Origin of the sequence: Streptomyces sp. NPDC058239, assembly GCF_042882185.1 — a bacterium.
GTDB lineage: Bacteria > Actinomycetota > Actinomycetes > Streptomycetales > Streptomycetaceae > Streptomyces.
Map to the genome: position 1 here is coordinate 1 of NZ_JBHVWS010000051.1, position 49951 is coordinate 49951.

The 49951-nt window shown below is 68.9% G+C and carries 51 protein-coding genes and 3 pseudogenes; 12 read left to right on the plus strand and 42 right to left on the minus strand.

Annotated elements, in window-relative coordinates; all coding sequences use genetic code 11:
• Positions 1-238: 238 nt before the first annotated feature.
• A complete protein-coding gene (locus ACFVYE_RS36860; protein ID WP_389608352.1) occupies positions 239-2929 on the minus strand; it encodes a Helicase associated domain protein in 2691 nt (896 codons plus the stop codon).
• A gap of 287 nt (positions 2930-3216) precedes the next feature.
• On the opposite strand from ACFVYE_RS36860, the gene ACFVYE_RS36865 reads away from it, so the two are divergent.
• Positions 3217-4779, plus strand: a complete 1563-nt coding sequence (locus ACFVYE_RS36865; RefSeq protein ID WP_389608353.1) for a helix-turn-helix domain-containing protein — start codon at positions 3217-3219, stop codon at positions 4777-4779.
• Entirely contained in the window at positions 4779-5363 is a 585-nt protein-coding gene (locus ACFVYE_RS36870) for a transcriptional regulator (RefSeq protein WP_389608354.1), read from the plus strand. Before ACFVYE_RS36865 ends, ACFVYE_RS36870 begins: the two co-directional genes overlap by 1 nt.
• A gap of 136 nt (positions 5364-5499) precedes the next feature.
• Here ACFVYE_RS36870 and ACFVYE_RS36875 read toward each other — a convergent pair whose 3' ends face one another.
• The 14 genes from ACFVYE_RS36875 to ACFVYE_RS36940 form a co-directional block, all read right to left on the minus strand.
• Positions 5500-5832: a hypothetical protein gene (locus ACFVYE_RS36875; protein ID WP_389608355.1), complete on the minus strand. Its 333-nt coding sequence runs from the start codon at positions 5830-5832 to the stop codon at positions 5500-5502.
• A 107-nt stretch (positions 5833-5939) separates the two neighbouring features.
• Positions 5940-6431 (minus strand): LuxR C-terminal-related transcriptional regulator, encoded by a 492-nt coding sequence (locus ACFVYE_RS36880; RefSeq protein ID WP_389608356.1) that lies wholly within the window; start codon positions 6429-6431, stop codon positions 5940-5942.
• Positions 6432-6630: 199 nt separating this feature from the next.
• A complete protein-coding gene (locus ACFVYE_RS36885) occupies positions 6631-7200 on the minus strand; it encodes an NUDIX hydrolase (RefSeq protein ID WP_389608357.1) in 570 nt (189 codons plus the stop codon).
• Positions 7197-7643, minus strand: coding sequence for a hypothetical protein (locus ACFVYE_RS36890; RefSeq protein WP_389608358.1), 447 nt, complete (start codon positions 7641-7643; stop codon positions 7197-7199). The genes ACFVYE_RS36885 and ACFVYE_RS36890 overlap by 4 nt, the downstream gene beginning before the upstream one ends.
• A gap of 158 nt (positions 7644-7801) precedes the next feature.
• Positions 7802-8584 carry an aldo/keto reductase gene (locus tag ACFVYE_RS36895; RefSeq protein WP_389608359.1) on the minus strand — a complete coding sequence of 261 codons (783 nt, stop codon included), beginning with the start codon at positions 8582-8584 and terminating at the stop codon, positions 7802-7804.
• Positions 8581-9177 (minus strand): AAA family ATPase, encoded by a 597-nt coding sequence (locus ACFVYE_RS36900; RefSeq protein ID WP_389608360.1) that lies wholly within the window; start codon positions 9175-9177, stop codon positions 8581-8583. The genes ACFVYE_RS36895 and ACFVYE_RS36900 overlap by 4 nt, the downstream gene beginning before the upstream one ends.
• The gene (locus ACFVYE_RS36905) at positions 9174-9776 is read right to left on the minus strand and encodes an exonuclease domain-containing protein (RefSeq protein ID WP_389608361.1); all 603 of its coding nucleotides are present in this window, start codon (positions 9774-9776) and stop codon (positions 9174-9176) included. Before ACFVYE_RS36905 ends, ACFVYE_RS36900 begins: the two co-directional genes overlap by 4 nt.
• Entirely contained in the window at positions 9773-10945 is a 1173-nt protein-coding gene (locus ACFVYE_RS36910; RefSeq protein WP_389608362.1) for a radical SAM protein, read from the minus strand. Before ACFVYE_RS36910 ends, ACFVYE_RS36905 begins: the two co-directional genes overlap by 4 nt.
• A gap of 28 nt (positions 10946-10973) precedes the next feature.
• Positions 10974-11528 carry a nucleoside-diphosphate kinase gene (locus ACFVYE_RS36915; RefSeq protein ID WP_389608363.1) on the minus strand — a complete coding sequence of 185 codons (555 nt, stop codon included), beginning with the start codon at positions 11526-11528 and terminating at the stop codon, positions 10974-10976.
• Complete coding sequence (locus ACFVYE_RS36920; RefSeq protein WP_389608364.1) at positions 11525-12544, minus strand: thymidylate synthase; 1020 nt, start codon at positions 12542-12544, stop codon at positions 11525-11527. Before ACFVYE_RS36920 ends, ACFVYE_RS36915 begins: the two co-directional genes overlap by 4 nt.
• A gap of 190 nt (positions 12545-12734) precedes the next feature.
• Entirely contained in the window at positions 12735-13391 is a 657-nt protein-coding gene (locus ACFVYE_RS36925) for a hypothetical protein (protein WP_389608365.1), read from the minus strand.
• Positions 13388-13588 carry a DUF5999 family protein gene (locus tag ACFVYE_RS36930; protein ID WP_389608366.1) on the minus strand — a complete coding sequence of 67 codons (201 nt, stop codon included), beginning with the start codon at positions 13586-13588 and terminating at the stop codon, positions 13388-13390. Before ACFVYE_RS36930 ends, ACFVYE_RS36925 begins: the two co-directional genes overlap by 4 nt.
• Before the next feature lie 332 nt (positions 13589-13920).
• Entirely contained in the window at positions 13921-14364 is a 444-nt protein-coding gene (locus tag ACFVYE_RS36935; protein ID WP_389608367.1) for a DUF6415 family natural product biosynthesis protein, read from the minus strand.
• Between the two features lie 32 nt (positions 14365-14396).
• Positions 14397-14822, minus strand: a complete 426-nt coding sequence (locus ACFVYE_RS36940; RefSeq protein WP_389608368.1) for an ATP-binding protein — start codon at positions 14820-14822, stop codon at positions 14397-14399.
• A gap of 223 nt (positions 14823-15045) precedes the next feature.
• On the opposite strand from ACFVYE_RS36940, the gene ACFVYE_RS36945 reads away from it, so the two are divergent.
• The gene (locus ACFVYE_RS36945; protein ID WP_389608369.1) at positions 15046-16440 is read left to right on the plus strand and encodes a helix-turn-helix domain-containing protein; all 1395 of its coding nucleotides are present in this window, start codon (positions 15046-15048) and stop codon (positions 16438-16440) included.
• Positions 16437-17321, plus strand: a complete 885-nt coding sequence (locus ACFVYE_RS36950) for an aminoglycoside phosphotransferase family protein (RefSeq protein ID WP_389608370.1) — start codon at positions 16437-16439, stop codon at positions 17319-17321. Before ACFVYE_RS36945 ends, ACFVYE_RS36950 begins: the two co-directional genes overlap by 4 nt.
• 21 nt (positions 17322-17342) lie before the next feature.
• Here ACFVYE_RS36950 and ACFVYE_RS36955 read toward each other — a convergent pair whose 3' ends face one another.
• Positions 17343-17723: a toxin Doc gene (locus tag ACFVYE_RS36955; RefSeq protein WP_389608371.1), complete on the minus strand. Its 381-nt coding sequence runs from the start codon at positions 17721-17723 to the stop codon at positions 17343-17345.
• A 465-nt stretch (positions 17724-18188) separates the two neighbouring features.
• On the opposite strand from ACFVYE_RS36955, the gene ACFVYE_RS36960 reads away from it, so the two are divergent.
• Positions 18189-18656, plus strand: coding sequence for a hypothetical protein (locus ACFVYE_RS36960; protein WP_389608372.1), 468 nt, complete (start codon positions 18189-18191; stop codon positions 18654-18656).
• 95 nt (positions 18657-18751) lie between these two features.
• Here the strand turns inward: ACFVYE_RS36960 and ACFVYE_RS36965 are convergent, their stop codons facing one another.
• The 3 genes from ACFVYE_RS36965 to ACFVYE_RS36975 form a co-directional block, all read right to left on the minus strand.
• Positions 18752-18910: a hypothetical protein gene (locus ACFVYE_RS36965; protein WP_389608373.1), complete on the minus strand. Its 159-nt coding sequence runs from the start codon at positions 18908-18910 to the stop codon at positions 18752-18754.
• 128 nt (positions 18911-19038) lie between these two features.
• Complete coding sequence (locus ACFVYE_RS36970; protein ID WP_389608374.1) at positions 19039-19527, minus strand: hypothetical protein; 489 nt, start codon at positions 19525-19527, stop codon at positions 19039-19041.
• Between the two features lie 52 nt (positions 19528-19579).
• The gene (locus ACFVYE_RS36975) at positions 19580-20080 is read right to left on the minus strand and encodes a hypothetical protein (protein WP_389608375.1); all 501 of its coding nucleotides are present in this window, start codon (positions 20078-20080) and stop codon (positions 19580-19582) included.
• 176 nt (positions 20081-20256) lie between these two features.
• On the opposite strand from ACFVYE_RS36975, the gene ACFVYE_RS36980 reads away from it, so the two are divergent.
• From ACFVYE_RS36980 to ACFVYE_RS37005, 6 genes and pseudogenes are all read left to right on the plus strand, one after another.
• Positions 20257-20991, plus strand: coding sequence for a helicase associated domain-containing protein (locus ACFVYE_RS36980; protein ID WP_389608376.1), 735 nt, complete (start codon positions 20257-20259; stop codon positions 20989-20991).
• 8 nt (positions 20992-20999) lie between these two features.
• On the plus strand, positions 21000-21158 hold the full coding sequence (locus ACFVYE_RS36985; protein WP_389608413.1) for a hypothetical protein: 159 nt from the start codon (positions 21000-21002) through the stop codon (positions 21156-21158).
• A gap of 18 nt (positions 21159-21176) precedes the next feature.
• Positions 21177-21314, plus strand: a pseudogene (locus tag ACFVYE_RS36990) (helicase associated domain-containing protein); the annotation flags it as partial.
• A 299-nt stretch (positions 21315-21613) separates the two neighbouring features.
• A complete protein-coding gene (locus tag ACFVYE_RS36995) occupies positions 21614-22156 on the plus strand; it encodes a hypothetical protein (RefSeq protein ID WP_389608377.1) in 543 nt (180 codons plus the stop codon).
• Positions 22157-22591: 435 nt separating this feature from the next.
• Positions 22592-22772: pseudogene (locus tag ACFVYE_RS37000) on the plus strand (oxidoreductase); the annotation flags it as partial.
• 206 nt (positions 22773-22978) lie between these two features.
• A complete protein-coding gene (locus ACFVYE_RS37005) occupies positions 22979-23419 on the plus strand; it encodes a hypothetical protein (RefSeq protein ID WP_389608415.1) in 441 nt (146 codons plus the stop codon).
• A 16-nt stretch (positions 23420-23435) separates the two neighbouring features.
• Here ACFVYE_RS37005 and ACFVYE_RS37010 read toward each other — a convergent pair whose 3' ends face one another.
• The 23 genes from ACFVYE_RS37010 to ACFVYE_RS37120 all read right to left on the minus strand — a co-directional run bounded on the left by ACFVYE_RS37010 (position 23436) and on the right by ACFVYE_RS37120 (position 48760).
• Entirely contained in the window at positions 23436-26897 is a 3462-nt protein-coding gene (locus ACFVYE_RS37010) for a LysM peptidoglycan-binding domain-containing protein (protein WP_389608378.1), read from the minus strand.
• On the minus strand, positions 26897-27334 hold the full coding sequence (locus ACFVYE_RS37015; RefSeq protein WP_389608379.1) for a TadE/TadG family type IV pilus assembly protein: 438 nt from the start codon (positions 27332-27334) through the stop codon (positions 26897-26899). The genes ACFVYE_RS37010 and ACFVYE_RS37015 overlap by 1 nt, the downstream gene beginning before the upstream one ends.
• Positions 27335-27348: 14 nt before the next feature.
• On the minus strand, positions 27349-27801 hold the full coding sequence (locus ACFVYE_RS37020; RefSeq protein ID WP_389608380.1) for a TadE/TadG family type IV pilus assembly protein: 453 nt from the start codon (positions 27799-27801) through the stop codon (positions 27349-27351).
• A 5-nt stretch (positions 27802-27806) separates the two neighbouring features.
• Positions 27807-28214 (minus strand): TadE/TadG family type IV pilus assembly protein, encoded by a 408-nt coding sequence (locus ACFVYE_RS37025; RefSeq protein WP_389608414.1) that lies wholly within the window; start codon positions 28212-28214, stop codon positions 27807-27809.
• 8 nt (positions 28215-28222) lie between these two features.
• Complete coding sequence (locus tag ACFVYE_RS37030) at positions 28223-28441, minus strand: hypothetical protein (RefSeq protein ID WP_389608381.1); 219 nt, start codon at positions 28439-28441, stop codon at positions 28223-28225.
• 37 nt (positions 28442-28478) lie between these two features.
• A complete protein-coding gene (locus tag ACFVYE_RS37035; RefSeq protein ID WP_389608382.1) occupies positions 28479-29363 on the minus strand; it encodes a type II secretion system F family protein in 885 nt (294 codons plus the stop codon).
• A complete protein-coding gene (locus ACFVYE_RS37040) occupies positions 29360-30313 on the minus strand; it encodes a type II secretion system F family protein (protein WP_389608383.1) in 954 nt (317 codons plus the stop codon). Before ACFVYE_RS37040 ends, ACFVYE_RS37035 begins: the two co-directional genes overlap by 4 nt.
• Complete coding sequence (locus ACFVYE_RS37045; RefSeq protein ID WP_389608384.1) at positions 30310-31791, minus strand: CpaF family protein; 1482 nt, start codon at positions 31789-31791, stop codon at positions 30310-30312. Before ACFVYE_RS37045 ends, ACFVYE_RS37040 begins: the two co-directional genes overlap by 4 nt.
• The gene (locus ACFVYE_RS37050) at positions 31781-32608 is read right to left on the minus strand and encodes a hypothetical protein (RefSeq protein WP_389608385.1); all 828 of its coding nucleotides are present in this window, start codon (positions 32606-32608) and stop codon (positions 31781-31783) included. Before ACFVYE_RS37050 ends, ACFVYE_RS37045 begins: the two co-directional genes overlap by 11 nt.
• On the minus strand, positions 32608-33309 hold the full coding sequence (locus ACFVYE_RS37055; protein ID WP_389608386.1) for an SAF domain-containing protein: 702 nt from the start codon (positions 33307-33309) through the stop codon (positions 32608-32610). Before ACFVYE_RS37055 ends, ACFVYE_RS37050 begins: the two co-directional genes overlap by 1 nt.
• Positions 33310-33330: 21 nt before the next feature.
• Positions 33331-33966, minus strand: coding sequence for an ATP/GTP-binding protein (locus tag ACFVYE_RS37060; RefSeq protein WP_389608387.1), 636 nt, complete (start codon positions 33964-33966; stop codon positions 33331-33333).
• 206 nt (positions 33967-34172) lie between these two features.
• Entirely contained in the window at positions 34173-34787 is a 615-nt protein-coding gene (locus ACFVYE_RS37065) for a hypothetical protein (protein WP_389608388.1), read from the minus strand.
• Positions 34788-35444: 657 nt separating this feature from the next.
• Positions 35445-35573 carry a hypothetical protein gene (locus ACFVYE_RS37070; protein ID WP_389608389.1) on the minus strand — a complete coding sequence of 43 codons (129 nt, stop codon included), beginning with the start codon at positions 35571-35573 and terminating at the stop codon, positions 35445-35447.
• A gap of 252 nt (positions 35574-35825) precedes the next feature.
• Positions 35826-36734: a replication-relaxation family protein gene (locus tag ACFVYE_RS37075; RefSeq protein ID WP_389608390.1), complete on the minus strand. Its 909-nt coding sequence runs from the start codon at positions 36732-36734 to the stop codon at positions 35826-35828.
• Complete coding sequence (locus ACFVYE_RS37080; RefSeq protein WP_389608391.1) at positions 36731-39355, minus strand: ATP/GTP-binding protein; 2625 nt, start codon at positions 39353-39355, stop codon at positions 36731-36733. Before ACFVYE_RS37080 ends, ACFVYE_RS37075 begins: the two co-directional genes overlap by 4 nt.
• The gene (locus ACFVYE_RS37085) at positions 39331-39975 is read right to left on the minus strand and encodes a hypothetical protein (RefSeq protein WP_389608392.1); all 645 of its coding nucleotides are present in this window, start codon (positions 39973-39975) and stop codon (positions 39331-39333) included. Before ACFVYE_RS37085 ends, ACFVYE_RS37080 begins: the two co-directional genes overlap by 25 nt.
• Positions 39972-41084: an NlpC/P60 family protein gene (locus tag ACFVYE_RS37090; RefSeq protein WP_389608393.1), complete on the minus strand. Its 1113-nt coding sequence runs from the start codon at positions 41082-41084 to the stop codon at positions 39972-39974. Before ACFVYE_RS37090 ends, ACFVYE_RS37085 begins: the two co-directional genes overlap by 4 nt.
• Positions 41085-41119: 35 nt before the next feature.
• On the minus strand, positions 41120-43897 hold the full coding sequence (locus tag ACFVYE_RS37095) for a hypothetical protein (RefSeq protein WP_389608394.1): 2778 nt from the start codon (positions 43895-43897) through the stop codon (positions 41120-41122).
• Between the two features lies 1 nt (position 43898).
• Entirely contained in the window at positions 43899-44264 is a 366-nt protein-coding gene (locus tag ACFVYE_RS37100; RefSeq protein WP_389608395.1) for a hypothetical protein, read from the minus strand.
• Positions 44261-46930, minus strand: a complete 2670-nt coding sequence (locus tag ACFVYE_RS37105; RefSeq protein WP_389608396.1) for an ATP-binding protein — start codon at positions 46928-46930, stop codon at positions 44261-44263. The genes ACFVYE_RS37100 and ACFVYE_RS37105 overlap by 4 nt, the downstream gene beginning before the upstream one ends.
• Positions 46927-47490 carry a hypothetical protein gene (locus tag ACFVYE_RS37110; protein ID WP_389608397.1) on the minus strand — a complete coding sequence of 188 codons (564 nt, stop codon included), beginning with the start codon at positions 47488-47490 and terminating at the stop codon, positions 46927-46929. The genes ACFVYE_RS37105 and ACFVYE_RS37110 overlap by 4 nt, the downstream gene beginning before the upstream one ends.
• Positions 47487-47828: a hypothetical protein gene (locus tag ACFVYE_RS37115; protein ID WP_389608398.1), complete on the minus strand. Its 342-nt coding sequence runs from the start codon at positions 47826-47828 to the stop codon at positions 47487-47489. Before ACFVYE_RS37115 ends, ACFVYE_RS37110 begins: the two co-directional genes overlap by 4 nt.
• Positions 47825-48760 carry a conjugal transfer protein gene (locus tag ACFVYE_RS37120; RefSeq protein ID WP_389608399.1) on the minus strand — a complete coding sequence of 312 codons (936 nt, stop codon included), beginning with the start codon at positions 48758-48760 and terminating at the stop codon, positions 47825-47827. Before ACFVYE_RS37120 ends, ACFVYE_RS37115 begins: the two co-directional genes overlap by 4 nt.
• Positions 48761-49464: 704 nt before the next feature.
• Here ACFVYE_RS37120 and ACFVYE_RS37125 point away from each other — a divergent pair.
• Positions 49465-49951, plus strand: a pseudogene (locus tag ACFVYE_RS37125) (hypothetical protein); the annotation flags it as partial.

The following is a 49951-nucleotide window of genomic DNA, read 5'->3' on the forward strand; positions in this document are numbered from 1 at the left end:
TCGATATGAACGCAAGCCCGAGCACTTCCTCGCCTTCGTCGGCATAGCCTCAACCCTCATCTGCCACCGCCGACTCACCAAGTGAAACGACTTCTTAGGCCCAAGGGCTGACAGGCGTCACCGTTCGAATCTTCCGGACCGCTCTGTGCTGTCGAAATCGGTGAAACATCCGCTGTCGGTTCTCGTGGACAGAGCCACCGCACCGGACATGGTCCGTGCCGACATCGCCGTTGTTCCGTCAGGCGGCCCAGTGGAGTCCGAGTTCGGCGAGTTGTTGGAGTTTGTCGCCCGTGAGCTTGGCGCGCCTCGACTTGGTGTTGGAGAGGAACACCCCGAGCTTGACCTCTGTTCCGTCTTCCAGCTGTTCTACGTGCCCCCTGGGGACGGTCACGGAGCCCGTGCGGGCCTTGTACTGCGCCAGGGCTGCCACACCTCGCTCGAAGGCACCTGAGGCGGCCTTGGACGGCTTTCCGGGCGCCGTCGGCTCCGGGGGCAGTGGCATGACACCGAGCTGCTCCAGGCGTTCGCGCTGTCCGTCCATCAGCCCCTGCCACACGGTGTGGTCGCGCTGGCGCTGGAGCCATCTGCCGGCGTCGATGCCGTGGACGGTGACGCCGGGCAGTAGTTCGGGCGGGCCGGTTTCTTCGGCGAGGAGTTCGCGTACGGCGGCGTAGTGGCGCTGCCATTCCACTGGCCAGTGAGGGGCCCAGTCGGGGTCGATCGCCGCCAGCGCTTTGCGCCGTTCCTGTGCGCGTTCCTCGTCCCCTCCCAGACCTCCGGGTTTGCGGAGGTTGGCCAGCCACTGGCCCACAGCCACTCCGTCCACGACGGCGTCCTTCGGCGCGGTGAGTGTGCCGTGCACCGCGTGATACACCCGGGCTGCGGAGAGGTTCTTGTAGAACCGGGCGTCGGTGACCGACCAGACCATGCCCAGCTCGTCCAGCAGCTCAGCGCGCCAGGCCTTCAGCGTCCCGAGGCGGAACGCACGCCGCTGCTCGCTGACCCAGGCCCCCAGCGCATACGTCCCGCCGTTGCCGTTCTCGCCGTCGCTGTCGATCGTGCCGATGGGCACGACGGCGTCCAGCGGTACCTGCGCGTGGCCGCGGGCCTGGACCCATTTGCGCAGGGCGTTGAGGCCGGACAGCCATACTTCGGAGTCGGGCCGCAGGACGCGCGTGCGCAGGAATGCGGCGATGACGTCGGGGTTGCGCGGCAGGGAGAACCGCAGCAACGGCACCGCAGGCCTCTCGTCTTCCTCGCCCCAGCCCTGATTGGCCCCGCCGGCTCCGGTGTTCTCTTCGCCCTGGTCCTCGGTCTCGGAGGCGGTGCTGTCTGCGTCCGTGGGCTGAGCCTCGCCGATTTCGCCGGCTGTCTCCTGCCCTTCCTCTTCGCCTTCTCCTTCGTCTTCGTGCTGCGGGTCCAGGGCGACAACGGAGGTGGCCTTTCCACGGGCGGTGGTGGTCCCAAGGGCCATTCGCTCGAAAATTCGTTCGTCATGCGCCCTCAGGCCCTGCAAAACGGCCACGAGCGGCCGGTAGCTGGCGGAGGCCATCATGTCCTCCGGATCCTCTCCGGGCTGGAGGAAGACGGGCACGATCAGCCGCGCGACCTTTCCTTCACCCGGGTCTTGGCGCAGGCCCCGGCCGGTGATCTGCACGATCTCCACCGGAGAGCTGCGGGTGTCGGCAAAGACGACACCGCCGACACCGCGCTTGCCGCGGATGTCGACGCCCTCGCCCAGGACCCGGCAACTGGCCAGGATCCCCATGTCGGTCACCCACCCCTGTGCGTCGAGGCCGTCGGCGAACCGGTCCAGCACCACCCGGCGGTGAGCGGCCGGGTGCTCACCGCACAGCCACTCTGCGCCTACGCGTTTCGGGTAGGCCACAGGGTCCGTCTCGTGCAGCTCGGCCGCGGTCTCCGGCAGCGCACGTGCGAACGCCATCGCGTCCAGGGTGCGGCTGTGAAACGTCATCAGCGACCGGACCCCGGTGGTGTCCGCGTGCTTGAGCAGCGCGGCCTGCAGCGCGGCCAGACGCCGGCCCCGCTGCTCCTCCACCGAGGCGTCCGGGCCGGGCGCCTCGGGATCACGGATTTCCAGCACGTCGACCTCGAACGAGGCGAGGATGCCCCGCTCGATACTCTCCATCAGCCCGAGCTCGTACAGCACAGGGCCGTAGAGCTCGATGTCATCCATCGAGGCCACCAGGCGGCCGCCCGAAGCATCCGAGCCGTCCTCGGAGCCGCTGCGCATGGCGGCCCTGCCCGCGTTCCAGGAGCCCGGTGTGGACTCCCACAGGCGCGGCGTAGCCGTCATGTACAGGCGTCGCGCCGCCGGGATCCGCTCCTGATCGTGAACTGCCGCCCATGCCTTGCCCAGATCACCCGAACTGCGGTGCGCCTCATCCACGACCAGGAGATCGAAGGCGCCCATGCGCTGACCGAACGAGCCGCGCATCGCCCGCTCCAGCACGCCCGGCGCCACCGTTCCCTCCCCGTCGTCCTGGTCGTCCTCCAGACCCTGTGGCGACAGGCTGGCGTACGTCGCGAAGACCACCATCGGCCCGCTTGCCGCCCATAGCGCCAGCTGGGTCGGATTGGTCGTGCACCGCACATCGAGCGCCTCCAGCAGTGGATCGGCACCCAGGCTGCACACCGCCACCGCGGGCCCCGAATGCCCGACCGCCCGCCACGCCTCGACGGTCTGCGTCAGCAGGTCCAGCGTCGGCACCACGATGCCGACAAGCCCCCTGGGCACCATCCGCAACGCCGCCACCGCCGCCGTGATCGTCTTGCCCGAACCGGTCGACGACACGACCTGTCCGCGCAGACCCCGGGCAGGCAGAACCCCGCCCGCAGGAGCAGAAAGCCCCCCGACAATCGAATCCACGGCCTCAACCTGATGCGACCGAAGGGTAATGCCGCGCAATTTCACCACTCCTCAAGAATTATTCCGCCGTGAAATGCGGAGCGCGACCTGCTCCGGCGTGAGACCGAGACCAGCCTGGCGGCGGCCGCGTGGAGCGGCCCGCGCGGCGGCTCCGGGCACCCTTCCAGCGGTCATGTTCCGTTCCTTCCGTCGTCGGCCCGGCAAGGTCCCGCCGCAGGTCCTGGGCCTCACGTCACTGCCCGCACCCTGCCGTCACCATGCAAACACACGCCCAATCGCTGCCTAATCTGCTTCCAGCATACGCCTAACTGGTGTACCTTCGAGGTATGAATGAGGGAACTGACAGTGTGGAAGCTCTGTTGGAGGAGGCGCGGCTGACGGCGCGGATGCCGGAGCCGGCCGAGCGGCTGAGGCTGCGTCAGGCGGCCAGCCTCTCGCGCGCCCAGGTGGCCGCAGCGGTGGGTGTCGGACGTCAGACGGTCGCCAACTGGGAGGACGGCACCACCGATCCGCAGCCGCCGGGACGCGTGAAGTACCTGCGGCTGCTCGAAGGCCTCGCCCAGCTCCACCCCGCCCCGGCCCAGCCGCCCACCGAGACATCCGCCCCGGAGGCGACCCCGGCCGCAGCGTTCGCCGCCCCCGAGACCGCACGGGGCCCCGACGGGCTGGCCGTGGAGGGCGAGCCCGGCCCGTGCATCCGCTGCGGCGTCATGACGACCTACCAGGCCACGGGCGGCCGCCCCCTGCACGCCGGCGCCATGTGCCAGCCTCCCGCCGCCGCACCCCAGGCCCCCAGCGCCCACGCACCGGTCACCCCCGTCTCACTCGCCCCCGCACCCGCGACCGCTGCCTCACCCGTCCCGGCGCCGGTCCCGTCGCGGCCGCAGCGGCGGGCACGGTCGGCCGCCCGCGCCCAGGCCGAGACCGCCGGCCTCATCGGCCGGGCCGTCCACGAAGAGCTGGAGCGTGCCGACGGCGACGTCGATGCCGCGCTGCAGGCCCTGATCAAGCGCGCCATCCCGGACGTCATGCACCTGTTCAACGAGACCCGCGCCACCGCCCGCTACGCGTACACGGCCTACCCGGCCCTGCCCGACATCCTCAAGAAGCCCTCGAAGAAGGAGCCGGACCAGATCTGGGAGGCCCGCCCCAACTTCCGCCACCCCGATTACTCCCTCAAGATCCCCGGCAGCGTCGCGGTCATCGCCCTGGACGTCAATGCCGCCTACCTCTCCGCACTCAAGTGCTGGCTGCCTATCGGGAAGCTGGAGCACACCACCGGCAGCGACGGCGTGGACCCCAAGCGCTCCGGAGTTCACCTCATCACCCCCACACCCTGGACCCACCCGCACCTGCCCAACCCCCTCGGCGACCGCGACGAACCAGGCGCCCTGTGGATCACCGACGCCACCCTGCGCCTCCTGCTGCGCCTGTCCGGGCCGAAGTACGGGCTTCTCGAACCGCCGGTCGTCCATGAGTCGTGGACGTCCGGTGCAACGGAGAACTTCCTGGACGCCCTGCGGAAGCTGCTCACCGCCGCGCGGGACACGGCCATCTCCGAGGACGACAGCATCACCCTGGAATACGTCAAGGCGATGTACTCGAAGTTCATCTCCACGATGGGTGAGTCGATCCACAACCGCGAAATGACCCGCCCTGACTGGATGCACATCATCCACAGCCAGGCCTACGCCAACCTCTGGGGCAAGGCATACAAGGCACACCAGGCCGGCCTTGACGTCATCAGCATGATGGGCACCGACGAGCTGCACGTCACCGGCGACTGGCGCCAGGTCTTCCCCGAAGGCCGCGGCGTCGCCCAGATGAAGGTCAAGCACAGCGACGCCAAGGCGTCTGGTGAGTACACCGTCGGCAAGGCGACCCGCTGATGGCCGGCGACGGCCGCTGGAAGCACCTCGGCACCTACCGGGCCCGAGGCATCCACGGCGGGCAGGCCCTAGCCGAAGCAATCGACCGCATGGTGACGGGCATTGAGTCCCCCGTCGACTCCGAACGCGGCCTGGCCGCCCGCCTCCGCTACCTCACCATCTCCGACGCCGGATACGAGGCCATGGACCGCGCGGGCATCCACGTCAGACCCCGCACTGTCATCGCCTGGCTCGCCGAAGAGCAAACCCCCAGCCGGGCCAACCTCGCCCGCCTGGATGCCGCCTACTGGGACCTGCGCCGCCGCAATGTGGCCGCGGATCTCAAGCGCCGGCTCAACAACCACGGCCGCGGAACCCGCATCGAGATCGACCCGGCCGACCAGTCCCGCGTCGACCGCCGCCACCAGCGCGATCTGGAAACCCGTGACATCAGCGTCCGCGGTGTGTGGGACCGCGCCGTCGACGCCTGGATCGACGGCGACGAACAAGAACTCGAAGCCGTCTGGGACGACATCATCAGCGGCAGCCTCGGCACCGATTGGGACGCGTACACCTACGTCTCCTCCGTCGGCTGGGCCGCCTGACCCCTCACACACGACGGGCCTGGAGCCACTCGAACTGACTCCGGGCCCGTCCCTGTATCGGCTGTTCCGGCGAGGATGTCGAACGGGACCGGGGTGGAACGCACCCGTTGCTGGAGCCGAACCCGGCGCGGACTGCTCACCCACGGCCAAGTCCGGCAGTACGCGCGGCTCCGGCCGGCGGGGGAGCGGGCATCTTGCGCCTGGCCCGGACGCTCTGGTCTCCACCGATCAGGTGCCGGTTGTCGACGCCCGAGGCGCAGTCGCTCTTGGCGACGTCCGTGTACGGGCGGCGGCAGGCGCGGCAGTACCTATCCAGGGCGTCGATGCGCTGTTCAATCTTTGTGCGGATCGATCCGCGGAAGTCGGCGACGCGGGCGACGGGGTCGTCGTCGACGATTTCGGCCGCAACAGCCCACGTGTGCGGGCGCTTGAGGGTGCTGGTGGAACGGGACGTGGACTCAACGGTCACGTGCTGATCTCTCCCATGAAGAGCCGGGGCCCGCTCCAAGGCCTTGATACTGGGAGAGACGCGGCAGCAGACGTATGTGTTATGTCAACCGTTGACGTTAACGTCAGTCAGAGTAGGCCCTGGCGCATCGCGTACGCGACGGCGTGGCTCCGGTTGCGAAGCTGAAGGCGGGTCATCAGCTCATGAAGCACGTTCTTGATAGTGCGTTCGGAGTAGGCGAGCTGTTTCGCGATGGCTTCGGTGTCGTGTCCTTCGGCGACGAGGCGGAGAACGTCTATCTCACGGGGGGCCAGACCGGTGAAATGCAGTCCCTGTGGGCGCAGCACGTTCTCCTGCAGCGTGCCGACCTCTGCCATGAGGGAACCCAGCAGGTTGGGGGGCATGTAGCCGTCACCGCGTGCCACGGCTTGTATGACGTGGATCAGGTGCTCCGGCGTGGCCTCGCTGCGGGGCACGACACCTGCCACCCCGCACCCGACGGCCCTGAATACTGCCTGTTCCGAGAAGTCGGCCACGATGAGGACGGTGCGAGTGGTGCTGGTGCGCCGGGTGTGGCGCAGCAGCACCAGCACGTCGTCGCTGACGGTGTCGGCCACCATGACTGTCACCTGCGGGTCATCGGAGGGATCGTCGCCTGCCACGAGGGTGATCTCGGGGCGTGTCCGCAGGTGTGTGCGAACTCCCGCTTCGGAGAGGGGGTCTCCGGCAAGAACCTTGACCGTAGTCCGGGTGCTGCCTGCGGGAGATCCGATAGTTCTCATTGGTGGCCTGGCTCTCCAGCTGTGTCTTGGATTGACGCTACAGCGACGAATCGTCAGGTCCGTGCGGCTGCCCTTCCCGTAGACAGACGACGGTCCCGGTTGTGGCAGCGGTGTGCAGTGCTTCCAGAGTGCGCATATGCGCGGCAAGTGGTGTGCTGGTCAGTTCGTCCAGCCCGAGAAAGACGTGACGATCGTGCTCGGGGCTCAATCGGATCGTGGGGTTGTCTGCGACGCTTCCTCCGTACCAGAAGAAGTCGAGAGCCGGTCCGGTGCCGCCGACATCGACGCGGTGGTCGTAGCCGATCAGTCGCGGGGCGGGGCTCACCGTGACTCCCGTCTCCTCGTACATCTCTCGCCGCGCTGCGGTCAACGGGTCTTCGCCGTGGTCGAGCATCCCGCCCGGCAACCACCAGGTGCCGCCGCTCGGCTCGCTTTCGGCATAGCGCAGCATGAGCATCCGGCCCTGCTGGTCGAGGAGCACGACGCACGAGGCGACGAGTGCCTGGGGCTGGGTCTTGACCCATTCCTGGCGGGGCATCCAGGGCCCGGCGGGCTCGCCCGAGATGTCGGGGGTTTCCGTCGTGAGGGTGGGATTCTGGTGTGTCACAGGGTGCAGGCCTCTTCCTGGTCGGGTTCACTCTGGAATGTAAGCGCGAGAGATTCCGGGCCGGCCCCGCCGCGCCCGCTGGAGGCGACCGGCTCAAGTCGCTGCACCGTTCCGGCTTCGAGATGAGCGACTGCGCCGATCGCGAGTGCCTGGAGACCGATGAGCGCTCGTGCCCGCGCATCTTCCGGGAGTTCAGCGATGGCCCGGACGGTGGGCAGGGCACGTAGGACGGCCCGCGGGTCGCGGTAGCTGAGGAAGGCGGTGTCCTCACAGGTGATCGGGCCGGTCACCAGGATGTGCGTGATGATCTTCCGGCGTCGCATCTGGACTTCGTCCACGACGACCCGCCGCAGGATGGGGAGACCGCTCGGCACGCCGGCCAGTACGTGCTGAGCTGCCTGCTCCGGTGTCTCACCGTCCCCTACGGGACCGACAGGGAGCAAGAGGCCACCGTGACCGGTCATGTCGGCAAGGAGCAGACCGTCGCCCCTCACGGGGACGAGTAAGGACACTCCGATCGCTGGTGGTCGCCAGTTCTCGTACGGTGCATGGGCCCGCAGTGCACTTTCTCGTGCGGCTGGTATCGCCGGGGTGGTCCGCATCAGGTCCAGCCGCCGGCCGTTACGGCGCTCACGATTTCTTCGAGGTGCTTCGGCTGGCTCGTGCTGGGGATGGGCGCCACGATATCGCTGAGCTGGAGGAGCCAGTTGAGGGCGGCGAATACCCCGTGAGCTTTCGCCAGTGTGCCCGCGTCGAGTGGCCGGTAGGGCACGTAGGGGATGCCGAGATCACGGCAGAGTTCGAGGGCTGGATCGTGGCGGTCGGTCATGTTGAGCACGTTCTGGACCGCCGCGATGGTCACCTCCTTCCCGGCTCTGCGGATGTCTTCGGAAGTGACCTTCGAGAGGCCGACGTGCCCGATCTTGCCTTCGTCCCTGAGTGCGTGGAGGGTGCCGAGCTGGTCCGCGAGCGGCACTTCCGGGTCGATGCGGTGCAGGTAGCACAGGTCCAGCCGCTCTGTGCCCAGTCGGCGGAGGCTGGCTTCGACACAGGCCCGCAGATAGACGGGGTGGCCGTGTGGCGCCCACAGGTTCGGGGCCGGTCGCACCATGCCTACCTTCGTCGCGATCAGCAGTTCCTCGGGGTACGGGTACAGCGCATCGTGGATCAGGTGCTCGGCGGTGTGGGGGCCGTAGGCATCCGCGGTGTCGAAGTGCGTGATGCCGTGGGTGTGGACGGCCTGTCGGAGGATGCTGACTGCCTGGTCGCGGTCGACGGGGTCGCCCCAGGTGCCGGGCCCGGTCAGGCGCATTGTGCCGAATCCGAGTCGGGAGACGGTCTTTCCAGCGATTTCGATCGGGCCCGCGGGCCACGGGGCGCTCATACGGCGGCCGCCTTGAGGCAGATCTCAAGTGCCTGTGCGACGGCGCTCGCCTGGCTGGCGGGGTCGCTGGTGACCCGCAGGTGGGGAATCGTCTCGGCGGCGAGGAGCGCGTGCACGTGGTGGTCGACCAGTACGCGGTACCGGGGGTCGTAGTCGTGCTTCCGCTCGACCGGCATCGTCTTGTCGAGCACCGTCCCCAGGAGCAGGTCGTACTTCGGCAACTGCGTTGAGGCCAGTAGCAGTAGCCGCTCCCGCTCCAAGCGGTGGATCTGCTCACCGCGGAACTCCAGAGCGGCGTTGAGGTAGGCGAGGGCGTCGTGGGCAGCGCGGTCCGCCAGGATGACGTCCGCGCCCTGGGCCCCTGCGGCGATCTCGTCGGCGATGCCCTGCGCGATGATCCACTCGGTGGACGCCACGGTGTGCTTCTGCATCTTGGGCAGCCCGTTGAGGGCGGCACGCTTCCCGATGCTGCCGGTCCTCGCCGGGGTCACACCGTTGCCTCGCAGCTCCATCTCGATGCGCTTGAGCAGCATGGTCTTGCCAGTGGAATGAGCGCCGAGCACGCCGATACGAATGGGCGAAGTCGTAGTCACCACAGGGTGGGTTCCTCTTCTGGTTCGGGGGCACCGGGCAGGCCGGGCGGCACAGCCACGGCGACGAGCTGGTCCCAGGTGTCGTAGTGGGCAGCCATGGCGATCAGAAGCTCGGCCGTGGCGTAGGCGTCGAACGTGGCGCGGTGCCGCTGTGCGGGGGCCGCGCGCAGGTCCGGCTGGACGTGCTCGATCAGGGCGTCGAGCGAGTATTTCGGCAGGCCCGGGTAGGTGGACTTGGCCAGCCGGAGCGTGTCGAGCACTCCGGCCGGCCGCCATTGCGGAAGATGCGCCGACAGCACCTTGTAATCCACATGCGCGTTGTGGGCGCACATCCACGAGTCACCCAGGAGCGTGTGGACCTTGTCGCCGATCTCCTCCCAGCCCGGCTCGCGCTCCAGCCGCAGATTGGTCAGGCCATGGACGCGGGCGGCGAACGGCGTGACGGGGCGGCGCGGCTTGGTCAGCCACGCCCCTGCCGTACTCGTGTCCGGCCGCCCGTCACGTACGGGAAGCGCGGCGACCTCGACCAGGTCGGGCGGGTTGGTGCCGTTGCCCTCGACATCGACAACGAGGAGTGAGGGCCAGGAGGAGAAGTTCATGCGGCTCCGGTTCCGTTCCCCGCCTTCCAGCCGATGGGAGCACGGCCGTGCTGGCGGTGGTGGTGAGGCTTGCTTCGGTCGTGGCACTGGTAGCCGAAGCCGTGCTGGAGGAAGTAGCGCGGCGGTTCGTCCAGTCCCTCCACGACGATGGCACGATCGTTGATCTCAATCTCACCCGTCGCGCCGAGGACTCGGGCTTCCTGGGTGACCGTCGCCAAATCCGGCTTGACCCACGCCGCCTGGCATCGCGCGATCTGGTCCTCGGGGCAGATGTCGCACAGCTCGCGGACGCCGTAGTGGCCGTTGTAGTCGGCCTCTTTGTGGGCGTAGGCAACACCGCAGCTCGTCTTGCGGAACAGAGCCCCCCAGGCGCTGTCTTGGAAGGCGGCGAGTATCCGCTCTTCGGCGGCCTCCGGCATGATTTTCCGCCGTGCCGTCTCGTCGTACGGCATCGGCAGGCCGTGCGACTTGTAGTAGGAGGCGATCTCCTCGCGGAAGAACAGGCCCGTGAAGACGGTGGCGTGTGCGTGCTGGGACAGCTCCCGGGCCCGCTCGATGTCGGCGTCGGAGTCGTTCAGGCCGGGCACGATCGGCCGCCAGTACAGGACGGTGCGGTACCGCTTGGCGTGCTCGTACAGGGTGCGCAGGCTCTCTGCGGCGATGCGGGAGTCCACGGGCTCGATGGCCGGGTCGGCGATGTTGGAGTGCGTGACCAGCACGGTCAGACGCAGGTTCGTGAAGCTGTTGAGGACGGCGCAGTCCTCGGGGGTCACCCGCCACCGCGTGATGATCAGGACGTGATTGGTCAGGCCCTGCTCGTCCAGGTTCCGCAGCACGTTGAAAACATGCGGCTTGACGATCGGCAGCATGGGATCGGTGGCCCGGTTGAGGAGCTGGATGGGCGTCTTGTGCGCCCGGAAGTACGGGTGACTGACGAGGCGGGTGACGGCCTCCTCGTCGCTCATCAGGCGGCGGGGAACCTTCATCTCGAAGTTGTCGAAGAGGTGCCGGACGCAGTATCCGCACTCCAGCGGGCAGCCGACGATCCAGTTCAGCGACAGACCCGACTTGCGGTACTCGATCACGTCGGCGAGTTCCGGCTTCAGTTCGCCGATCTTGTCGGCGGACAGGATCGAGAGGGGGCGGCGCTGGAACGTGGGAACGCTCATGAATGTGCCTCCAGGTGTGGGAACGGCGTCAGTTCTCGACGGTGGCGCGCTGGTGCGGGGCGAGAAGGCCGCGGCGGTTGGCGCCGAACCAGGTGCCGAAGTCTCGGCGCGCGGCGTCCGCGTCGTCGGACGTGTGGACGAGGTTGTTCACCAACCGCTTCTCGGCAAGGGCCTGGTCAAGGCTGTCGTCGCCGAGATCACCGCGGATCGTGCCGGCCTCCGCCTTCGACGGGTCGTAGTGGCCAAGGTGGCTGCGCAGGCGGCCTTGAATGCCCGGCGGGCCGTAGGCGAGGGCGACGGTGACGGTCCGCCCGACGAACAGGCTGTCCAGACAGGCAGGTATGTCCCGGCCGCCGAACCAATCGGCGTCGACCAGCAGGTCCCAGTAGTGCACGTGGATCTGCCAGGGTGCGACCGTCACGTCCTGTCGGCCGAGGATCTTCACGTCCGGCGCGGCGAGCCGGTCCAGCACCTCATCGGTCAGGCCCCGCTCGACCGCGTCCGGCTTGCACAGGATGACCGACCAGTGGGCCCAGCCCACGCCGTTGATGACGGCACCGCTGCGGGAAGGCTTCTGATTCATTCGGCGCTCCCGGGCGTGGGGCATGCTGCCCAGCGGTGTCCGACGAGCCAGCGCAGGCCTGGGTGCAGCGCGTCCAGCACGTCGAGGCTCACGGCGTCCGTCTGGTCGTGCTCGATCTGCCGGTAGAGCTCGAACAGCAGGAGGGCCTGCTGCCAGTACGCGTCCACATCGATGCCAGCAATGTCCTCCGCGCTGTACCGGACCTTGTTGGTGCGCAGGGCCTCTTCATGTATGAGAACTCTCGCCAGGGTGGCGGGGTTGGTCTCCTGCGGCATCGCCGGGAACGGGAAGTGCTGGGGACTCCGCCGAGTGTCCGCTTCGGTGAGCACCTTCTTGACGCGCTCGGTGTTCCGGTCGTTGACGTGCGCCGAACCGATGAAGTGGGTGTACGACCCCAGCTCCAGACCGAGCTGCACGGCCGCGTACTCCTGGATCATCGTGAAGCTGAACACGTCGCTGAGCAGGCCACAGTCCAGGTCGTTGGCCCGCATGTTGCACACCATGTGCAGGCGCCCGCCGCGCACGAAGAGGTGAAGCCCGGCCAGGCATGCCATGTCGGGGTTGTCGGCGACGGCCAGCTCGGCGGCGGAGAAGACGGGGAGGTATCCGCGCTTGCTGTCGTTCTCCGTGCGCAGCAGCTCCAGGACCCGGTCGAAAGGGGAGGCGGTGTCTCCTTCGGCGGGATTGAAGAGGGTGTAGCCGTAGGCGGACCCGCCGAGGTTGATGCCGTCGGGGGAGCTGGAGCGCATGGACGGCGCGTAGTAGCCGATCATCTCCAGGTCGCGGCGGCCGGCCAGGTACCAAAGGGCTTCAGCGAACTGGAAGACCGGGTTGGCCTTGCGTGTGGCCAGGTAGGGGAGTCGCTGGCGGGGATCGGGCAGTCGGAAGCTGACGCCGATCACCTCGCGGGCATCGTTCCCGCGCGCGGCAATATGGTGCTCGTGGTTGTGCAAGGCCAGTTGCAGCAGGGCCAGGTAGGCGCCTTCGACGCTGCGGTAGGTGGGAGCTGTGAGCATGAAGTCTCCAGGTAGAGGTACATACAGCCACGGTTGCGGCTGTGAGACAGGAGCTACTGGGAGAGGCGTGAGCCCGCACCGCTGGAGCGGCACGCGTCACCGCTTCATTGCGGCGTAGTTGATCAGGGTGATGGCAACCACAAGGGTGGACACCTGCCACGCGCGACGGGACATGCGGCCTCCAGGACGTTCAGGCAATCAAGTCGAGCGTCGTGAGGTCATCCAGATCGACGACCGTGAAGTCCTGCAAGCAGCGGACGAGCTGTGAGGCCAGTAGCCACCGCAGCTCTGACGTTCGGTAGGGAATGGGCGTGTCGTTCCCAGCCAGTGCCTTGATCCCGTCACGGGTCCACTGGTAGGGAGTGCCGATGACCCCGTAGAGGGGGGCGCTGCGCACCATCAGGGTGGTGTAGCCCTTCTGGAGGTGCGGACACTGCTCAACTGCGACGCGCAGGTGCGCCAGGCAGACCGGGGGCTGCGCGGTGCGGAGGATGTCCCCAGGCCGCGGAACGCCCTTGGTGGCGCGCGACAGGAACGGGTACCCCTGCGGTGTTCTGGTAGGGCCTGCGCAGATCTGACAGTGAAGCCGTGTCATCGTCTCGCGCTGCCTGGCGGGGTGGATCAGCCGCCACTGAGGCCGCCCGGACGGCAACCCGTCCCGACCGATCAACTGCGAGCATCGGCCCCACAGCACACCCCGCGGGTCGCGGTCCTCTTGACTCTCGTCCCAGTAGCCCAGGGCTGGGCGGCCGGCGCGGTCAAAGGTAGCGCGCAGGGCCAGGATCGATTCGGGTTCCTCGTCTTCGCGGGCTGTGATGTACGGGACGAGGCGGCTCACCGTGCTCACGCGGCTGCTCCTGCCAGTGGGGCGGGGCGGTGCGGGGGAATGATCTTGCCGTCGGGCAGCAATTCACCAGTGTCGTCAAAGAGCAATACGCCGTTGCAAAGACGGGACCAGCCCAAGACGTCGTCTCGTGCCACGGTTCTGGCAGCCTCGCGATCCGACGCTCCCGCGGTGGGGCAGGGAGTCTGGTGCTGGCACATGTGCGTCGCGCTTCCTCTCGGACGTGCTGCGGTGGGGCCCTCTCCGGCTGAACCTACGAATCCGCGGGGGAGCGGAGTTGGATCGCCGGAGAGGGGGGTTCGGGGGGAACTGTTGGGCAGGCCGGTCGCCCTCGATTGGAGTGGGAGAGGGCGACCGGGGCTCACACCCGTGATCGGCGGGGGAGTGTGAGCCGATCCTCCATCTGTGCTGTCCGCCGATCGGCGCCCGCCGGTGCAGGGCGGGGCGATCGAGGCGGAAGGGGAGGACCCCGATGGATGGTCGTCTCCACGGAGCGACAACACAGCTGCGTGGAGACGACCGGTTCGAGGCGTCATGCGACGTCCTTGATGTACCGAGCCTCGATCAGTTTCTCGACGAGGTCGGAGGTCACGAAAGCCATGCGTCGAGCCATCCCGACGGCCTGCTGATGGTCGGTTGGCAGGCGCGCATCCTGCATGGGGCGTCCTCGCTCGATGATCTGCTTCATTTCATTGGTGGGCGGGAACTTGGTGTCGGCTACCGCGATTGCGCTGAGCCTTTTCAGATGGCTGCGCAAGCGTTCGACAAGCGCCGGGGTCGTGGCTTCGGGTGGCGGCTGGTTTCCGATCGTCGTGTCCAGGTCGTCGAAGATCGCCTCGACGTCGAGCGGAGACCACGCAGCGACCCGCTTCAGGACATGCCTCAAGTCGTCCGGGGCGAGCGGAGGCGTCCACTTCGGGACGTCGGGCATAGGAGAGACGACGCGTTTCTCCAGAACCGGAGCAGTGAGGAACATCAGGACTCCTGAGAGGGGGCCGGCCGCGGGGACTAGAAGTGCTCGGATCCGTCTGAGGTCGCAATGAAGACCCACACGTCCTTGCCGGCCGGGGTCACGGACACTGATGAGTCGTCGGTTAGGGCGCGTATGAGCATCAGGCCGCGGCCTCTCTCGGCGAGCGAGGCCGGGGTCACATGCGCGGGCGGGCAACGGTCCTGGTCGCGCACGATCGCGGTGACGCCGTCGGGGACCTTCTGAAGCAGCAGACTGGCCATCCGGTAGCCGTGCTCGTCCGCCGCCGTGTGCTGCATGACGTTGGTCAGTAGTTCGTTGACGACGGTCAACATGCGGTAGGCGACGTCGCTGTCAATGTGCCACCAGCGCAGGTGAGCCTGGACGATGTCCCGAACCGTTCCGAGGTCTTCGGCTCGGACGTCGAAGGTCATGTCGAGTTGGCCGCGCACGCTCGTGGACATGGCTCGAACAGAAGCGCCCCGATCGCGGGTATCGAGGAGTAGTTCCATGTCTGCTCCCTCCGTTCCGCCAGAACCCCTTCAGCAGGGTTCGGTTGCGGTGTGTACTGGGACCGAACCGATCAGCAACCATTCACGCAGAACACACGGAGAACGTGCAGAGCCTGATGCCGACAGCTTGAGAGTTCGGCATCAACGACTTCGGGGGCAGGGAATGCCGCAGCCAATGAAGGACCTGAATCCGGGGGCCTCCCCCCAGGAGTGGTTCGGGAACGAGCTGCGCGAGCTTCGCAAGGCAGAGAGGTTGTCCGCTGCGGCGCTCGGGCGGTTAGTGCAGGTCAGCGATGACATGATCTTGGCGATCGAGAAGGGCAAGTACCCGAGCTGTCGCCGGGATGTAGCCCAGCGGCTCGATGGCGTCTTCCGTACGGGAGGGCTCTTCGACCGGGCATGGCCGATGGTCTTCGTTAACCGCGATGCCGATCAAAAACGGGCTGATGCCGATACTCATGCCGCGGGTAGGGGGGAAGGAACCGTTCAGGTGCGGACAAGCCGCATCCTGGGCAGTGATGAACCAACTCCTCGCCCTGGGAGCCATGAGCTCATGTACCGACGCTCGTTCCTCCAAGTAACCGGCCTCGCCGCTTTCGCCCCCATAGACCTCACTCAAGTCTTTGCCCCCTCTGACGACCTGGCCCTCCCCAAGGACGTCAGTCTCACCGAGATCGACCAGGTCTTGGCCGCAGCAACCGCTATCAGCGGCATGGATAACAAGCTGGGCGGGGGCGGCATGGTCCGCGACGTAGCCAGTCGCGCGATGCAGTGGGCGGCCGGACTGCTGCAAGTGCAGTGCGCCGAGCATCTACGGGCCGACCTGTTCGCCTCCGTTTCACGACTCGGAATCGTCGTCGGCGCCTCAGCCTTCGACGCATACCACCACGAGGAAGCCACCAAGACGTTTAAGTTCGCGGCCGACTGCGCCGAGGAAGCGGGGGACTGGCACCTGCGGGCCAAGACGTACTCATTCCTCGCACGACAGGCCGTGTGGATCGGCGCGCCGGATGACGGCATCACGTACGCTGAGAAGGGCCTGGTGCGCTCCGATCGGCTGACCGCCACCGAGCAGGCAATGCTTCACACTGCACGCGCTCGCGCCTTCGGGAAGATGGGAAATGTCCGCGACACCATGGCGGCCGTCGGAGCTGCCGATGAGGCGTTCACCCGGGCCTGCCCTTCGGAAGACCCGCCGTGGATGGCCTACTACGATGCGGCACAGCACAACGGAGACACCGCCCACGCCCTGTTTGATCTGGCCATCCTCTCCGGGCAGGACCCGGGCAGAGCGGCCCGTCGCTTCGACACTGCGGTGAAGGGACACTCGGATTCCTTCAAGCGGTCCCGCGCGATCTCCCGCACCAAGCTGGCTGCCCTGGTCATGGCCAAGGGCGATCCGCGGCAGGCGGCAGCGATCGGGCATGACGCACTGGACGAGGTCGGCCGGCTCACCTCCCGTCGAGCAGCTGACGACCTGCGGCAGCTCGGGCACTTCGCAGCCAAGCACCAGAAGGTCCAGGAAGCCGCGGGCTTGCGCGAACGGATCGCCGCTACGGTCTCGGCATGACAACTTCGGCAGCCGCACCCGCCCGCCATGCCCTGGAGCAGGCCTGCTCCACAGTCGGCTTGGACCCTGCTGGGGCAGAGCCCGTACGCCTGGCCGAGAACCAGATATGGCGGCTCCCCGGAGGGGTGATCGTGCGGATCGCACGGCCGGGCCAGAGCGCGACGGCGGAGCGCGAAGTACGCGTCGCACGCTGGCTCGCGCAGAAGGACATCCCAGCCGTGCGTCTAATCGACGTGGACCAGCCAGTGGAAGCAGGCGGCCGGCCCGTGACGTTCTGGAAGGAACTCCCACCCCACGAGCACGGCACGCCCCGAGACCTCGCCCGGCTGCTCCTGCAGCTGCACGCACTGCCCAAGCCGGACATTGAGCTGGGGTACCTCGATCCCTTCGTCAGGATCGCCGAGCGGCTGGACGCGGCCACCACGATCCCTGACGACGACAGGACGTGGCTCCGCGGGCTCCACTCGGACCTCGCGGCGGCATGGGCTGAACGGCCGACTGGGCTTCCGGACCGAGCCGTGCACGGGGACGCCTGGCCCGGCAATCTTGTCCGCACGAGCAGCGGTCCACTGATGATGGACCTGGAGCGGTTCTCCGTCGGGCCGCCGGAATGGGACCTCGTGTCGACCGCGGTGCGAAGGACGACGACCGGAGCGGTCACCGTCCCGGAATACGGCGAGTTCTGTGCGATGTACGGTCTCGACGTTACGGAGTGGGCCGGATACCCGATCCTGGCGGGCGCTCGCGAGCTGCGGATGGCGACCTACGCCGCGCAGCATGCGGCAAGCAATGCCGACTGGATCGGACAGGCCCAGCACCGAGTCGACTGCCTGCGCGGTCGCTGCGGACCGCGCCCATGGAACTGGAAAGGGATCATGTAGCCGTCGCGGGCTGACGGACTATCACGACGGTGCTCGCCAGGACCTCAGACGATCGGCGATGTCGAAGGTGTCGAGCCGCAGGGCCTTGATGTCCTCGATCAGTTGGACCCACTGGGCTTGACTCGCGTTGGCGGTCTCGCCGGAGGCCTCGATGTACGCCGCGGCGACCGCGTACCCGTATAGCTCGTTCCGGGCGGGCAGCGGCCGCGGCAGCACGATCGTGTCGAGCAGGGCCGCGGCTCGCCAGTAGGCATCGGGGTCTGTCATGTCCAGGTGGGGGGTGTTGACGCGATGCCGGGCGACGGCCGCGACCAGCCCTGAGTAGTCGCGGACCTGCAGGTGCTTGCCGAGCATGCGCTCTTGTCGGTCGATGAGCCACCGGACGTCGATGAGCAGTTCCAAGGTCAGGCCGCCTGGCTACTGGCGGGCGCGTCGGGGATGCCGCCGAGCTGGCGGTGGAGACGGGACTGCTTGGGTGGATCGGACGGGGGATCACGGGAGTTGCGAGGCTGGTGCTGCGGGCGTTCGACTGATCGGGCTCACGTGGACGTGGCGCGGCGAGGGCATGACCGATACGACCTGCGCGAGGTGACGCTGGCATCCTGCGTGCTCGCGTACATCTGGCCAGACGGCGAGGTCCGCGATGTGGATTGGAACGCTGAGTAGTTCGGGGCCCGACATCGTCAGGACCTGCCAACCGACCGGCATGGCGCTCCAGGCGCTACTTTCGGTCGTGATGCCTTGCTGCTGCGGCTTTCTTCCTGCGGTCGCCGCGTCAGACACCTAGGATTCCGCCGATTCCGCCGATTCCGCGTATGCCGCCGGTCCAGCCTCCGCAGAGCTGACGAAGCCAACTGTCCAGAACGGATGAAGGAAGAGCACCATGGACACCACCAGGACCGTACGTGCGGCGCGGGCCAAGTTCGCCGCTACCGCCGCGGCCCTGGCTGCGGGCGCGCTCATGCTCACCGCCTGCGGCGGAAGCAGCGAGACAGCGACAGCGGCCTCGACGGCACCTACTACATCAAGGACGTCAACGGCACGTCCGAACTCGGCCAGTTGGTCGTCAAGGGCAACACTGTCTCGCATCAGGAGTACACCTGTGACGGTGTCTACGAGGAGCCGGACGTGACCAGCACCGGCGAGTTCAACAAGGATCAGGCCCAGATCATCTGGATGGTCGCCGGAGACGATAGCCGCAACGAGCGGACCGGCACCGAATCGATCTCGACCAGCGACACCTCGATCAGTATCAACGGCAACGCGTACGTGCGTGACAACTCCGATGCAGGCAAGGCCCTGCTCGACGCCTTCAAGGCCAAGTGCGCGAAGTAGCGTCGAAGTCTCGCTCGGTCAACCACCCAGACACAACAGAACGCCGTGGACATCGCGTCCGCGGGGTTCTGTCTTTTCCTCGCCGCCCTGACCGATCAGGCCTCTGACGCCTGCTCCTGAAGCTGCTGCGCCCTGTACTCCTCAATCGTCTCCGGCGGCCGGCCGTACTTCGGCGCGTGCTGCTCGACGAAATCGAGTTCGGCCCACACTATCGGCTGCCGGATCCTCGACCGGGCCACCACGACGAACACCACGGCGCTGACCGCAATATTAAGCAGACACCAGCGGTCGCTGAGCAATAGTCAATACATCTGGATCACGGCTGTCCGTTGAGGCCGAGCTTCCTCTTGCCGTAAGGGGAGAAGATCGACGCCCAACCGGTTCAGCCAGCGTGGACCTGGGCGATCTGGGAGGGCAGGGGCATCACGGGGAGCAGGTTTCTGCCCTTGGCCCAGTTGGTGAGCAGGCCCTCGGTAGTGTCCACGGCGGACACGACCATGGTGACTTTCGCGTTGCCGTCGACCCAGGTGTCCCACAGTGCCCACCCTTCGGGTCGTGCTTCTACCCCCAGTCGAGCACAGGCGTGTGAGTAGGTCTCGTCGGTGCCGATGGGCATAGCGTCGGGGCGGATGATGGCCACGGCCGCGAGGGGGACTTGTGGACGCTCTGCCTCGTCCTCTAGGCACCCGTCCAGGGGGAAGTGGTAGTGCAGCAGCGCCCGTCCCAGTGCGTTGACACTGCGTTGGAGCGCCCCCTCGCCTTCGGTGCCGTCGGGGTACCACTGCTCACCGGCGGCTGCGGAGATGACTGCCTTGGCGAGCCTTTCGACCTCCCGCAGATAGTCAAGTTCGGAGAGCTCTGGCCTGGTCATGGGGGCAGTGTCGCATCGCATCGCCGGATCTGTGCACCCGTTTTTCGCGCGGTCAGGCGCCGTTGTCTCCGCGGGTGAGGGTGGTTCTGGCGGTGTTGCGGACCCGTCTGGTGCGGCCGGTCTCGGCCAGGACAGCGAGGGTGTCGGAGGTGTCCAGGCTCTCGACGATCTTGCGTTGCAGCCAGTCCGATGAATCGGTCAGCGCACCGGGAAGCCACGGCTGCGCCAAGGCGACCGCCCTGAACAGCGACCACTTGTGGAGCCGCTGGACCAGGAAGGAGTGCGGTTTGAGAACCTTGACTATGGCCTGTGCCCAGGTGATGTATTCCGGGCTCTTGAGCAGGTCGGTAGCCAGCCTGTCGAGGTGGCGGACGACCGCGGACTGGGCCGTCGCCGGGTCCGGGTCCGTGAGAACCTCGGTCATCAGGCCGCGTTCTTCCTGGTTCCGCACCTGCGCGAGTGCTTGCAGGTACGCGGCGAACCGGACGCGCTCCGGCGGCTCGTCCTGGTCTGGGACACCCGCGACCAGATCAACGAGCAGCTCGTCCGCCATGCCCGCGCCTACCACGCCCGCCCACGGGCACTTCTGTGTTCCCCGCGACCACGTGACCGAGGACGGCTACCCGCTCGGCAGCACCCTCAAGAGCCGCCGCAACCGCTACGCACACGGCGACGTCCACACCGACGTCGTCCAGGCCCTGGACGAACTCGGCATGATCTGGGACCTCCATGAAGCCCGCTTCGCCGACGGACTCGCCGCCTGCCACCGCTACCGCGAACGCCACGGCGACCTCCGCGTCCCCCGTCACCCACACCGACCCCGAGGGCTACAACCTCGGCGACTTCATCGCCTACCAACGAGCCCTCCACGCCGGCACCGTCCGGGACCGCACCGGACAGTCCCGCCCCCTGCTCCCCGAACGCCGGGCCGCCCTCGATGAACTCGGCATGCTCTGGACCGTCGCCGCCACCGGCTGCCCGCCCACGGACGCCGAGCTCGCCGCCCCGCCCCACCAGCGCGGCAACCCGCCCGCCTCCACCCTGCTTGCCCTGGTCGACGCGGGGGTCGAACAGAAAGCACTGGCCCAGGCACTGGGCACCACCACCAGCTCACTGAGCCAGCGCATCAAGCGCGCCCGCGAAAGCCCTTCGGACGCCGGGCCTTTCGCCTCGGACCTTGCCGCCGCCCGCGCCTACCGCGAACACCACGGCCACCTGAGACCCTCCGAGACCTCCGACGACACGAACGCCAGAACCCTCGGCAACTGGCTCACCAAACAGCGCCGCGCCCGCCGCGGCGGCAACCTGAGTGACCAGCAGATCACGGCGCTCGACGAACTCGGCATGGAGCGGGATCCTCTCGCCTCCCGCTGGCAGCAGGCCCTCCAGGCCGCCCGCCGCTACCACGCCACCCACGGCCACCTGCGGCCCCGGCCGGCACCGTCATCGACGGCACCGACCTGACCGTATGGCTGTCCCGGCAGCGCTCCGCCCACCGGCGCGGCACCCTCGCCCCGGACCGTGTCTCGGCCCTGGACGAACTCGGCATCGACTGGACCCCCGGCCGCGGCATGGCCAACGTACGGACCGAACGCGCGTGGCAGAACCGGCTCGCCGACGCCCGCCAATAGCACGGAGCCCACGGCCACCTCGACCCACCCGCACCGACCGTCGTCAACGGCCGGCGCCTCGACGCCTGGCTCAGCGTGCAGCGCGCCCGCCGCACAACGGGACGCCTGACCACCGAACAGATCGCCGCTCTCGACGCCCTGCACATCCGCTGGTGACGACTGGCGCTGGGATGCGGACGGAGACGATGGGGGTGCGCTCCTCCCCGAGGGCGTCGAGGAGTTCGCCGCTGCCGTCGAGGCCGGGGGGCGAAGGAAGACGTCGACATCCTCGGCTGGACGGCCGCTGCCGTAGGTACCCGGCGGAGCGGTGGCTGCGTGCGTGCACGGGTGCAGGCGGGCGGGACCGATGAGTACACGCCGTTCACGGCGGTGCTTGGGCTGTTCCCGGCACCCGACGGGGCGGCCGTTCCCCTCGCGGACCGGATGCCCGAGACGCTGGTTGCTCTTTCCGAGGCATGGGACGCCGATACAGGGCACTGACGCACGACTGTGAGCTGTTCAACGCCGTCAAGGCCGCCTACGGACTGCGAAACTCCCATCCGCGCTGCGGCTGGGCGGTGTACCTCTCGGAGAACCGTACCGCCCTGGTGCCCGGGGACCTCGCCGTGCGTCGCCTCGCGACCGCGCACGGAGGGCTCGTCCTGGGCATCGGGAACTCCACCGAGGTGGTGCTGGCCGCTCAGCGGACACTGGCCGAGGCGGGGGCGCTGAAGCCCGTACCTGTATCGGAGGCCCGGCCCAAGTGGTGGGGGAGCCAATGGAGTTCGAGGCTGCCGTGGACGGCTGCCTCGTGGCAGCTGCGCGTGTCCTGGTACGTCCCACCGGCGTCGCCCGTCCCACCGGTGGTGCGGGTCCGGCCGGTGGTGCCGTCGGCTTCGCTCGTCGGTGGGTGTTGCGGGCCCGAAAGGCGGCGCTGCCGCTGGTGCGCCTGTCCTGGCTGGTGGGTGACCACCATATTGAGTGACGTATGCGCGCCACCCGTGACGACGGAGACGTAGGCATGTTGGGCTTTCTATGCGACGAATGATGTTTTTTGTGATTCCGGTGTTGGTGCTCGGGGGTCTCGGTCAGGCCCCTGCTCGGGCCAGTGGAGATAGTCAGGCCGGCCCGGTGGGCGTGGGCGTGATCGGTGACGGCCTGCATGTGCGAGAGGTACGGGCCACCTTGGACGGCTGGGAGGCCGGGGCTCAGGCCCGAGTCAGTCTCTGGCGCGGCCATACCTATATCCGGCAGGTACGGGGCTGGAAGAGCTCCAGCTCCAAAGAGGTCTCGGGGTACAAGTTCGAAATCACCACCTGGAAAATCTCTCAGCGGTTCTCGCACCGCCACAGGCTCTGTGTGGAGTACCAGGGGCATGACGAAATGCCCTGCGTGACGATTAAGCGTTGACCGGGAACGGCGGTCTTCAGTGCCACAATGACCGAATGTAAACAGTGATCTCGAAAAGCAAGAAGGCCGCGCGTTCCGTGGCCGTGGCACTCGCCACAACTGCCGCGCTCACCGTCAGCATGCCGAGCGGGAACGCCTTCGCCATCGACCACGTTCAATGTGTCGGCGGGGAGAACTTCTTGAAGATCCGGTCGCACTTCGAGGGCCAGTCAGAGCGCCGACTGTGTCCTGCTCGCCCTGGACCTGCTGCTGACCTGGCTGCGCATCCCGTTCCCGCCCTTCAACGCCGCGACAGTTGGATGCGTCAGTAAAACCCCTGATCAGGTGCCTAATTTTCAGCTACAGCGATTACTGCGCGGGGTCCTGTGCACCACCGCGGGAGCGTGCGCACCGTGCACTGCGCATTCCGGCCCGGGCGACCAGGAGGACTCATGCGAGTACTGCGTATCGACCCTGACACCATGCTTACCGAAGTCGTCTTATCCGAACGCGATGCGCACTTTGCGATCCGTGAGCATGTCGGAACGACCGGTGCCGTCGACCAGGCGGTGTATCACTCCCGCGTACTCCTGCACCTGCATGGGGAGGGCCAGGTGATCGGCCTCGGGCAGAACCTCGCCGCTTGGGCTCTGGCGAGCGCCTGGCGCGGTATGCCTCTCTACCCCTTGCATGGCCCCGTTGTCCTGACCGGCCGTACGGGAGGCGGGGGAGTGGCAGCCCTGGACGACGGCCTGGTGCAGCACGCCCGCACCGTCACGCGGACTGTCCGGGAGACCCTGGTGGCGTGGCGAATGCGGCCTCCCGCATCGAACGATGCCGCCGTGAGCGAACTTCTTGCCTATGCCGCACGCGACATCGCCGCCCGCCGGTAGCCGAACCCGCACCTGTCTAGAGCGCCTTGCGGTGTGCCGGACCGGAGCCGTTGAGCAGATCACTGATCAGTTGCTCGGTCTCCAGCTCCAAGTCGCAGTCCAACGCCCGGTTGACCTGCTGGACACGAGAGATGGCCATGTGCAGGCCCGACCGGTTCCCGGCCGCCGCTTCGATCCGCATCCAGTCCCTGTAGAGCAGCTCGGCGCTCTCGTCGACCTCGAGCCCCGTCATGATGGCCTGCCGGGCAGTGCTGAGGTCATGATGCTGGCCGGCCGGGGTGCGGTAGGTCGCCACGGTGTGTGCGACGTCGGTGATCCGCGTGGTCATCTCCTGCTGGTAGGGCTCGGCCCATGGCTGCGGCCGGGTTCCGAAGGGGCGGCCGCGCACGAGCGACAGCGCCTTCTCCAGGTCCGGCAGGCCGGCCGCCGCCTGCGGGATGGCACGCTCGGCGAGCTGGAGGAATCGGGTCCAGTCGCAGCGCACGGCGGGGGCGAGGAGATAGGGATCGTCACCGCCGCGGCGGCGTGGCACGTAGGCGTTGCCGGCGGCGTCGTTGCCCAGGGCGCGTCGCAGTCCTTGCAGCCGGGCGTTCAGGGTGGTCACTGACCAGGGGGTGAGTGGGTCCATGTCTGCGCACAACACGTCGGCGGTTCGCCCGGGACGGAAGAACATCAGCGCGGCGAGTTGAGCGGTACGCGGGCCGTGGCCGGTACCACCGACTCGGTCCACTTCCACTGGTCCCAGCACTCGGATCTCCGGCGCGTTCAGGTCGTGCGGACCGGACTCACCGTCGCCGGTAACGGTGTGGTCAGGTTCCTGGGCCGGAGAGCGCGGCGTCTGTGCTGCTCCGGCTTCTGCCGGATCGGCCTCCGGCCCCTCTGCGGTTACTGCGTCCTGCTGTTTGTCGCCGTCAGTCTGGCTACAGCTCGGGGCACGGGGCAGGAGCCTCAGTGAAGACGGATCGGCGGAAGCAGCCAGCAGGGCCGGGAACACCTCACCGTCATCCACGCCCACTTCGGCAGGGGCCGGTGCCGGCGCAGCGTTTTCCCCGCCGGTGTCTGGGGCCGCGGGGCCCGCGGTCAGATCCGGCTCGGGCGGCTCCTCGGCATCGGGTTCGTCCGGAACGTCCTGCCAGGGCCCCTCGGCCTCCTCGGCGGGCTGACCGGACAGGGCGAGTGCCGCGGTGATCTGCTGGTAGGCGGCATGCTCCAGACGCTGCACCGTGATCTCGGCCCCGAGATAGTCGAACCGCTGCGGTGTGCTGATGGAGGCGTTGAGGATCTCGGCTTCGGGGAAGTGCGCCGCCACGGAACTGGCGGGGGCGATCAGGGTGACCGGCACTCGGCCTGCCTTGTCGATGGCGTCGGCGAACTGCCAGGAAGTGTCCGCGTCCATGGCGGCCGCGCACAGCAGCAGATACGGCTGGTGTGCGGTCTCGGGCATCTGATGGGCCTCCAGCAGCCGCTCGGTCAGGTCCCGCAATGCGTGTGCAGGCTGCCGCATGTGCGCGATCCGGCAGGTCGGCAGCAACTGCGGCAGGTCCTCTCCGAACCCGATGGTCACCACTTCGATGTCGCGGGCCCACGGGCTCATCCCCAGCTCCAGGGCCAGCGACGTGCACACCTCTGTGATGTGTACCGGATTGCCGTCCAGCAGAACGGCGGGCAGCCGTGCGAGGTTGGCGAGCACGAGATCGCCGGACTCGGTGCTGCCCACCGTGACCAGACCGGGGTACGGCGCTGACACGCTCCGTGCCGTGTCCTCGGCGAGGAGATCGGCGTCGGCAGACAACCGCCACCACCCGGCCTGTCCCGCAGTAAACGGCGTTTGCGGCTTCTGAGAGAGGTCCTCCGGCAGAACCTCCAGCGAGCGGGCGCCGATCCGTGCGGCCCGCAGCAGGGGCGCCTCTGCGCCGTTCTGCTCAGCCGCGGTGGCCAGGGTACGCAGCGCACGGTCCAGGCGGGTGGCGCCGCCGGGCTCGGCCGCCGCCGCGAGCTTCGCCTCGGCGGGGGAGGTCCCGGGAGCGATGACGATCTTCTCGCCGGGCCTGCGACGGCGGCGCTGCAGCACCCGCCGCACCGCGAGCGCTCCGGTGATCGCGGCTGCCAGGAGGGCCCCCGCACCCAGCACGGTGCGCAACTGGAGCGGGCTGTTCGCCGATTGCGGCGCCGGTTCCTGCGAGGCGGCCGCAGTGGGGGATGCGGCGGGTTCCGATGGTGCGGCCGACACGGGAGCACCGGCGTCGGGGCGGGATGTCGCAGGTGGTGCCCCGCCCTCCCCGCTCTGGCTGGGCTGCTGAGCTGGGCTGCTGGCTGCATCGCCGGGGCGGCCGGCGGGCCCGCTGGGCGCTGGCGATTTTGGTGCGGGTGACGCGGACTCGCTCGGTGACGGAGTCGACGCGTCGCCGTTCTCCGGGCCGTTGTGCGAGTCCTTGGGAGCCGGGGGAGTGTGCGGTCGGTCCTTCGGGCCCTCGGCCTCGTTGCCGTCCGAGGACCGGTCGTGCCGGCCGGACGGGGCGGCGGGCACCCTGACCTCCTGCCCGGCGTAAATCACGTCCGGGTCGGTGATCTCGGGAAGGCTGTCCGGCTGCGGCTTGCCCTGGCTCGCGGCGAAGAGCTTCGGCCACTCGTTGCCGTCGCCGAGTTCCTTCTTGGCGATCTCCGACAGGTTGTCGCCCGTTGCAACGGTGACCACGTGTTCGTCGTGCCCAGCCCTGGCCGGCTCCCGCTCGCCCAGCTGCGTGCTGGTTCCATCCGCGAGCGCGGCCGCCGCGGAGCCTTCGAACACCTCCGGCATCTGCAGTTCCCAGCCGGGCTGCAGAAAGCTGTTGGACCTGAAGACCTGACCATCGGCCATGACGCGGCCCTCGTTCAGCGTGGCGATCTCCCGCCACCGCTCGCCGTCAGCGAGCTCCTTCTCGGCGATGCTCCACAGGCTTTCCCCCGGCCGCACCTCCCGCATCGTGTGCGCAGGGGACTGTGTAGAACTTGTCTCGGACACCGGCGCCTGAACCTGCCCGGTGGCTTGCTGAACCTGGGCCTGCCCGGGCACATGGGCCGCGCTGGCTGCCGGTGCCGCCTGGGCCGGAGAGGCCAGAGCCGAACTGGTGGGCAGCAGTACCAGAATGCCGCCGATCAGCGCGGCCGCCGCTCGCTGTGAGGCGCCCAGACCTCGGGGCGCGTGCCATGTCCGGCCGCGCAGTTGCGCGATCAGCTCCCGTACGGCGCAGAACGTGAACTGTGCCCACCCGATCCAGCCCACCGCGACGAGCAGCAGCAAGAACGCCGCCCCGGTGTCCTGCCGGTCCAGCAGGTGTGCCAGGTCGTCGTGGCTGGATGCCCAGATGACCGGTGTGGCCCAGGCCAGCAGCAGCGGCAGCCCGCCGACCGCGCCGGCCAGGACCAGCAGGCTGCCCAGCGCCTTGAGGACCCGGGCCGCGGCGGAACCTGCGGCGGCGGGGGAGTGGGTGGTGCGCATCAGTTTCCTTCGGGAGCGGTGACGCCGTGCAGGAGGGTTGCCTTGTCGTGGCCGGTCACCGAGAGACTGCCAATTCCGGCCACGGGTAGGAACTTCGTGTCGTACGAGCCGGTGACGGTGACGGCGAGGGCCTTTCCGTTCGCGGAGACGCTGACCGTGCCGGTGGCGCCGACGGAGCTCAGGTAGGCCTGTGCGGCCGTGCTCGCGTCCTGGGGGTCGACGACGATCCCCTTGCCGGTCACGGCCTGGGCAGGGTCGATGGCCTGCCCGCCGGCCCGGGCAGCTTCACCGGCGATGTAGTCGGCGCGCTCGGTAGCGCGCATCTTGCCGCCTCCGTCGACCGCGACACCGATGATGCCGATCAGCGCGATGACGCAGACGGCGACGAACACGGTGACGCCACCTCGGTCGTCGAACCGGTCCCGGCACCGGCTCATCCAGCAGACGGTCATCAGTCCCCCCGCTGCCTGTACTGGTCGACCACCGACATGGCGGTCGACGTGAGGGTCCGGGCCCCCGGAACACCGGGCAGCAGCAGGTCGGACAGGTTGACCGTGCACGTCACGGTCGCCGTGACCGTTCCGACCTGCCCCACCGGCACGCTGAGACCGCCTGTGCTGATGCTGACGCTCGTGGATGCGCACTTGATGCCCTGGTCGTCCAGTGACTCGGCGGCCGCCGCTTGCGCGGCGCTCTGGGCGGAGGCCGCGGTGCGGTGGATGGATGCCTCCCGTGCCGCGTCCTCGGCGGCGGAGTCGATCTTCGCGCCGGAGGTGACGATGCGGCCGCCCGCGAGAGCCAGGCACAGGAACATGATCAGCGGGGGGAGAACGATGGCAGCCTCGACTGCGGCGCTTCCTTCGTCGCGCCGGATGCTGCGGGACCACCAGGCCCTGATTCGCACGTGGTTCACTCCCCTGGGACCGTGAATCTCTCCACGGGGCCGGACGCCGACTGCGTGATCCGCAGGCCGGACACACCCGGGATCATCGACTGGGTGGTGCCGGACACCTGAACGCGCACGCGCTGACCGTCGCTGCCAACGGAAACGCTGTAGCCGAGCAGGCTGTCACCCGCCGTACGGCCCAGCACATCCCGGGCCCGGGCAGCACCGTCGGCCGGAGTCGCTTCGTAGGAGCGGGCCGCAGTGGCGCCTTCCCGGGCAGCGGTAAGGGCGATCTGCCGGGCGTAATACCACATGGAGCCCTGAATCACCGCGATCGCAGCCAGGAGCACGAACGGGAAGACGATGGCCATTTGGATGGCAGACTCTCCCCGGTCGTCGCTCCATCGTCGTGTCCGCCACCAGTCCTTCAGATGCGACGTCACAGGCCGGCCAGCTGACTGTTGTACTTGGCGATCACCAGGGCGATGGTCCCGGCGATCAGCACGGCTCCAGTGACGGCGGCGACCCAGATGATGACAGTGGTCGTGCTGATGTCGCCGCGGTCCGGCCGACGGGACGCCTCTTCCAGTCCCTCCCTCACACGTGTGGTCAGACGGATCACCGCACGGCGAGTACGGGCTGCGGTGGTGTGCTTCATGGCGCTTACCTCTCCAGAGACTTGAGCGAATGAGGACTCAGACAGTGAGCATGCGGATCACCGCAGGAAACGCCATCAGCAACATCACCAAGACGGCGAGCAGAGCTCCAGGCGCAGTCATCTTCTCGCTGGAGGCATTCGCCTCCGTGGCCTGATCGGACAGCAACTCGGCATTGAGCGCAGCAGTACGGGCCCGCAGCGCCTTGTAAACAGCGGCGCCATCGGTAGCCGAGCCCCGCATGATGTCGGCGACGTCGTCCAGCACGGGAAGGTCGTACTCAGCGGCAAGCTCGCTCAGTGCCTGGTACGGCGGGATCTTCTCCAGCCGGGCCCGGCGCAGCGCCCCCTGCAGATACAGGAAGGGCCAGCCGCGCCCGACCTCGGCGGCCTTTTCCAGCGCCTCGGCCGGACCGGCGTCTGCGGCCCGCTTGAGCGCGACCAGGTCCAGGTAGGCGGACAGGGCGTGCGCGAATTCCTCGCGCGCCCGCTTGGCCTGGTCCCGCACCGCGAGATCGGGCGTGATGAACAGCAGCAGTGCAATCACGAGCCCGACAGCGGCCGGTACGTAGAACGGCAGGGAGATACCGGCGAGGATCCACGGAATCGTGGCGATTACCGGGCAGAGCAGGCCGAGCGCGGCGAGCGCGGTCTTCTTCAGCATGAACTGCCCCGGCCCCTGCCCGAGCAGGGCCAGATTCTTCGCCGGGATCCGGACGCCGGGCACGCGCTCAAGGCAGGCCAGCAGCCACCGGCCCCACACCTCCTCGCGGTCCAGTTCCGGCTCAGGCATGGTCAAGGCAGCCGGGGCACTGCGCGCAAGGGCCGGGGCCAAGGCGGGCTGCGGGCTCAGGAGTTCACGCACAAGCAGGGCGACGCCGACGCCGACCGCGCCGCCGGTCAGGACAACGGGAAACAGGTTCATGAGCTGACTCCTTCCGGCTCACGGCCTGCGACCGGCACGTCCGGGGCGGCCGTCACCGGCGCGGGAAGACGGACCGTGCTGGCCGGGTCAGTGACCAGGAAACGCGGGATGCGGCGGAACTGCCCGAGCTGCCGCATCAGCGCGAGCACCCCGACGAATCCGGCCGTCAGGAAGACGAGCACCAGCTGGCCGAGCAGCGTGGAGTACGGCCTTGTGTAGGACGGCACGAAGAACCCGGCGCCCACGATGCCGACGGTGATGATGGTCATCCACCGCACCGTCGTACGGGGCTTGGCACGGTCGGCTTCGATACTGCGCTTGCGGGCGACCTCGTCACGCACCGTGCCGGCGAGATCCTCCAGCGCCTGGGCCAGGCCCGGGCCCCGGTCGTTGACCGACAGGATGAGCGCGGCGATCACCTTGTCCGAGGTGACGTCGTCCAGCTCGTCACCGAAGGCACGCAGCGCCTCCTCCGGCCGCCAGCCCAGCCGCAGCCGGTCGGACAGGGCGACGATCTGCACCGCGAGTTCGTCCGGTGCGCCCCGACGGCTGGTGATCATTGCCTGCTCCAGACCCATGCCCAGCCGCAGCAGACCGGCCAGCCGCTGGGCCCACTCGCTCAGCGCCTCCAGCTGCCCGATCCGGTCCTTCGCCATCTGCGCCGGAGTGATCAGCCACGGCACACCGACGACGGCCACGCCGATCAGCGCGCCCCCGACGAAGTTGCCCGAGGCCAGCCATACAGCCACGAAGACCACGACCGCAGCGACGGCCAGGGTGCGCCTGCGCAGCCGGACCTCCTGCGCCTGGTGGTCGCCCGCGCGCAGGGCCTGCCACCGCTGCCGCCAAGGGGCCCGGCGCGGTGCCGTCGTGCCGACCAGGCCGACGACGACACCGATCAGCCCGCCGGTGACGGCCATGCCGGACAGCAACGCCCACAACAGGATCACCGGCTGGCCTCCACCTTCAACGGCAGCGGCGCGGGCCAGGCCCCGTAGGGCTGCTGCAGCAGCCCGGAGTCGAAACCCACGCGGCGCAGGTCGTCGATGCAGCCCGGATCCATCCGGGGCACCGCCCGCAGCTCCCCGAACTCGGACCCCGGGGAAAAGATCTCGTTGGTGGCCGGCCGCCCGGATTCACCGATACCGGTGAGCTCCAGGACGTGGGACACATAGCGATGGCGGCGGCCGCCGATCTGGGTCTCGTCGGTCATGTCGACGTACACGATGAAGTCGAGGCCGTTGGCGGTCTGCCGGTAGGCGAGCTGCTCGGACAGGTTGCCCTGGGACAGCGCGTACAGCTCGGCGATCCGGTCGAAGATGATGTCGGGGCGGCGGGCGTGGATGGTGCAGAGGTTGCCACCGGAGCCGTTCGTCAGGGCCTGCATCATCGCGACGACTTCCGGCCCGCGGACCTCACCGACCACGATCCGCTCCAGCGACATCCGCAGCGCGGGGTGCATCAGGTCCAGGAGCGACACCTCGCCGGCGCCGCGGCCTGAGGCGTCCTTCTCGCCGTTGGACTCGCGGCCGACCAGCGAGACGACCTGCCGGTGATAGCCGTTGTTGTGGGCGAAGAGCTCATCCTCGGTCTGGATGGTGGCGAACCGGCACTCCGGGTCGAACTCCTTGAGCAGCGCCCGCAGCAGGGTCGTCTTCCCTGCCTTCTGCTTCCCCGCGATCATGATGTTCTTCTCAGCGCGGACGCACACACCGAGGAATTCCCGCAGGACCGGATCGACCGTACCCAGCCGGACGAGATCGTCGAGGTCGGCATGGGAGACCCGGTGACGACGGATCACCGCGTACGTCATCGGCCCCAACCCGGAGATCGCCTGAAGACGCGAGCCGTCCTGCAGCGAAAGGGCGAGGGTGGGGTTCGCCGTCGAGATCGTGCGCTCGCTGTGCCCGGAGCCTCGTGCCAGCTCGCGCAGCAGCTCCAGAAGTTCCTCTTCCGAGTCCGCGATCGGGCCGACCATGCGGCGCTCACCGTCGCCGTAGTCGAGCCACACCTCGCCCGGGCCCTGGATGATGATGTCCTCGACCCGTTCGTCGTCCAGGTACGGCTGAAGCCGCCCGGCCCGGTAGAGCAGATCGTAGACGGCACGCCGAAGGGCCTCGTCCTCCTGCGGGCTCATCGCGGTGGCGTCCGACCACACCGCGACCGCTTCGGTGATCCAGTCCAGGCAACGTTGTTCCTCGCTGGCCCGGTCCATGTCCGGAGTGGTCTTCAGCAGATCCTCGCGCTGCTTGGCGACCTGGGCCGCGATGTGCTGGGCCCTCTGATAGTCAACGGTGACGTGAGGCGCTGCCGGGCCGAGAACGTGGGTGCCTGAAGCTGTGCCGTTCGCCTGCTGAGGCCGAGCCTGGAAGGGGCGGCCGGGCGGCGGCGCCACGGTGGGGTCGGCGTGCAGAGGCCTACCGCGCATGGGTCACCTCCGCGTCACTCGGGGGCGCGCTGCGCGGACCCAGACGGGCTCGGCGCATGGCTGCCCGCTGGACCAGCAGCGTGCTCGTAGTCCGTGCCGCCTTCATCAGGCGCGACTTGGCGAAGTGGCGCGGATGGTCGGCCCCGTCGGACAGCACACGTGCCTCCCTCGGCGCGTACGGCAGCGTCGCCACCACCGGCGCCTGCAGCACCCGCTGCACCTCGCCCGCAGGGTAGGGGCCTTCATCGATCACGATCAGCCCGACGTCGCCGACCTGTTCCTCCAACGCGCTCACTCGGCCCTGAGAGGCCTGCAGGCAGCGCAGGGTGTTGCGCACCACCACGAGCACCGCGTCCGCCTGCGCGGCCAGCACACTGGACGGGCCGACAGCCCCGCGGCGACCGAGGTCTACCAGGACGTCGTGACCGTGGTCCGCGTCGATGCCGCGGAACATCAACGCCAGCCCATTCCATACTGAGCCCAGGCTCGCCGCCTGCGCGGGATCAGTGATCCCGGGCAGCAGCAGCCGTTCGCGCGGCGACTCCTGTGTGCCGTCCTCACTGCTCAGGTCGATCAGCTGCCGCCAGAACGCATCACCGAACTCGCCCTTGCGGGCCGCGACCGAGAGGTTCCGCAGCCCGTAGCGGTCCCCGAGCGTGCCCTGCAGCAGACCGTGCAGCACGGCACTCCCGTCGGGGTCACACTCGGCCAGGATCATCCGCCGTCCCGGCTCCAGCGGCCACGACAGCAGCAGTGCCAATGCGCTGGTGGTCACGCCGGGCGCTCCGCTGCACCCGGCCAGCGCGATGACCGCCATCAGCTGCCGTCCGGGGCATCGAGGACCAGACGCAGCGTGCTGGCCGACACCCACGCGGCGGCCGTGGGGCCGTCGTCGGCGGCCGTGGCGACGTCAACCACCACAACCCCTGTGCCGGGAGCGGACTTCGAGGCCTTCACTACTCGCCCCGCAATGGTCTGGGGCGCGTTTTCTGGCGCCTTGCCCGTATCTGTCGCGCCCTGCGCAGGCACATGCACCAGCTGGACCTTCTGCCCAGGCACCAGGGCAGTGGCCGGGACCTGCTCCGCCTTGAGCCCGATCGGGACCAGCTGCTCTCCGGCCTTCACCAGGAAGGCCTTCGTCACCTGCGACGGCGCCAGCATCGAACCGGGCTTGAGTCCCACGGCCGCCCGCTTGCCGACCACCGAATCCAGGTCATCGGCACGCACCGCCTTCACCACCGGGTCCAGGGCGACGGACGCCTTCCCCAGGTCCTGCTCCGTGAGCACCTGACCGACCTGGACGTCCCGGACCACCGTCACCACCTGGGTGCGGTGGCCGACCTGCAACAGCAATACCGCAACGCCCGCACCACCGGCCACGACCAGAGCCAGAGACAAGGCGATCATTCCTGGGCGCCGCCGGCGGGCGGACACCCTCGGCGGCGCCACCGGGCCGGCCACCGGGCCTTGCAGAGGCACGCCGCCCGGCGCGGCCGTACGTTCTTTGGTCTTGCTCAACACTCAATCCTTCCAGCGCCCTTAACGGACGACCTGCAGCTCGCCGATCGCCACCTGTTCCTGGGACTGCCTGATCTCGGTGAACTGACCTGCCTCGCCGTCGCCGTTTACCTGCCAGTTCACCGGCCATGTAGCCGTCGCGGTCACGGCGAACTTTCCCCCGTCCTGGGAGGCCGATGTGCGGGTGTAGGTGTGGCCGCAGGTCGGGGACTCCTGCCGGCCATAGGTTGCCGCGTATGGGGTGCCTGGACCGTTGCAGGTCACCTGCGCACCGTCACCCATGTTCCAGACGATCTGGGTGACTTCGGCTGTTGCTGTCACGGTGACACCGCTCGCTGTGGCACTCGTGGTGTTCGGCCCGTACGTGGTGGGGGACTTCTCCACCCACATCCACGTGGGCACCCCGACGACATAGCTGCCGGCCGGGCGGGGGCTGGCGATCTCGGGTCCGGAGAGCTTCATCTTGCTGACTGCCTGCCGCGCCACGACCTCCGGGTCGACGGCAGGGACGTTGCCCGTAGCAACAAACGTTGTGTAGACGGGTGTCCCGTTCAGGCCGTTCCTGCACGTGCGTTGGTAGACCGCCGCTCCGTCCTTGGGGGACTTGCCCTCCCAGAAGGAGCTCCCCTCAGGGGGCTGTGTGTCCAGCTTCTTCACCGTACAGACCCGCTTGCTGGACTTACCACTGCCGGAACCTGCGGGCTTGGGGCGGGAACCTGAGGCAGACGAATCATCGTCTGCCTCGCAGACCACCCACCTGCCCGCACCGCTGCAGCTTCCGCTCGTGGGCGGCTCAGCGAAGGCGGAAGGCGAGAGCGCCAACGACAGCAGGACGGCAGCGGCCGCCGAGAGTCGAGCGCGTCTCAGCAGCGATTCTGCTGAGGAGTGACGTCGATGATCTTCCACTGCTTCCCCCACTTCTCCGCTTCGATCCTCGTCACGTAACGAATGAGCCGGTCCTTGGGCATCGGCACGGGCTTGCCGGAATCGCGATACTGGAACTTCCAGTTGGCGCTGTCCAGGCAGTCCGTCAGCTGCGCGTGCGGCACCTTCTTGTCCGTCTCAAGCGTGTCGACAGTGGTCTCATGGGCGGGCGCGCCGGTCGTTACGATGCCCTTGGAACGCAGGTCCTTCAGGTCGTCCTCGGTACTCGACAGGGCGACCGCAGCCGCGTACTGGCTGAACGCGGTGCCCTTGGTGTCGCCCTTTGCGTACGCCTTAGCCTGTTCCTCCCAGAAGCGGCTGTAGACGTCGAGGACCGCAGCCTTCTCGGCTGCCTGGGGATCCGCACTCGCCGACGATGTTGCCGGGGCCGGCTTGCTGCTGGAGGGGGCAGGGCTCGGCCTGTCATCCGCGGAGTCGTCGCTGTTGCTGCAGGCGGTGAAGGCCACGATTCCGCATGCGGTCAGCAGCGCACTTGCATACGTGCGGATTCGAACGGCGGTGGTCCTGGTCGTGTGCCGTGGTGCGTGTGTCACGTTGTCTCCCCGTATAACGCGGCACGAGAGTCCTCCGTCGGGACTCCCGGAACATGGAAATCCGGCCTCGTGGCCGTTCGGGCTGCGATGACGCTCGTGCGTAGCCGCAAGATTACGTATATGCCAACCAACTTCCCGGCTTGAGACGGAAGTTCACTCGTGCAACTTGAGACGTATATCCGGTTGCTTTCGGAACCGGATGTCGGTTTGTGGCTCTTTGTATTCGCTCGTTCCGCTCGCAACCAGTCCGGGGCGGGCTGCGCCTGAAGTCGATCTGGTGGCCCCCTGTCTGAGAGAACGAGATTCCGACCCGTCGGTTTCTTTGGTGGTCGACATAGACGCCACCGGACGCCTCACGTCGAAGCGGTGCATCTCGGAAGTGACCGCCGTGAGCGGAGAAGCCAAGACTGTCGGTGAAGCCGCAGGCTCGGACTTTTGGCCTGGCTGAGGCCGCATTTCTTCCCGGGCGACGGAAGTGATGCGAGATCTTGCCGAGCTGATCAGTCGCGCACCGTCCTTCGTGAAGGGTGCGCCTGCCTGCATCTCGAACGTCGCTTCCGCGCTGCGCCCTCGCGGCGTTAGGCGCCTTCCTCTCATAGGACGGCTTCCTTTCGGTAAGGCGGTGAAGAGTGCCAGGGCAGAGGTGGTGTAGTCCCCTTACCTGTCCTGCGGGGGCAATGGCCACACCGTGATCACATCGCCGTCGAGGGTGACGTGCCGGCCCGGAAAGCGGCAGCGCACCTCGTTCAGGTCGGCGAGGTCGAAGTCGCCGCTCCCTTGAACCACGCAGGCGTCCCCGACGTACGAGACGGCCTGCGTCCGGACGGGCCAAGCGCCGTCGTCGAGGACTGTTACGTGGGTGCGAATTTCATATAAAGCTAGCGTCATTTGGGTCTCCCAAGTTCAGAGCATGCGGGGAGGATTGGCCAGTAGATCTCGGATGCGCGTGAGTAAATTACTAATTCGCATAAGCAAACGATAAGTCGGATTCGGAGAAGTTGCGGGGTCGCGGCATTCGGTCGGCACCAGGCCGCCGAGTCACAGCTCGGTCCATGGCCGTGGCTCACCACCGACCAGAGGCACCCACACGTCGCCGGCAGGACCCTGAAGCTCGAGGTCATCCAGGACCGCCACGCCCAGGGGCACCTGCCGGGCCAGCGTGCCGACGAGCGGGTGCTGCGCAACCATGGCCTGCAGGTCGGTGATCCGGTTATTCAGGACGTACCGAGAGGCCCCGGTCAGCACGAACAGCACCCGGGGAAACACGGGATACCAGCGCAGCCAGACGGCCCCAGCTACTACCGGCTGCCGCGAGCGCTGCCGACCGACGGGCTGCGGATCGTACGACCACAGCCGCGCGTACTCGATCAGCTTCGACGCGAGCCGCTCACTGACCATGGTGGCCCGGTCGACCTCGACGAACGCCCGCAGCTTGGCCCGCTGATCCACACCGATGAGGGTGTAATGCATGACCGCATCCGCGATGATCTTCTCGCCGTCGCTGAGCGGGTGGGAGACCTCGGGCGTCCAGTCCAGGTGGCCGTGTTCGTCCCCGCGCTTGCGGGCGTCAGCGACGAAGGTCAAGTGGGTGCGGACCACTGTGAGGGTGTGCGGAGTCTTCAACGACGCCGCCGTCGCCGAAGTGATCGAATACGGCGGACGACCGCGCAACGCGGGGAAGTCCCGGACCAGCCGGGCCCCCTCACCCGTCAAGAACCAGGCGCGCGCCCGGTTCGACCGAGGCAGCACCGTGAAGTCCACCAGGCCCTCATGACGCAGCCGGTTCAACGGGGTGGAAACGGTCTGCCGTGCCGCGTCCGGCCGCAGCAGCCCATGGAGCTGGCCGGTGGTCGCCATCCGGTGCTGACCGAGCGCGGCCAGGAGCTGATGCGGCAGAGGCTCGACCGGACTCGGAACATGTCCGTACGACAGGCTCTCGTTGGTCACTGGTATCCCTTCTTCTGCAGCCGTACGGCCGACGTGGTGGCAGGTACGTGCTGGGCGAGGAAGCCGGTCACACGGTTGAACTGTTCGGCGGCCCGGGCCGTGAGCCGGTCCAGTGGCGCCGCGCCGGACATGGCCTGTGCGGACCGTTCAAGTGCCGCCGCCTTGCCGGGGCGGGCGAAGTCGGCGAACACCTCGTCGAGGTGCGGGCCGGTGATCCGGACGGGACCGATGCGACGGCCCTGGACCGTCAGCGACATGTAGTGCTCGAACCGGTCCAGGGAGGCGACGACATCTGGGCCGGGCCGGTCCCCCCACTCCGCGGTGATCGGTGCGACGGCGGACTGCGAGCCCGCGGTGGACGCCAGGGTGGAGGCGTTCTGGACCAGCGACAGCCGCACCGCGATGGGCAGGCGGGCCAGCAGCTGGGTCATGCCGTGGACGTGGACCTTGTACTTGCGGAAGTCCTCGAACATCGCGGCGATCGTCTCCGGGGCCGCGCCGGTCAAGGTGATCAGCTCGTCGAAGTACGGGCGGAACGGGACCCGTTGGTCTTCCGGGGTGTCGCGGCGGGAGCGCACGGCGCGCAGCAGGTCCCGGGCGAGCAGCGCAGTGATCAGCCGGTCGGTTGGCCCGTTCCCGCCCGGGCAGACCCACACGATCATCCGGGAGTCCATCGCGGCGCGGATGTTGTAGACGCCGGCGGGCTGCCCGAGGAAGGCACGGGTGACGGGGTTGGCGGCCAGCCGGGCGATCGGGTTGAGGACGACCGCGAAGGCGTCGGCGGGCAGCGTCGGGAACACCGACCGCCACCACGAGTGGGTCTCCTCATCAAGGCGCCCTTCCACCGCGGCCAGCGCGGCCGTGCGGAAGTCCATGTCGGTGAGCAGGGCCCGCACGTGGAAGATCGTGGCCTGGTCCTCGGGCCGCCCGGCCCGGCAGGCGGCCTCGTTGACTGCCACCAGCACCGCCAGGGCGGCGGTGAAGATGGTGAGTGCGCGAGGAGCGCCGGCGTCGTCCCAGCCGAGCACGGCCGCGTACGCGTCGGTCACGGCCTCGACGACCTCGTGTGCCGCCTGGCCCTGGTGCATACCGAGCGGGTTCCACGAACTCACCTGCGGGGAAGTCCCGCTCGCGTTGAGATCGATCAGCGCAATCCGCTGCATGAGGTGGTCGTGGGCCAGGAACGGCAGGGCACGGGGCCAGGAGTCGCGGTGCGGGTCGACGAACATCAGCCCGCCTCCGGCGTGCGCCCATCCGATCGCCTGGGCCAGAGCACGTTCGGTCTTGCCCCCGCCGGCCTTGCCCACGCCGACTTCGAACAAGGTCTCCTTCGCATAGGTGGCAACCAGCCGCCGACGCCCGTCCGGACCCCGGTAGATGCCCTGCAGCAGCAGCTCGGGATTCCCGAACTCGAAGGTCGGCAGGTCTCCGGCGAGCAGCGGCAGGCGGCAGTGCACCGTGGGCGGTTTGAGCAGGCCGGTCAACTCGTCCAGACGCACCCAGTTCGCGCGGGGCGGCTGGCAGTGCCCCAGCTGCCAGCGCCGCTCGAACCCCCGGCGGCTGGGCCACCGGTCGGCCCCGAACCGCCACGGGCCCACACTCCATCCGCGCATCGCCCACCGCGAGACGCCGCCGAACACATCGAGCGCGGCCTGGATCTGGGCGAGCCGGGCGTGCGCACGGCCCTCGGTATTCGACGCAGTTGTCACGAGCAGCTGCACACGGACGAGGTGGTCGTCCTCGGCGAGCTTTCCCAGCGCCACCGCCGGATCCACCCGGCGGGGAACAGGGGGCATGACCAGACGGCGCCCGCCCCCGCCCTTCTGGCCACTGACCAGCTGCTGCAGATGCAGAGCGAGCGAGTCCTCGACGCCCATGGCGTCCTGCCGCATCCAGCGGGCGGCCCGCTGGGCCTCGCGCCTCTCCGACCGGCGGGCATCCGCCATCAGCTGCAGACGGCGCGCCCGCAACGCCCACTTGGGAGCCCTCTGTATGTCGAGCCGGATCTCGGCCAGGTCACCCAGTTCGGCACGGAGGTCGGAGACGGCGTCTATGAGGGGCTGCAGCGGGTCGGGATCCAGCGGGACATCACGCAGCGGGGCCGTGGGCCTGCCGCGCAGGATGAACTCCGCCCGCACCACGTGCTCACGGGGCCGGTCGACGATCGGCCGCGCCCGGTTCACGGTGACATGCGGGCCGAAGGGAGTGATCGACAGCAGGCGTTCGCCGCCGGCTGGGCCTTCGATGCGGTAGCGCAGCGGACTGGAGCCGTCCGCACGCAGCCGGATCTGTACGGACTTCGTACGGCGCGGAGCCCACCACGGCATGCTCGTGGAGGCCCGGGCCAGCTGTACGCCCCGACGGAAGATCTCCTCCAGACCGGGGTCGAAGTGCCGCGAGGGCTCCAGCTCCAGCGCCATCCGCTCGGCCGAGGCCTTTTTCGCCAGACGGCGCACCACTACCTCACCCACGGCCCACACGATGACGGCGGCTGCCGCGAGTACGTACCGGTACGTGAGCACCCACCCGGCGGCGCGGGCGGCTGCGGTGACCAGTCCGGAGAACGAGCCGGCTGACAGCGAAACGGATTGACCGGTCAGATACGGGGCTGTGGAGTCCACGTGGACGCTCCCTTCCTCGAAGCAGTGCGGATGAAGTACCAGTCGGTGATACGGCCGTCGGTGAAGGTGCCGCCGCGGTCGGCACCGGCCCACACCAGGTGCACCACCGCCCGGCCGCCAACGCCATCACGACGGGCGATCGCCGCCTGGACACGGAATTGGCCCGTACCGAACGCCGGGGCGACACCCCGGCCGGCGCCGGGAAAGACGCCGGGCCACTTCGCCCGACCGATCCCGGTGGCGTCCGCGCGCAGAAGATCCCGCCCGGCGGCGAGCAACTGCCGCTCGTCACCGGCAGGAAGGTCACGGGGCCAGGAGACGTCCAGCGCCTCCTGGACGGCGGCATCGCCCGCCGGGCCTTCGCCGTGCGGCGGCAGCTCCGACGCCGCGGCCGACTGCGTCAGCGCACTGGCCTCCCCGGCGTTCGTCTGCGCCGCTTCCGGGACGTGGGCCGGGGGAGCCGGCAGCACGGCGGAGGCGGTCGCCGCCAGCCGTGGTGTCGGGGCAGCCGTGTGCGCAGACTCACCGTGCGGCAGGACCAGCAGGACGACACCTGCGGCGGACAGGACCGCCGTGACGGCCAGCAGGAAACGCGGCGAGCGCGGCAAGTGGGTGCTCATAGCAGCCGGGCTCCCCCCGCATATCCGGACATCGCGTCGACCGCGTCCAGGCGCACGCGCGTGCCCGGACGGGCGGCGTTGACCATCTGGCCACCTCCGACGTAGATCCCGACGTGGTAGATCGTGGAGTCGAGGCCCGGAGCGTAGGCGTAGAAGACGAGGTCACCGGGTTTCAGAACGCTCTTACCGAGGCCGGCGGGAATCCGCCGCCCGATTCCTGCCTGGGCGGCCGCCGTACGCGGCAGCCGGACACCAACCTTGGCGTACGCGTACACGGCCAGGCCCGAGCAGTCAAAGCCCTTGATGTCCGCGCCGCTCTTCCCGCTGGGGGAGCAGCAGATGCCGTACGACTTGCCGTTCGCGTTGCCCCCGCCCCACGAGTAGGGCACGCCCTTCTGGGCCAGGGCCGCCTCGATCACGGTGCGGACCTTCCCGGACACGTTCTTCAGGTCCGGGTCCTTCGCGGCCGCCGTGTACTGGTCGATCCAGCCCACCACGTTGGCCACGTACTCATTGGAGTGGTTGTACTGGAGGATCGCAGCCTTGAGTTGGGCCCGCTTGGTCAGGTCGCGCCCGTTGCCGCACAGGTAGACGGCGGCACCGAGCGCGGCGTCGTCGGCGTTGTGCGGGTCGGCCTCCTTGTCGCCGCTGGCGTCCTCGCCGACGCCTTCCCAGGTGGAGGGGAGGAACTGGAAGGGGCCGACGGCCCGTTCCCCGGTCGCGGTGCCGTCCCACTTGCCGCCGTCGGTGTCGGCGAAGGCAGTGGTGTTGCCGCCGGCCCCGGAGCCGTTGAGGAGCACCCCGTAGATCCTGGGGCGGATATCGCCGTTGTCGGCGAGGTTCCTGCCGATAGCGTGGTTGGACTCGACCTTGGCGATCCCGGCGAGGACCGGCCAGCGCATGCCCCGGCACGTGGGCACATGCTTCCCGACCTTTTGGACGGCCTTCTTATATGCGGCCAGCATCCGGGAAGGGATGTCTGCCGCGGTGCCTGCGTCGGCGATCCCACCGTTGTCCTGCACCCCGGTCTTCAGCGCAACGAACATGCTGATCGCGTTGGAGACGGGAGCCGCGCAGCACACGCCGGTGAACAGCAGCAGCACCGTCACGCACCCCCACCGCCCCAGACGGCGCCGGGACCGCTTCACCCGGCCCCACCGTCCTCGGGCCGCTGCTGGTCCCGCTCACGGCGCAGCCGCTCAGCCTCGGGCGCGGTACGCCGCATCAGCTCCTGCATCCGGGCGCGCGCCTCGTCGCGCGCGGTGCCGCCCGCGCTCCCGCCACCAGGAAGCACTGGCCTCGTCCGGTTCGGCGCCGTACTCGGACGCGGAGTGTTACCGCCTGCGAGCCGGTTCGGGGAAACCGGCGTGCCTGCCTGTGTGGTGCTGCCTCCGGCCGGAGACGCAGGCGCGCTGGGCCGGGCGGGGGCCGGCCTCGGGCGGCCCGCGGCGCTGCCAGCACTCGTCGGCTGCTGCACGGTGCCTGGGCGCCGTGCGGGGGCCGGTGTTGTCGCGGCCGGGAGGCGACGGCTGGCGAACGGGCTGGCTCCGCTGCGGTCGCCGGTGTTCTCCCGCAGCGTCCGGGAGGCGTGCCGTCCCGCGTCTGTCCAGGCCCGGCCGTCCTCGCGGAGGGTGTTTCCCCACACCCGCACCTGCTGGCGGGCGTCCTGCGAGTAGCGGGAGCCGCTCGCCCGTGCGCGACGGGCGTTGGCCGGCAGGCCGACCGTCGCTCCGTACGCGGTCCGGCCGCCCAGGTGCAGGGCGCGGTATCCGCGGAAGCGGGCCAGATGGTTGTGGGCGCGCGTCGACAGCAGAGTGCGGTCGTTGTCCTGGTCGTGCAGCACCTGGCCGGTGTTGCGATCGACGATCTGCCCCTGGTCGTCGCGGTAGCGGTCCGGCGGGCCGCCAGGACGACGCGGCCCGCCGCCCGGTCCGCCGATTCCGCCGCCGCCCGGTCCGCCTGGGTCGAGGTCGCCGCCGGCTGTGGCCTTCTGCCACTTGGCCAGTTGCTCCTGGTCCGGCCGACGGCCGATCAGTAGCCAGTGACCGCCTTTCGCGCCGAGCCGCACGCCCAGCCCGCCCACGGCGGCGGCTGCGGTGAGCGGGGCCAGACCGCGGCCGGCCTCGGCCATGGCGTCGGCGAACAGCCCGCCGGTGTTCACCGGCATGCCCGCTCCGTCGACCAGAGAGGTCAGTGCACCCATCAGCCGGTGGCGGGTACCGAGCATCCCGAACCGGCCACCACCTCCACCGGTGAAGGCGCGCAGCCCACCACCGCCGTATCCGAGCGCGGCGGGGGAATTCATGGCGAGCGCGGCACCCAGCTCGGAGGTGTCGCCCGGCATGTGGGTTCCGCCGACCTTGGCGTAGCGCATGCGCATGGCCATGCGCCTCCCGAAGGAGGCGGTCCCGGTCAGCAGCCTGCGGTGTCCGGCCGCGCCTGCGATAGCCAGGACATCGATCAGCAGGATCCGCTCCACCATCAGGTCGGGGCCGTTGGTGATGGTGGCGTCCACGGCGATACCGAAGAACGGCACGAACGCGCAGATCCCGACCATCGTCAGGATCGAGATCCCCCACAAGGAAAGCCACTTCCACACCGACTGCCGTGCCGGGCCGGGCAGCATTCCGACGACGAACGTGACCCCTCCGCAGGCCGCAGCCGCGGCGCAGACACCCTGAGTGCCGAGCAGCACGATGGCGCTGGAAAGCAGCATGCCGCAGATGAACAGGGCGGCGATGAGCAGCAGCACGGCGCCGCCGACCCTCCACCAGGTCGGCTTCTCGGCGTAGGAGGCACAGGACTTGCCGACATCCCCGGCCTTCTTCATGTCGCTCAGGAAGGCGGAGAACTCGCGGTCCTCGTCGGTGACGATCGCCTTGGAAGCGTCCAGGAGTTCACCGCCCGGCGTGAATTCCAGCAGGCTGCTGTCGCCACCGTTCTTAGGCAGGTCGGTGTAGACGCCGCCCTGTTCGCAGTACTTCTTCGCCGGGCCCTTGATCTTTCGGCAGGCGTCCTTCCTGTCCTGGCTCGGTTCCTTCCTATTGGCACCGGCCTTGTAGCCGCCGGTGACCCACTTCAGGTGGACCGCGTAGGCCTTGCGGTCGGAGGCCTTGGCCGGGTCGAGGATGCGCCCGTACTGCAGCAGCATGTACGGCTTGACGACCAGGGCGTTGGTGATCGAGTCCTGGAGCGAGCGGGCCACTTCCTTCGCGGAGACAGGACGCTCACCCTCCAACTCCCAGCACTTGGTCTCCTCGCGCCCCACCATGCCGTCGCACGGCCCGGCGCTGGCGATCTTTCCGCCCCAGTCGTAGGAGTTGACCGACTGCTGCGCGACTTCGGCGGCCACCTGCTGGCTCTGCCCCAGCGGCCCGTCCTGGGCCAGCAGATAGTCCGGGCGTACGAACGCGGACGCGGCGAACGCCGCGATCAGCAGAGTCAGGAAGATCTCGCCCAGACCACGAGCGACACGGCCGCGCACGATCATGAATCCGGCGAAAACGAACGCCCAGGCCAGCAGCAGCCCCTTCAGTCCGAGCGTGTCGACCACCAGGGTGTTGTACGCGTCGGCGACCTTCTGCGCGGGGGCAATGAGGATCTTCAGCAGGGGAAACCGGAACGCCAGCTCGATCGCCCAGCCGGCCAGCCCCACCAGCATCCGGATCAGGGTGAACAGTCCGGACAGGGCAAAGGCCAGAGCCTGCGACTTGAAGGCAAAGATGGAGCCGCCTTGCGCGTTCAGCTCGTATCCGTCGATCGGCACCCCCTCGGAGGAGGCGATGTTCAACGGGGCGAGCAGGTCTCCGGTCTCGCTGCTGGTGGCCGCATACACGACCTGGCTGTTCGTCACGACGAACACGCAGGCAAGCAGCAGGACGAAACCGGCCGAGCGAAGGGTGCCGCGGTCTGGACGCAACATCTCAGTGCTGCCCTCGGCCCGTGGACGTGCCGCGCCGCCAGATCACGAGTGCGCCCACCGCCGCCGCGGCCGGCACCGCTTTCCACACCGCAGCGTCACCGCTTCCCTGCATGGAGGCGACGCCGGTGGTGTCTCCTTCACGCTCGCAGTACGCCTTGGCCGGGCCCTTTATCAGCGCGCACGAATCCCCGTGCCGGCCGGTGAAGTCCATCGCGAAGGCCTGACCGGTGCGTGGCCACCATGCCTCAGGCAGGCCCGTCCCGAGCGCCAGGACGAGAAGCCCGACGGCGACGGTGACCACCGTGAGGATGCTCGCGGTGCAGGCGAGGCGCCGTGAACGGCTGGGGGAGAAGAAGGAGGGGGTCATCGAAGTCCTTCCGGACGGTCGCCGGCGGCGGCGCCGACAGGCGGCGCGGACATGCGGCGTCCCGGGGTGGTGGTGATGGAGGAGGCGATGCGCTGGATGCGGGGGATGGCGACCTTGACCCGGCCGGTGTTCCTGCGCGGGCAGGCCAGCAGGAACTCGCCCTCGCGGCCCTTCTGCCCGACAGGGGACAGACCGGTGGTCACCAGGCGCAGCAGCTCGGGGTCGTTCGGATCCAGCCCGAGGAACTCAAGTCCCCGGCGGGCGCGCTCACGGTCGGTGGTACGGGCGAGCGCGCGGTAGGCCATCAGCCCCCGGTCGGGGCCGAGTTCCTCCGCGTCGTGGGAGGCGACGATCGCACCGGCCCCGTGCTTGCGGCCGTCGTGGAGGATCTCGTGGACCAGGGCGATGCCTTCGGCGGAGCTGGTCAGCCAGTACAGCTCGTCCAGCACGAACGCCGCGAACCGGTCGGGGTCCTCGAACGCGGTCTGCCGGGCGATCGCGGCGATCAGGTACAGCACGGCGCGGCCGATCAGCGCTTCCAGCGGCTGCTGGTGCAGGACCTCGGGGTTCTCGAACGCCGCCTTCGGCGGCAGCTTCAGCCCGGCTGTCGTGATGACGATCATGTCGGAGGCGCTGGAGACGTCCAGCCGTACCGGCGGCAGCTCCGGGTCGAACACCATCGCCGCGAGCCGGTTGTCGGCCACGACCCGGACGAGCCCGGCCAGGGTGGCGGCCGCGTCCTGCCGTTTGCCCGCCTGCTGGAGGGCCATCTCCTCAAGCACCTCAAGCACGCGGTGCATCGAAGGGGCGTCACTGGCGGCGGCCTGCTCGACAGCGTGATGCAGGACCTCGCCGTTCGTGCTCATCGGGCCGATACCTAGCTGCAGCGTGAGGTACGACAAGGCGTAGTGGCGCCCCTCGGGACCGCCGAAGCAGCGCAGCGGGTCGATGGACACTTCCGCCTGGGCGGCGTCGATGATCTGACAGCGGCCCGCAGCCGCGGTACGGGCGAACGTCGCCCACTCCCGTACCGGGGTGCGGTCGATGCAGATCGCGACTCCGCCGCGCGCCCACACCGCCTCCGAGACCAGCTTCTCCAAGACGCTCTTGCCCCCGCCGGGGTCCCCGACGATGCCCATGGACGCGCTCGCGTCCTGCTTCGGCGCATCCGCGACATTGATCATCACGGGGCGGGTGGTGCCACAGTCCAGATCGAAACCGAGGAAGATCCCGTTCGGGTCGCCGACCTCCGAGGCCGTGAAAGCCCCGCCCAGAGCCCAGTCCTCGGAGACCTGGTGCTGGACGAACTCCCTCAGGACACCAGGCCGGGCCATGCCGGGCAGACCGAGGGCGAACAGCTTCTCCTGCAGCCCGACCGGACGGACCGCGCGGTAGTCCGCACCACCGAGCAGCGCGGCCAGGGCCCGAGCGCGGGCGTCACAGACGGCTGCGGTCGGCCCCCACACCGTCAGCACCGTCACCGATTGCACCTCGACCTCGACCGAGGTCCGCGACAGACGGGCGTCCAACTCGCCCAGATCGCGGGCGGCGTCGTTCAGGGAGGCGGGCATCCCGGTGGGGCGGGTGTCGTACTGGTCGGCCTGGTCGACCAGCTCGTTCTTCTTCCGCTGCACCTGGCCGCGCGCCTTCTCCGCCGGCACCAGACACAGATCGACGGCGTAGTCGACCGGGAAGTCGAGCGTCTCCAGCTGGGCGAACAGATCGGCGGCATCCTGGCTGACCGCAGGCGGGCACTCCGCCAGCACCAACTGCGCCTGGTAGCCCACCCCGGTGTCGGACTCCACCTGCAGCCAGCGCCGCCCGAGCGGGGACGAGGTCTTCAGCCGCCACCAGGCCCTGCGGCCCGACCGGGCGATCCCGTCGGCGCCGCCCAGGCCATCGACATCGTCGAGCGCGGCATCGGCGCCGCCCTCCTGCAGACGGGCCTGGCCGAGGTCGGCATAGCTCGGGGAGCGCAGCACCCCAGCCCGGACCCGCCCGCCGTACAGGTCGCTGCTCTCCGCCTCGGCGAGCAAAGGCTCCGGCAGGCCCCGGTGGAGGGCGTGCTGGATCATCCAGACGATTTCTGCCGGGCGGGCCGGCCGGAAGGCGACGCCACCGGCCAGCGCAGACTCCACCCGGGAGGCCTGCTCGCGGTAGGAATTCACCTCGCGCCGGTCCACGGGCGGGGCCTGCATGCCCATCACCGGCGCGATGTCCGCCCACATCGCGCCGAAGGACGCGGCGACCTGCCCACCCGTCATGTCGGTCTGCAGGGGCACCGCCAGCCACAGCGTGCGCCGGTGCATCTCCTGCCCGTCCAGCAGGTCAAGAGCGGCCTCGACGCTCTCCACCCACGGATGCGGACCATCGCCGACGCTCTGGTCTCCGGGGTCGATGCCCTCGATCATGCGCAGGGCGATCTCGCCCGGGTCGACCTGGGCGCACAGCCCGAACAGGCGCGGCGCCCCGGACAAGGAACGGACCAGATGCGTGATCTTCGCGAGCTGCTCGTCACGGACAGCGGCCGGCACATAAGTGCCCTGGACGGCTTCCTCACGGTGGCCATGCGCGTCCGCGCCGGGGTGAAGACGGTAGACGGCCCAGACACTGCCCTGCGTCGACCACACCAGATGCCCCGCGATATGACGGACCGGAACCCTCACCGCGCACCCCCCTGCTCAGCAAGGGCGAGCAACTGCTGCACACCCGACACCGGACGCACCGAACACTGCTGCGCCTTCGGCTCATGGCGCCGCCGCACGGGCGCACGGGACACCCGGCTCCTGCGCGGTGTCCGCCCAGGCGCAGGCAGTTCGGTGCGGGGCGGCACGACGGAGCAGTCGACGTCCTCGACGGTGAAACCGCCGCCCAGGAAACGCGAAGAGCGGTCCCGGGCGGCCCGACCACGGATCCGACCACCCTGCGGCTGCCCGGCGAGCAGCACCCAGCCCAGCGCCGACTGCGCAGGGGAAAGCCCCTTGAACTTCGGCCGGCGTACCGCCCAGACCACCAGCAGCCAGGCCACGATCGGGACCGGGCCCATCCACGACCACAGCGGGATCGTCTTGACCAGAAGGAAACCGCCGAGCACCGCGGCCGCGATCTGCGCGGGCGTGTACGGGCCGAGCGGGATCCGCCAGTCGGCGACCTTGCCCAGCACCCAGGGGTGACGCCGGGCGGATGTGTAGTACCGGCCAACCCGACCCGTGGCCGCCGCGCTCACAGCTGCTCTCCCACGCCGCCGGGGTGCGAACGGGCGAGCGGGCCGGTACCGGGCACCATGCCCGGAACGGCCGGTGCTCCCTGGGACGGGTTCTTCACCTCGTCCTGGAAGATGGCCGCCAGATCCTCGCGCGAGTTGTACAGCCCCAGCGCGACCGCCATGAGCAGTAGCGCGCCGATCCCGGCCTTCAGGCTGAACTTCTGGATCATGACGATGACCACGAGACAGACCAGCCCAGCCTTCAGCCCCTTGGTGGCCCAGTTCCCAAGCATGTCGATCCAGCTGTCGCCGAGGTCGTTCAGCTTCCCGGCGAGCACGACACTGTGCACCGTGTTCACGACCGGCCCCCGTTCCGGACGGTCCCGGACTCAAGCGCCGTGACTTCCCACCGGCCCGACCGGGACTTGAGCCCGGTCTCGTACGCCAGCGGCCACCGCCCCGCACCGTCCCGGGCCTCCACCTGTACGAGGACACGGGCCGTGGTGCCGTCGACCGGAACCCGCTCGGCGGCTGCGGCTTCCTCGACGGCAAGCACCTGCTGGACCCCGACCGCGGTGTACGGGGCGGGGGACACCGGCGACAGACGCACCCCGGGAGCGAGGTAGCGGTCCATCCCGCCGGAACCGGTCAGATAGGCGCCGAGGAACTCCCCGACCGCGGACGAAAGATCACCTCCGGTCGGCACGGTCACCGAGTACGGAGACTCCGGCATCCCGGCACGGGCCGGGCCGGCCACCACCCCCGGGGCACCGGTCACCGTGAACGAGTCGCCACTGCTGTCAGCGGCCACAGGCACGGCGAAGTAGCGCACCTGCCCGTCGTCGTACTGCGCAGCCACCGTCACCGCCCACTGGCCAGCGTCGCGCTGCACGCTGCGCACCGCGGATACCGACTCCGGCTTCGGTGGTGCATCGGCCGCCGGGTCGGGCAGATCGACGTCCGGCGCGAGTGACTGCGCAAGCCGGGCCTGCGCAGTCGTGGCGTCGTCGGTGCTGCTGCGCAGCCACGCGCCGATGAACAGCTGCGCATAGCCGGCCGGGTCGGTGCCGACCGCCGTCGTGCGCACGGTGGTGGGCTTGGCTGCGGGGGCGGCCACGACCGTGGTCGGTCTGGACAGTACCGCGACGCCCAGGGCGACGGGCCCGGCCGCGATCGCGATGAACAAGACCAGACGTGATAGGCGGACGCGCCGCCGCATTTTCTCCAGCTCGATGCCCGCGGCCATCGGAGCAGCAGCCTGGCTCTCTGCGGCCTGCTTGCCAGGAGACATGGTCAAACTCCCAGGTCAGAACGGATGTTGCTGACCTTGAGAAAACCCGCTGACCCCGACCCGACCACCGACCATGAAGGCCCGACCACGGTCACGATGGGGACACGAAGTCCATGGTCGGGGTCATGGTCGGCCCGACCACAGGCCCGACCACGGGTCAGCCCCGAGCAGGCGAGGGGTCATCGGGGCCGGCACACGTGCCGCGGCCGAGGACTGCTGCGCGGCCACGAGCCGTGCGGACCCTGGGGCCCGCGAACCGATGCGCAGACGGAAGCCCCCCTGGCCGCATTGGACACCTGCGCAGTGCGGCACCCCGGACCTGCACACCAGAAAGATCACCAGATCCTGGGCGGACTGCGCAGTCGCACCGCGCATGGCGACTGCGCACGACCCCCGACCCGTTGCACAGCCCGATTGCGCAACGTTCGTCGCTGCGCAATCGGGCTCTCGGTGCGACTGCGTGCCGGGCTGAAGGTGCGTGGTCGGCCCGACCATGAGCCCGACCACGGCAGCTAGACGGCTGCGTTGCCGGATCGTGACCGATGGTCGGGGCTCGTGGCCGTCAGCCTGGTCGGGGTCGGCGGGTGAGCTGACGCCATGGAACACACGCACGACCGCGCACTCAGGCCCGCAGCCCGCCCCATCCCGGCGGGCTTGGAGCGCTGCCCTGGACACCGCGCGCGGCCCGCCTCGGAGACACCGCGGTGAGTCGCTTCGGGGCAGGGGTCCGCCGGGGTGTGATGGCGGCCGATCAGTTCACCCAGATCGCCAACGGCCTGTTCCGCGACAGCCGGTTGTCGTACAAGGCGAAGGGGATCTTCGGGTACGTCAGTACGCACCGGGACGGCTGGCAGGTCACCCTCGCCCACCTCGTCTCCCTGGGCCCCGACGGACGCGAGGCGGTCCGCGTCGGCCTGAAGGAACTGGAACGGCACGGCTACCTCATCCGCGAACGCCTGCGCCGCCCGAACGGAACACTCGGCGAGGTCGTCTACTCGATCACCGACCGCCCCGCCACTCTCGATGTCGCCCTGCTGGAAGCCACCTCCGCCCTAGCGATCGAAGACGAACACGACATCGGCTTCGGGGCGGGAATCCGCCGGGGTGTGATGGCGGCCGATCAGTTCACCCAGATCGCCAACGGCCTGTTCCGCGACAGCCGGTTGTCGTACAAGGCGAAGGGGATCTTCG

Coding starts and splice junctions, on each gene's coding strand:
- ACFVYE_RS36865 (WP_389608353.1), top strand. CDS start 3,217: ATGAATGAGGGAACTGACAGTGTGGAAGCTCTGTTGGAGGAGGCGCGG.
- ACFVYE_RS36870 (WP_389608354.1), top strand. CDS start 4,779: ATGGCCGGCGACGGCCGCTGGAAGCACCTCGGCACCTACCGGGCCCGA.
- ACFVYE_RS36880 (WP_389608356.1), bottom strand. CDS start 6,431: ATGGTGGCCGACACCGTCAGCGACGACGTGCTGGTGCTGCTGCGCCAC.
- ACFVYE_RS36895 (WP_389608359.1), bottom strand. CDS start 8,584: ATGAGCGCCCCGTGGCCCGCGGGCCCGATCGAAATCGCTGGAAAGACC.
- ACFVYE_RS36905 (WP_389608361.1), bottom strand. CDS start 9,776: ATGAACTTCTCCTCCTGGCCCTCACTCCTCGTTGTCGATGTCGAGGGC.
- ACFVYE_RS36910 (WP_389608362.1), bottom strand. CDS start 10,945: ATGAGCGTTCCCACGTTCCAGCGCCGCCCCCTCTCGATCCTGTCCGCC.
- ACFVYE_RS36915 (WP_389608363.1), bottom strand. CDS start 11,528: ATGAATCAGAAGCCTTCCCGCAGCGGTGCCGTCATCAACGGCGTGGGC.
- ACFVYE_RS36920 (WP_389608364.1), bottom strand. CDS start 12,544: ATGCTCACAGCTCCCACCTACCGCAGCGTCGAAGGCGCCTACCTGGCC.
- ACFVYE_RS36930 (WP_389608366.1), bottom strand. CDS start 13,588: ATGTGCCAGCACCAGACTCCCTGCCCCACCGCGGGAGCGTCGGATCGC.
- ACFVYE_RS36935 (WP_389608367.1), bottom strand. CDS start 14,364: ATGTTCCTCACTGCTCCGGTTCTGGAGAAACGCGTCGTCTCTCCTATG.
- ACFVYE_RS36940 (WP_389608368.1), bottom strand. CDS start 14,822: ATGTCCACGAGCGTGCGCGGCCAACTCGACATGACCTTCGACGTCCGA.
- ACFVYE_RS36945 (WP_389608369.1), top strand. CDS start 15,046: ATGAAGGACCTGAATCCGGGGGCCTCCCCCCAGGAGTGGTTCGGGAAC.
- ACFVYE_RS36950 (WP_389608370.1), top strand. CDS start 16,437: ATGACAACTTCGGCAGCCGCACCCGCCCGCCATGCCCTGGAGCAGGCC.
- ACFVYE_RS36960 (WP_389608372.1), top strand. CDS start 18,189: ATGAAGGAAGAGCACCATGGACACCACCAGGACCGTACGTGCGGCGCG.
- ACFVYE_RS36970 (WP_389608374.1), bottom strand. CDS start 19,527: ATGACCAGGCCAGAGCTCTCCGAACTTGACTATCTGCGGGAGGTCGAA.
- ACFVYE_RS36975 (WP_389608375.1), bottom strand. CDS start 20,080: ATGGCGGACGAGCTGCTCGTTGATCTGGTCGCGGGTGTCCCAGACCAG.
- ACFVYE_RS36980 (WP_389608376.1), top strand. CDS start 20,257: ATGAAGCCCGCTTCGCCGACGGACTCGCCGCCTGCCACCGCTACCGCG.
- ACFVYE_RS36995 (WP_389608377.1), top strand. CDS start 21,614: ATGGGACGCCGATACAGGGCACTGACGCACGACTGTGAGCTGTTCAAC.
- ACFVYE_RS37005 (WP_389608415.1), top strand. CDS start 22,979: ATGCGAGTACTGCGTATCGACCCTGACACCATGCTTACCGAAGTCGTC.
- ACFVYE_RS37010 (WP_389608378.1), bottom strand. CDS start 26,897: ATGCGCACCACCCACTCCCCCGCCGCCGCAGGTTCCGCCGCGGCCCGG.
- ACFVYE_RS37015 (WP_389608379.1), bottom strand. CDS start 27,334: ATGAGCCGGTGCCGGGACCGGTTCGACGACCGAGGTGGCGTCACCGTG.
- ACFVYE_RS37030 (WP_389608381.1), bottom strand. CDS start 28,441: ATGAAGCACACCACCGCAGCCCGTACTCGCCGTGCGGTGATCCGTCTG.
- ACFVYE_RS37035 (WP_389608382.1), bottom strand. CDS start 29,363: ATGAACCTGTTTCCCGTTGTCCTGACCGGCGGCGCGGTCGGCGTCGGC.
- ACFVYE_RS37045 (WP_389608384.1), bottom strand. CDS start 31,791: ATGCGCGGTAGGCCTCTGCACGCCGACCCCACCGTGGCGCCGCCGCCC.
- ACFVYE_RS37050 (WP_389608385.1), bottom strand. CDS start 32,608: ATGGCGGTCATCGCGCTGGCCGGGTGCAGCGGAGCGCCCGGCGTGACC.
- ACFVYE_RS37085 (WP_389608392.1), bottom strand. CDS start 39,975: ATGAGCACCCACTTGCCGCGCTCGCCGCGTTTCCTGCTGGCCGTCACG.
- ACFVYE_RS37095 (WP_389608394.1), bottom strand. CDS start 43,897: ATGTTGCGTCCAGACCGCGGCACCCTTCGCTCGGCCGGTTTCGTCCTG.
- ACFVYE_RS37100 (WP_389608395.1), bottom strand. CDS start 44,264: ATGACCCCCTCCTTCTTCTCCCCCAGCCGTTCACGGCGCCTCGCCTGC.
- ACFVYE_RS37120 (WP_389608399.1), bottom strand. CDS start 48,760: ATGTCTCCTGGCAAGCAGGCCGCAGAGAGCCAGGCTGCTGCTCCGATG.